Below are 53,597 nucleotides of genomic sequence, written 5' to 3'. Positions count from 1 at the left end.
CGACTGTTATTGATAACAAACGTATGATTCCGCTTACGTGCTTCCTCCGTCCATCCTATCCACTCGTCGCGACTTTCCACCCGTCTGGCACAGGCACTATAACTTAGCCCTCCTATCCATCCGTAATATTCACTGCGTACAAGATACCGAAGTTGCGCCCCGCATAGGGGCCCACTTCCAAGATAATGATGCGCTTCTAACATGCTACGCCAAAGTTTCGAATGGAATCTCGTTGTAACCCGTATAATCTCTACGTCACCCAACTCCGCTAGCTCGCATGACACTTCCGCAATCGGAGGCGCCTCCGCAGGTTTATTGACTTTTTGAAATGCATAATGCCTGTTCACCTTTGGAAGATTGATCTCTTTACGACGATCCAATTCCAACAACGCCTTGCGACAACTCATCTCTTGCAAACGGCCCGCTTGATTCCTCCAGTCCATCCATTCACATACCAGACGCGACAGTTTACGACGCGATAGGCACGGTTCCTTTTGGATAGTTTCTGATAAACGCTTTATTACATCATCTGAAAATATTCGACCTCCTACTCTATGCATGTACACAGTGTAACATACGGTTAACACGGTGTCCAGCAAAAAATATGGGTCATCCCCAGCATATAAGAGAGAAACGCAAAATGCGGTACATGCATCAACTCGGGTCTGCCGAATGAGTTATACTGTATACAGGAAAATGCTTCGCCCCCTACAAATTATATTTCCTTTGGCAGCAACTTTTTTTACTTGATATGGCTTTGCTTATTTATTGGCTTTCACAGAGATTACCATAAACAAAAAATATTGGAGACATATTTTTATTCTTGTTGTTGCAATTAATTCTTTCTTTCTTTCTTTCTTTTCAATCTACGAGAGGCTTCTCTGGCGTTGCCTCTCGTTGTAATATGGCAAATAGCCCCTTCAAATTCTATTCTTTGTTTTTTTACCCACCCCTTACCCGCAGAGAAAACGTAGTGCATCCCGTCTTTCCAAGGGGAAACTATGATTGAATTTTTTAAACATAAGCCATAGACAATCTTCCAATGTAGAGCGAAAAGGCTCTTCGCTCTACAACTAAAACGTTGAAATTTTTAACGTAAGATTAGGTTAGCAACTTTAATACCAATATCTTTGGCAAAATGGTTGCGGAGATATGAAGTAAAGAATGTTGAATCCGTGAGGGGAGGGAAGAGGTGATGGATAGGGGAGGCAGAAGGCAGGAGGCGTTAAGTGATAAGTGGTCCGTGATAAAAAGATAACAAATTAGACCTTCGGCGATTTTTAACTGAATAAACAAAAAGGGGAGACGCATGCAATGCGTCTCTACAAAAACTTTTGTAACACTTTAGTTTTTTGAAAAATTCCAATAATAGCGCTACTTGTCGTATAAGTGTAGGGGCGGAGCATTTGCTATAAATGGTTGTGGGTGCATTCCTGATTTTTTGTAACTTCCGCTATGTTTTAATGAAACGTTGCAGTAGTGTTAACCCTGTCAGGGTTGTTCGTCCTGACCCCATTATTAACGGTTACAAAAAAACGGGAATGCTCCCACGGTTGCTGCTCGTTCCTCACTTGAAATATCTAAGCCCACTAAATTCATGTAGTGCGACGAACCTCGTCGTACTACAGAGGACAATTTCCAGTTTCAAAAAACTAAAGTGTTACAAAAAAAGAGGTTTTTATAGTGTAATACTGTAAATTAATTAAAATTTTTCTACGATAAAGAGGAAAATTTTTTCATAAGCAGAAAGTGTTAGGAAAAAAGTGTATAAAAAATATACATGATGTTAAAAAAATAGAAGCCCGGACAATTAAATTCCTCAGGACTTTTGTGAGTATAGTTCTCGATGAATTTAGTCCTTTCCCTATTTCCTGGATAAAATATGGGTTTTTCTTGTTAGAGCAATTTTTCAATTTCTTCCATATTTTTTGATATCTTTACCGCTTCTTTTATTGCCTCCAGCTTCTCTATCACTGCTATTTTACTGATACGTTCCAGAAGCTTTAAACCTTCAACGCCATACTTTAGCTCCAAACCAATCTCTATCGCCTCCTTTAGACCTTCTATCCGGCCTTCTACTCTACCTTCTACTCTACCTTCTACTTTACCTTCTACTTTACCTTCCTCTATACCAGCCAACTTGCCTTTCTCTATTAATCGAGCCGCTATTGTCATACTCAATTTACCTCCTTCCTCTGATACCTCTTTCAGGGTATCTATTACCCGTTCTTCCGATATATCCGACGCATAGTACAAATACCTGATTACACTTTCCAGAAACTTTAATCCTTCACCCTCTTCAAAATACTGCTTCCCTATTTCAAAGAATACCTTTAGCTTATCTCCCAGAATTTTGTCATTATATATGTTCCTCATTAATAACATGGTTATTTGAAGGGATGCCCTTCTAAATACCTTGTCCTTTATTTCCTCGTTACTGTAGAAACTCAGATCAGTCAGCAGATATTCAAACTCCGGTATAAATCTAAAGAATACCTCGTCTATCCCTTCAAAATAGTCTCTGAATCGCCTGACGTTCCACGTCTCTTTGCCATGATACAATATCACCGGAATTACCGGTATGAGCCTTTGCGCCTGTTTGCTGTTCGATTCCCATATCTTTAAAAGGTATTTCATCAACTGTAGATATGGACATGCTACGGCATAACTCTTATGCTCGAATAAAAGGGTTATCCGGAGTTCTTTGTCTTTACAGAAACAGGTGTATACAATGTCTGAAAAATGTTCTTTGAGTTCCTCGTCGATATATGAGTTATTATCCTGTGTTAAAGTGGATAAATCCAGCTTTTTTAAAATTTCCGGGGGAAACGTCCCGCGAAGAAAATCGATTGCATTCTCCCGTATGGAAAATGTCTCTTTGAAAAATTTGTCGTGTGGATTGAACACCTCCATAAATGCAAGTCCTCCGTTTTTTCTATAAAAATCTTTACCTCAAAGAAGGTTTATCCTTTATCTACTTTTGATTTTAAAGGATATTTTTACGGATTTTCAAGGTTGTCAATTTCCAGATCAACATCTAAATCCGGCCAATATAACCGGAAGACCGTAGATATGAACTACCATAATCACCTTTATTTTCTTATTCCCTTTTCTATCAATCTCATCCTCAAGCTTAATCTTGAGTTTCCCCACATCCATATTCCAGGTAATGGGGGCCAGAATCTACCAAAACTGGTATTGCACCTGCACGAACTAGTATTGTTTTGATTAGGCGATTAGTAGATTCATATAATTTGTTTAGCTTGTGGTCAATCATACTTATATCTGCCTGGTGAAAATATCTTACTCTTAAACGATATTCCAGTAAATTCTTGCATTTCAACCTGCTTTGACTCTTTCAGATTAAAAAATTACGCTTGAAAAAAGACTAACATGACCGATCTGGCTCGAAAATAAGACTACAAAAAATAGTTTAAGTACAGATACTACAACACGATATGGTTATAAAACCATTTTTCATCGTTTCTGGGTGTTGCAAATGAAACATGATGACCGATGACTCATTTTGTCATTACGCGGGTATCCGTTTTGTCATTGCGAGGGTCTTTTCCGAAGCAACCTCATAAACCGTAATAGAGATCCTTCCATCCTGCATTCATTCCATTAATTAATTCTATTTTTTAGCCCTTGAGCCACCCTTAATTTGCTTCTTTCTCCCGCGATATGGCGTCTCTTATGTCACAAAATATCTCGTAGTATATTGATTGCTTCGGAAAAGACCCTCGCAATGACAAGCGGAGCCCCCCCCTGCAATGACAAGCAGAGACCTTGTAAATTACAAGCTGATACCTTTTGGATGGCCCTATACATTTGAACCGGTACAGAAACAGAAATGCCAGATGTTTCCGACTCGAAAGTAAAACTACAAAAAATAGCTCAAGCACAGGTACCGCAATATGATATGGTTATAAAACCATTTTCATCGTTTCTGGGTGTTGCAAATGAAACATGATGACTACTTGTGGCATTTTACCCTCAAACTGGAAGCTTGTGTTACTATTCCTTCCCCTCCCCGCTAATGGCATTTTTACAAAAAATCGGGAATGCTCCCCATCGGGCTGGTCAGCCTTCGTAACTGCTTTTTTAATCTCCCGTATCTGCCATTCGTTAGCCTCAATAAATTCATTGATTGCCGTGGACACAAGATAGGACTTTGATCTTGCCATAGCCGCAGCAAGACATTCAAGCCTTTGCTTTGTCTTTTCGTCTATTCTTATTGTTAATGTAGTGCCCATTTCCGCACCTCCTTTTAATACGCAATAACACTTTGTGTTACATTGTGCAACGCTATAAGTTCTCCTCATTTGTATCAATTAACCGAAAACTTCCCTTAAGGCATCAACGACTACTTTTGCAACCTCACTCAAAGCTGCAAAGGTATTAAAATGCAATACCAACGATTTTTTGCAATCCGTCAGGATATCTGGTTCTCAGAAGCCAAATCGTGATTTACTATCTGTCTGGTGGCTGTCAATGTATAGACGCATTGCATGCGTCTTTCCGCTGTGTCAACATATTCTTTACGCGCAGCAGTTTCCAGACGCATGCAATGCGTCTCTACAAAAATATTAAAATTCCTAAACATAAATATTTTTACAATTTCATTATTCTGGTTCATTATTCCGGCATAATCCCATGTTCCATAATAAACTTACTGATTACATGTGACCATGTTCTGCGCCCCCGCATCCTGAATAATATCTTTCATGGTAAATCTCATACGATGCTTTATAGCATCCTGGAGGTCGTCAAGAAGTTTTACCATTTTTTGGTCCAAAGGTGACAGAGAAACAGGCATGTATTTTTCACCAAAATTTCTCATCGCAAATAGTATTTCATCCAAGTGGATTGCATCTAAGTCCTTTCCAGGCATGTAGTATAAATATTTTTCTGTGGGGATTTCTACAATCAGGGATGCCTTGGAAAGTTTGGATATAATCTCTTGAACGGTTTCAATGGGAATGCTCAGCGCTCCGGATAACCCCTCCGTTGACCATCGTTCGCCCTTTCCGTATAAAAACTGTGAGGATATCCGTTCCATAATAAAAAGTCCCAAAAGTTCCCTTGATGCATAGTTTATATCAATGGCTTGACTTTTCAGCTTAATAAACCGTATGTTTTGGATAACATATGAAATCACTGCTCCAAAAAGAACAACGTTCCAGCTCATCTGCAACCACAACAGAAAGAAAGGGACTGCTGCGAATGCGCCATAAATCAGGTTATATCGTGCAAGTCCTATCTGGCTTTTAAAATAAAAGACCTGGAGTATATAAAAAAGCGTTCCGCCTATCATCCCGCCGATTATCCCCGGAATGACCCTCACCCTGGTGTTTGGCAGAAAAATATAAACGGAAATAAATGCCACCCACAGCGCAACAATAGGCAAAAACAACCCCAATGTACTCAAATAAATCTTGCCGAACCCTATTTTATTTAAGAGGGTGACGAGTTTTTCATTCGTTAAAACAGCCGTAATTGTTGTCGATGTCAGAATAAGAATGGGAAAGACAAACATTATGCTGGTGTAGTCGGTAAACTTTCTGAAGACCGAACGGGATTTTTTAATCTTCCAAATATCATTAAAGGAGGCCTCAATATTACCTATCGTGTTGATTACAAAAAAGAGGAGAAATGTAAGCCCAATTGCACCAAGGTACCTAAAACTTGTTCTGTCGACAAAGTGCATAATCTGTTTTTTATAGAGGAAAGCATTTAAGCTGATGTTTGAAGGTATGGAAAGGACAGAAGATTCGATGCGTTCTTTCAGTTCATTTTTTGCTTTTTCACTGCTAAAATCTACAGATGCAATGATATGTGCAAGCTTCTCTTTGTATTTTTTAATGGCTGTTTTCGCCTCTTCTTCTTCTTCTTTTGCTGCTGCTGCTGATATTTGCACATAAGATGCATCATGAGTGTTGTCGTTAGAGGAATCCCCTGATGTATAGGGTTTTGTAGAAAGTATTTCTCCTCCAGGGGGAAGAATGAACCCTTCAAAGGCCTCGATAGCGCTGAGAATCTCTTCACGGGCAGCAGGTTCTGAAAAATCAAGCTTGTCAATCTGTTGAAAAAGCCCCTGCTTAAAACTGATAAAGGCAGAAACCACCTCACCGCCGGGTAGATTAAAAATATTGGTGTTGATTTTTTGCTCCAGCACTTTTTCAGCACCAAGTCCTTTTGAAACAGATAAAACAAAAGCCATGAGTGGAATGAGTGATACAATTGAAATGAAGGTTAACGCTGATGCCTTTAACAGACATCGGCCTTCAGTGAATTCGCTTACTACGAGGGCGCAAAATTTTACCACCCGGCGCAAAAGCCACAGGATAGCAGAGGTCTCTCTCTCCTCAACCCAGAGATCAACCTTGATGAATTTTTTTATTCTATCAAAATATAAAACTGTTTTCTTTAAAGTCATTGTTTTACTTATTATTATGACAAAGATGAAAGAACAATATGGTCACCCGGTTTCTATTGATTAAATCGTCCCCGACCGAACCCAAACATTTGACATTGTTAACGGTGAGACAGGTTACACCTCAGACCAGGCTCGAACTATCAGGTTCAATCTTCAGGCGGGTTCAGGTTGGTAACCTGAACCCGCCTGGAGATTCTTATCTGTGCTCATATGCGAAATATGTAGAGAAAAAGTGTTTTCGAAGGAAACCGCCGGTAATGCCATGAGGGACTGAACAGAAACCCATATCTTGTCTTAGTTACATCAGGATGCAGTGAAAATCAACAATATTCTTTGCGCAAGTTTCCATACTTTTTTTATTTCCTTGCTATCCAAAGAGATAATCATTGACTGCGCTTGTACATTATTTTTCTCGATTAAATTGATACATGAATCCTGCACAAGAGCAAAAGAAAGAGGGTGAACCATAAGGGATACCCCCTGTTTTTCACTACACGTTTTATGAAATTTTCTTTTAATATTAAAATAACAGTCCTTTTTTTTCTCTGCCTTTTCCTGCGATTTTTCTTTGTGGACAAATACCTGGAAAATGAAGACAGTATTAACTTTGCCATGGGGCTTCATGATTATGATATTTCCCTTCATCAACCGCACTTCCCGGGATATCCGGTATATATTTTCCTGGCGTCTTTGTTTTTAAAAATATTTCACAGCGATGTTGCAGCACTGACGTTGCCGGGCGTATTTTTTGGAAGCCTCACGATATTTCCTCTCTCCTTTCTCACCCGCAGTATGTTTGCTGAAAAAACGGCTATCCTGACAGCCATCCTTTACACAATAAATCCTTTATGCTGGATGCAGTCAGAAAGACCGGCTTCCGACACTACCGGTACGTTTTTTATACTATTGTCCATAAAATTCCTTTTTTCTGCCTTTGATGCCGCACGTTACGGGGCATGTACGCTGAATTATGGGAAAAATGCTTCCGTTTCATACCATCTTTTTTGGCGTGTGAAAAAGAATGCGCATTTATATGGCGGATACTGTCTTTTCTTTGGCAGCTTGTTTTTAGGTATTGGCCTTGGGGTCAGGCTTTCGTATTTTCCCTTTGTTCTTTTATGGATGGGAACTTTGCTGTACTACGCCTTTCACCGAATACATCTTGAAATGAATAGTATCTTTTTTGGCATCACTGGACTTTTTGCTGGTATATGCCTGTGGTTTATTCCTCAAATAAATTACACGGGGATAACCCCTTTTTTTTACCACGCTTTTTCCTTTACACATGGACATTTTACGGATTGGGGCGGCTCTGTACTCACCTTTGGCGGATGGGAAAGGGTGCTGTGTATTGTCCGGCCTTTTTTGGAATTAGAGTTAGGCGACTGGCGGCATACTCTTTATTATCTCAGCGTCATTCAGTTCGCTATTGCAGTGCTTTCCATATTATTCGCCTTTCGGTTTTTTCCGGCAGACGGCAAACGGTTTTTCTGCATAATGTATGCAGTTCCCTACACGATTTGGATAATCTTTGGGCAAAACGTTGCAAACACACGCCATTTTCTACCGCTGCTCCCATTAATCCTAATGTTTATTGCGTTTGGATTAGGGAAAATATGCGAAGTTTGGGGGAAAAGACTTTTCCTGATCCTTGTTATAACGCTTATTATTGCAACCTCTTCACTCTCTCTCACTGCAATTATCCAACATCGTCGCAGTGTTCCGGCGTCAACACAACTCATTCAGTATATTAAAACACATTTCAAAAATACCTCTGTCAGAATTTATTGCTTTGATGGGAAAAAAAGGTTCTTCGATTATTATCTACCACACTGGGATGCGAGGAACGTAAGGGAAGTGCCGGATATCTATTTTGACCTTCAGTCATCACTCGTTAATCCAGAAACCATTCTTATAGTAAAAAAAGGTAAAAATAATCCCCTGTCAGACAAACAATTTTCGCACATCGTTACGTTTGAAGGATTTTCATTATTTGAAATTTCCCAAAAAAACTAACTTGTCAAAACGATTGTAATAATTACAAACAGCACATGTAATTGTTACACATTTTAGCCCTCTAAAAACCTCCGTTTTCTCCAAAAATAAAAACCATTTCCCATAAGTATCGATGTATTATTGCCATACAACTCTATAGCAACTTTACACAATACATGGCACTATCATTGCTCATGTTAGCGGCATATATATTTTTTTATTCATTTGAAAATAATACCGTTAGTAAAGACGATGAGAATGAAAACACTGCTTATTACGGGAGCAACCGGATTCCTTGGCGGTTGCCTTACAAGTAAATATCTGGAGGAAGGATATCGTCTCAGGATTATTGCAAGAAATCTACGGGGATTGCCGTTAAAGGAGAAGATGGATAAAATCTTCCCGGATAAAACGACAGAGGAAAGAAATGCATTTTCCGATCGTATTGAACTACTTGAAGGAGATATTTCAACGGAAAATCTGGGATTATCTGAAGCAGATTATTTACGGCTGGCAGGCACTGTTGATATGGTGGTGCACTGCGCTGCCGCCACAAAATTTGAAAATGATGCGAACGATATTCTTACTCAAACTAATATATATGGTTCGTTGCACGTCGCCGGATTCTGCGCACGGAAGAAAGTCAAGCGTTTTCATTATGTGAGTACTGCATATGTAGCGGGAAACAGAAGAGGAATCGTCTTTGAACATGAGCTTGAGAAAGGGCAGAAATTCAATAATAACTATGAACAATCAAAATATGAGGCGGAAAGACGCATCTCCTCATTAGCAAAACAACAGGGTATTCCGTTAACCGTTTACCGTCCCAGTATTATTGCCGGCGATTCAATAACAGGGTACACAAAAAACTACGATAATATTTATGCATTTTGCAGGGAGCTTGTTTGTCTTAATGATTATGAAACACGAAGGAAATCAGGAAACGACAGCCTTATTCAGGGAAGGCATGAGGTACGCCCTGTTTCATTGAGAATACCCGGAGATAAACACAGCACGATAAATCTTATCCCGATAGACTATGCGACAAATGCTATTTTTCATATCTCCAAACAAGAGGAGGCCGCAGGCAAAATATTTCATATTGTCAACCCTACGCCCCCCACGATAGAAGAGATTGCGGAATGGTTAAAAGTTGCCACCGGTATTTACCGCGTAAGAGTCGTCCCGCAACATGAATTTAGTGCCTCCGCACCAAATGCATTGGAAAAGAGTTTTTTCAGAAGAAACAAGGCGTTTCAGCCATACATGTTTGGAGAAGCTTGTTTTGATTCTGCAAATACAAGGGCCTTTCTCGCAGGTGCAAATATAGACTGTCCATTAATAACACAGGAGTTTATTAGCCGTAGTATTCAATACGCAATACAAACAAAATGGGGAAAGAAAGGAGCGGACAGGGAATACCGAGAAAGAGAATACGAAGTGGAAGGAACAGGGGATCACCAAAAGACCGGTAACAATAGTTTGGTGTCAAACATATGAGCGAAAGGCCTGAAATACCCGCAATACTTACGCACAGGGAATATTTTGAGTCACTATTCATGGACAGGGTAAACAAATCCCCCCTTCCCAAAATCGATACCCTGAATGCCATTATCCAATTTCAGATAACTGATGATAGTGAGGGGGTGTGGAACGTTGTAATTGAAAAAGGGCTTGTAAGAGAGGTAACAAAAAGAACGATTGATAATCCGACATGCGTCTTCCTTTTGGACAGCGCAACGTTCCTCTCCATAGTGAAAAGGGAAATAACCCCTCAACAGGCTTTTTTTCAGGGTAAAGCTGATATTAAAGGGGATATCCTGTTAGCGTTGAAGATGAATATACTGGTCGGGTATATGTAAATAATTGTAACACTTTAGTTTTTTGAAAAAACAAAAATGCTCGTTCCCAAGCCGGAGCTTGGGAACGAGCGTTTTTTTCATATAACTAAAGTGTTACAAATAATTATGTATTGTAGCGGCAAGGCGTGCTTTGTCACTACTCGTGGAGAACATTCCCGATTTTTTGTAGCTATTCATGGGGGTCAGGACGACACAACCCTGTCAGGGTTAACACTACGGCAACGTTTCATTAAAACATGGCGGAAGTCACAAAAAATCAGGCATGCACCCTACTCGGGAACGAACATTTTTGCTTTTGCAAAAATCCAGGCAGGTTCAGGTTTGCAACCTGAGCCTATGAGTTTATGCGTATAATGGGGCCATGTACCGCTGTAAAAATCCCTGTTTGGCATCTGGAATTTATTTGTCATTTTTCTGCTAATAGAAAGCTGGATTGGAAGTATAAAACATTTGGTTCAGATTACAAACCTAAACCCGCGAAGTATTGGTTCTATTTGACCTGCAAAACAAATATTAAAAAAACATTTTTAACAAAAGGAGAAAAAAGTATGTTAACGCACATGAAACGTATCACACTCAACACCATAATTGCCGGCATGTTTACTCTAGCCGCTGCATTCCCTCTCTATGCGGCAAAAAAAGGTGCGATGGTTGGGAAGATCAGCAGTCTTGACGAGACGAATGAAACAATCATGTTGATGGATGATCTCGTGGAGGTAAATTGCATCGATGCAAAGCTACGTATAAAAGGAGTTGATGACCCGACACTTGTCGACCTTAAAGTGGGCGATACAGTGAAGGTAAAGGGAGATGCAGGCAGTTCAAGTGTTATTGAGGCAAGCAAGGTGAAAGAACCGGTAAAACTGAATAAAAAATATGACGGAAAATTTTCCGGAGAAACCAGGCAGGTAAATACGTCAAAAAAAACCTTTGAACTCCTCGGACAGGAAATTGACGCCAGCAGTCTCTCCAGCGTTACTATGAGTTCCAGAAAGATTTCATTTGATAACATGGTATCGGGGGTACAGGTGTATGTAAACGCTTCCGTTAAAAATGGGAAACTGGTTGCCAACACGATGGAGATTAGTTCGAAAAGCTGTAATTTTTGTCATTAATTTTAAAATACCGTGAAAAGATATCTTCACATACTTCTTTCTTACAGAATAGCCATTTTGGTGTGTTTTTTCATCATCACCGCTTTTTTAGGTTTCTTTGCCAAAGGGATGAAGACGGACAATTCCATAGAAATCTGGCTTTCAGAAGATGATAAAGATTTAGCGTACTACAATGAGTTTTTAAAGAAATTCGGGGACGAAGAGTTTCTGGTGGTTGCATTCAGTGCGGTCAATCTTTTTAGCCGGGAATATATGCAGCAGATCAGTACGCTTGCCGGAAAGATAAAAAACCTCGATGGTATCGTCACCGTTGCCTCACTGGCGGATGTATTTAAAAGCAAGGTCACATCGCCGCTTTTTAAGGAAAAGCTGAAGACATATGGGCGCCGTTCGGTAATGAACGTCTTTAAACAGGAGGTACGCACTGATCCTGTTTACCAGAATACGATTATTTCCAAAAACGGCAGAACCACGGCAATTGTAGCAACGGTAAAATGCGCAGGCCCTGAAGCACGAAAGAAACTGGTGGCTGATGTAAAAAAAGTACTTAAAGAAACAGGTGTGAAATCTGCTGCTACCACAAAAAAACAACGCCCGTATTATCTTGCGGGACCGTCGGTGGTAAATGCAGAACTGGACCGTATGTCAAAAAAAGACATGGAGAAATTTACTCCCCTGATGTTTGTCGTATCCATTGTTGTGCTGGGATGTTTGTTTCGTACTGTTTCAGGGGTAGTAATCCCTGTTGTAACGGTAGGCGTCTGCATTACATGGATTACAGGAATATTTGTATTAATGGGTCATACAATGAATATGATAGCAAACATGCTGCTCCCGCTGACGTTTATCATTTCACTTTCAACCTCTATCCGGTTAATTAATTACTATTACCACGAAAGGCGGATTTACGAAACACTGCAGCACGTCAGCATTCCGGTTCTTATGGCAAGTATTACCACTGCCATTGGTTTTGCGTCACTCATGACGAGCAGCATTCCCCCCGTATTTACCACCGGCTTATTTATGAGCGGCAGTGCGATTCTTTCGTATGTCGTCAGTATAACGCTTGTGCCAATACTGCTTTCTTTTATTCCCCTGCAGAAGGAGCGCAGTGTGAATGTCTCCTCCCGCAATGACTATGCACTACCCTTGTTCTTTAAAATAGGGCAGTTTACGGTGAAGAACAAAACGATCCTTCTTTCAGCAGGTTTTGCTGTTTTCATTATTTCGGTAATCGGTATTACAAAACTCAGGCTGGAATCAGACCTTATGACCTCTTTCCCGAAAAAGAGCAGTATTGCAAGGGACAATAAATATATTGAAAAACATCTAACGGGTTTGCTACCTGTTGAGATTGTTGCCGAAACGTCCGCCGGCACAAGTATATTTCAACCAAATATCCTGAATGCTGTTGTTGCACTGCAAAAACATCTGCGCGGAATACCTGAAATAACACATTCAATTTCTATCGCTGACTACATTATGAAAACACACCAGATACTCAATAATAATAAAAAAGAATATTACACACTGCCTGCATCGGAAAAGCGTTCTGCGGATTACGTAAAACTTGCTTCCCTATACGGCGATACCTATGTTGATACCCTTTATACTAAGGAACATTCCGACGCGAGGGTTTCCGTAAGGATGAAACAAGTCGGTTCAAACAGATATCAAGCCATCATTGAATCAGTAAAAGCATTCATAGATACCCGTTTAAACACGGCTTCACTGTCATGGCACGTAACGGGTATTGTTCCGCTTTTGATCAATGTACAGGACAATATTCTCCGAAGCGAGATTTACTCGTTTTCCCTGGCATTTATTCTTATGTTTATTGCCACAACCATCGTACTGAAATCGGTGAGGCTAGGTCTTGTCAGTGTTATTCCCAATCTGATTCCCATAACGGTAACGCTTGGCCTGATGGGATTTGCCGGCATGAGACTCGATGCAGCTACCATTATGATAGCAAGCATTGCACTGGGAATATCGGTGGATGACACGATACATATATTTTATCGATTCAGGAAAGAATTATCCCTTGACGGCAATTATCAGGAAGCTGTCTGCCGCACGATGTTCAGGGTGGGAAGGGCTGCCGTTTTTACCTCAATAACCGCCGCATTTGGGTTTATGGTATTCTCCTTTTCCAGTTTTAAACCGATACAATATTTTGGTGTACTTACCGGTATTACAATGCTCAGCGCACTGGTATCAGATTTGTTACTATCGCCAAGCTGCCTGATGCTGTTGAAACCAAATACTGGTGAAATCCGAAACAAATTCTAATGACAAAATAATTGAAATGCTAAACAAGTGCATCTTTCGTATTTCTTACTACGTAACATGAGTTGCATGGTTTGAAAATTAATATTCAGTTGGTGAATAACTACTATGTTTTTAGAACAAGATAAAAAAAATACGATAACAACTGACAACGTGATTCCGTACCTGGTGGGAAATTCACAACGGAAAAGTGTGCCATATGATTTTCACAATGGACAGGAGGAGGCAAGCGTTGCCGCAAATCAGCATTCGGCTCTTTTACCTCTCCAGAGCGCCAAATGGTATGGGATGCCTTTAGATGCATGGGTACGATATATTGTCTCTCTCCATTTCGATCCATACAATGGTTCGCCGTACTGGCTTCAAAAGGAAAAAGAAGCAGGGATTGACGCGAGAAAAGATATTTTATCATTTGAAGACCTGCGGTTGATTGGCCCTATGGAAGAAAATGACCTTCGCCGTTTTCCATTGGAGTATTTCATTCCGCATCTTTATCTTAAAAACAAGGCGCAGTTTATTTTGGGGGAAACTGCGGGAACGACTGGTCAGCCGAAAGTGACTGCATATCTAAAAGAAGAGTTTGCGGTAATATTTGTGGACTGGTTCAGATATATCGCAGAAAAAAGAGGATTCCCCAAGAAGGCAAACTGGCTGTGGGCAGGGCCCGGGGGGCCTCATATTATAGGAAAGGCAGTAGGTCCTGTTGCCAACAGCATGGGGAGTATGGATCCATTTTCCATAGACCTTGACCCCCGCTGGCTAAAAAAATTAGCCCCTGGGTCACTGGGATACAAACGATATATTAACCACATAATTGAACAGACGCTTGATATATTACAGCGCCAGCACATAGAAGTTCTTTATACAACCCCCCCTTTACTGGAACGACTGGCAGCAGAAATGAATCAGGAACAACGGATGCGGATACGCGGCGTTCATTACGGCGGGGTATCCATACTACCGGAACAATACAATAATTTCAGAGAGCATCTTTTCCCTAATGCGGTGCATATTGCAGGGTATGGGAATACACTTTTTGGTTTGTGTATGGAGCTTGAGGCTTCAATGAACGGGGATTTGGAGTATTTTCCACCAGGCCCCCGTATGGTAGTGCAGTGCATTTCAACAAAAGACGGTATCCGGCCGGATAAAAACCGGCTTAACCACATTGTTGAGTATGGGGAAAAAGGACAGATAGTATGCCATAGACTTGATGAATCTTTTTTTATACCAAATATGTTTGAAAGGGATGAAGCCGTGCGTATTGCACCGACAAAAACGGCAAAATCGCTCGGCATTTTCCAGGACGGCATTAAAAATCCAACACTATTACCCGGTCTTGCATCAAATGCCAAAATTGGGGTTTATTAACAAAGAGATAGTTCATTAGTGCCTTATCAGTAATTTCGTAACTATTCAGCGTAATTTATTAAACTACCGGAGATCAGAGCGCAACTTGTTCCCAAACCTTGTACTGAACATAGTGAAGTATCTGTTTGGGAACGCAATTGCACTGGAAACTTTGTTTCCAGTGAGGGTCTGACTTGACAAATTACAAACTGTCTTAACCCTGTAATTTTATTCCCTATCTATCAGCAAACAGGCGAGAAACCGGAGTTTCTCGAACAAATGCATTCCCAAACTGGAGTTTGGGAACGAGCCGTGTATCGTTTACGCTGAATAGTTACGTTTTTTCTTAGCATTTTTTTGGCGAAATATTTAATGGTCTCTTATGCCGCCGGCAATCTAAAATCTACCGTCGGCAGTCGGCAATCGGCAATCGGCAAATTGCCGATTGAGGACTGAGGATTGAGGATTGAGAACTGAAGACTGAGGACCGTTTTCTCGCTTGTTTATTTCTGGCTATGCCAGCTTAGGGGGATAGTATGAAACAAATAAATAATACCGTTGAACTGCTTGCGCCTGCCGGGCGATGGGACGCTTTTACCACAGTAATAGAATCGGGAGCGGATGCCGTCTATATTGGCGGCAAGAGATTTAATATGAGACTGCACAGGTCTGATTTTAATTTTACCGACGAACAAATTGCCGAGGCAGTCACATACGCACACTCAAGAAATGTAAAACTCTATATTACTGTTAATAACCTTCTCGGCAATGAAGAGTTTGCAACGCTCGCCAATTACCTTGCATTTTTACAGGAAATACACATTGACGCAATAATAGTCCAGGATTTGGGAGTGCTTCATGCAATACAAAACATGGATGTTTCGATACCAATTCACATCAGCACAATGATGAACATTCATAATGTTGAATCTGCCTTGACGCTGAAGGAACAGGGAGTCAAACGTATTGTTACGTCCAGGGATATCCCTCTTTCCCTTGTAAAGGAAATCCATGAAAAGGCGGACATCGAGGTTGAGTACTTCATTCATGGCGACCTTTGCATTTGCCATAGCGGACAATGCTATTCCAGCGGAGTGCTTTTTGGCAAAAGTGCGAATCGCGGCGAATGTATGAAACCATGCAGATGGCATTATACGCTCGTGGAAAGTAATTCGGGACAAACAATAGGCAATTTGCCCTCCGGTTATCTGCTTGCAATAAAAGACATGTGTTTGCTGAAACACATCCCTGACCTTATCCATGCCGGTGTATGCTCGTTTAAGATCGAGGGGAGGATGAGACATGCAGATTATTTAAGAGAAATCGTAGGTATCTATCGTCACGCCATTGATACTTACAGGGATGACCCAATGTCCTACGCCATGAATTCTTCATCATACGAGCAGCTTTATCAGAGCCGTGTACGGGATTTTACAACGGCAATGTCCTTTACGCCATCCTCCGCTTCTCTTGTTGATATTTCCGGGGAACGTGAACCTCTTTTTTTAAGCCGTGCGGCAAAAGAAAGGTCGCTTGCAAAAGAAGATATCTATGATAATCCTTTCGAAACGGCAGAACACTATTCTATGGAGCATGAAATAACCGTTATTCCTCAGTTATCGGTAAACGTAGGGTCAATAAGCGCTTTGATTGCAGCGTTGGATGAAGGCGCTGACCAGATTATCGTAAATGCGGAAGGCTCACAGTTTAGAAAACAGGTATGGACAAAGCTACTGCGGAAAGAAGCATGTGACAGGACAAAAGACGCAGGGAAAATAATAAGATTCGGTACTCCGCGCATAACAACCGCAATAGAAATGAACGACGTTCGATGGCTGTATGAGCAAGCCGTTTCACTGAAAGTGGATGGTGTCCTTGTTCACAATCTTGGAACCGCAAGATTGGCAAAAGAATATGGATTAAAACCTATTGCGGATTATTCATTAAACATACTCAACTCCACCGCATTGCGCTTTTTAGAAAAAAGAGGGATTTGCGGCGTCACCGCTTCACTGGAGTGTTCTTATTCAACGCTGAAACAATTGGTACAAAATGCAGCAGTCCCCGTTGAATGCGTTGCCCATGGCCCTGTTACCGGCATGATTCTTGAACATTGTATCCCTGCCATGATTACATCGAGGTCACATAAAAAAGATCACTGCAGGCAGGTCTGCCAATACATGGGATACGCGCTGAGAGATGAAAGAGGTGAAATACGCCCTATCGAAACGGATCAATACTGCCGTAATCACATTTTACTCGCCAGGGATATTTGCGTGTTGCCGTATCTTGGCGCATTTGTACAAACAGGCGTAAAGGTATTGAGGATCGAAGCGCAATATTATGAAGAGGCTTTCATAAAAACCCTTGTTGGCTTGTATCGAAAGTATTTAAATATTGCAAATGAATATTCCGGCCTTTCATTGCCAATACAAGAAGGCGATTGGGACATGCTGGCAAAAGAAAGTCCGAGGGGGTTTAATTTGGGTGGATATGTACAAGACATAACCCATTCCCGGAGTACTGCAGCGGTAATGAGAAGTATAAAATAGCGGGATGTTCTTAATGCAGTCGGCAAATTGCCGATCGAGGACTGAGGACTGAGGATTGTTCTCTCGCTTGTTCATCTCTTGCTATGCCAGCTTAGTAATTTCAAATTAAATCGCGCACTTACATTATTTCAATAGTAATCGGAGGCATACAACGGTGAACTACATAGGACCTGAAGCCATTCTTCAAAAGAAACAGGAATATCTTATTCCTTGTGTCTATCATTTTTATAAAAAGCCGATGCAGATCGTCCGGGGAGAGATGCAATATCTTTATGACCATAAAGGGAAAAAATATCTGGATCTTTATGGCGGCGTCTCGGTGATGAATGCGGGGCATTGCAATCCTGAAATTGTTGAAAAAATATGTGCACAGGTAAACACGCTGCAACATACTACGACAATATACCTGACACAACCCATTGCAGACCTTGCGGAGAAGTTATCGGAGATTACCCCGGGAAATCTAAAGCGGTCGTTTTTCTGCGCAAGCGGGTCAGAGGCAAATGAAGGCGCTGCGCTTATCTCACAGTTATTTACGAAAAAGAGCAAATTTGTCGCTATTGAGCAGGGTCTTCACGGACGTACAAAGCTGACGATGAACCTTACCGGCATTCCCATGTGGAGGACAGATCCGTATCCATCCGGTAATGTGACACACATCCCCGCTGCATACTGTTACCGCTGCGCCTACGGCCTTACCTATCCCAATTGCGATTTAAAGTGCGCCAGACGTCTTGAGGATGTTGTACGGGATGGAGATTTTGCCGCCTTAATAATTGAACCTATACAGGGAAACGGGGGAATTATTACACCGCCTCCAGAGTATTTTCAACTCATAAGGGAGATTCTCAATAAATATAAGGTACTCCTGATAACAGATGAAGTGCAGACGGGTTTTGGCCGTACCGGAAAAATGTTTGCCATTGAACATTGGGACGTTGTGCCTGATATTATGTGTATGGCAAAGGCATTGGCGAACGGAACACCCCTGGGCGCTTTTATTACCAATGACGCTGTTGCGTCGGCATATACCAGGCCCGGGGCTTCAACAACCGGGGGAAATCCCGTATCAGCAACCGCCGCACTTGCCACAATTGACGTCATTGAGAATTATCGTCTTGTTGAGAAGGCAAAAGAACTGGGCGATTATTTTAAAAACGCATTGAACGATTTGCAGCAAAAATACCGCATTATCGGCGACGTCAGAGGGATGGGCCTTATGCTGGGCGTGGAGCTGGTAAAAGAGGATAAAATCCCGGCGTTTGACGAAACAGATAATATTTTGGAACAGTTAAAGGATCTGGGGATCCTTGCGGGCAGGACAGGTATATCAAGAAATGTACTCACATTCCAACCACCTCTGGTGATTACACAAAACGACATCGACCACCTTTGCATGGTGTTAGGGATAATTTTATCAAAAGTATCAGATGGCTAACTACAGTCAAACAAATCTATGGTCAGAGGCCAGAAGTCAGAAGTCGGAAGTCAGACCATATTTGTTTGGCTATATTGTCAGGAGGTTGCAGGAATTACATGTCTAAACCAGGCGTATCGGGAAATGAATCCCAAAACACGGGTATTTTAAAGGAAATCATCGAAACAAACATAACCAGGAAACTGATCCCTAAAGGATTAAGTTGGTTAGGGTGCATGGGTGGATTATCGCTGCTTGCTTTTTTAATCCAGTTGGGAACAGGCATATTTCTTATGTTCTATTTTATTCCCAGCCCGAATGAAGCGGCAGCAAGTTTTCAGCGTGTGAGCCATAGTGTTCCGTATGGATGGTTGATTCAGCGCATACATTCCGTTGGACCGCATATTATGATTGGAATGGTTTTCAGCCATATGCTCAGGATTTATTTTAAAGGAATTTACCGGCATCCAAGGGAATTACACTGGGTATCTGGGGCAAACCTCCTTATTTTAACACTGCTCATGTATTACACCGGCAGTTTTTTAAAGGCAAATACTGCCGCGGAATTATCGAAATTCCAACTTACTTGTTTTTACACATTACACATTGCCGGTATTCCGCTTGCAATGATGCTCTTTATGGGTATGCATTTTTTTATGGTGAGAAAGACCGGGATATATGAGCAATTATAATTTTCAAAAAACGGAGGGAACGAAACAACTCATAAAAATACATAACGGTAAAATGCTGCAACATAAATTCACTAATACCCACCTCTATTCTGCCGATAAATCCGGTAGCATTGAATGTCAAATTTATTCCGCAAAACAGTAAGACAGACAATTTTAAAAAGAAATTATCATGTTAAATGCGACGGGAAGCACAAATTATACCGCCATTGCAGCACATATCGCAGTTCTCGCCCCAAAGTATGATCCCAAAAAAGAATCTATCCTTAAGAGAACCAAAATACAATCAACAAACAACTCAAACAAGTCCGGGGTAAGCACCGAAGGCGAACCGGAACAACCACATACGGTGCATTCAAAACCGCAAAGCACTGAAAACAATCCGGGATATAATGAAGCGCCTGTTTCCAACATTGACTTTGTCACATAACTTCTGTCTTATGCCGGCTTGAAATTGGAATCTATCACATGTTATACGGAGGAAAAAACCACTCTCATTACAGTATGGTATAAATTTTCTTGTAATCATTTTTTTTTGTTGCAATTTTTTACTTAACTAACTATTATCTTGTCCCTTACAAACTACAATATAGTAATATTTTTTGATGTCCCCTCGATTTTTCAAAAATCTAAATTTATGTATAGGAATTTCAATATTTTAGTAGAGACGCATTGCATGCGTCTCTTTGTTGTGTCAACATTTTCTTTACTCACAGCAGTTTCCAGACGTATGCAATGCGTCCCTAAATTATTACCAATTTTTAATCATGGAAAAATTGCTGGAAAAAATTAAAACAAAAAAGGCAAAAATAGGCATAATTGGTCTTGGTTATGTCGGCCTTCCCCTTGCGCTTGAGTTTGTGCGCAGCGGATACTGTGTGACAGGCATTGATAGAAACAAAGACCATGTCGCCTCTCTGAACAGGGGAAAATCATATATTGGGGATGTCAAAGACGAAGATATTGCGCAATTTGTAGAAAAAAGACTTTTTCTTGTAACTGATGACGCCTCTGCCATATCTACACTTGACGCCATAAGTATATGCGTGCCAACTCCTTTAACAAAAACGAAAGACCCCGACATGTCTTACATTATTAATGTCAGCCAGGAGATAAAAAAGCACATGCGCAAGGGTCAGCTTTTGGTATTGGAAAGCACCACCTATCCCGGTACAACCGAGGAGTTGGTCTTGCCGATATTAGAGGGTGATACACTCCGGGTCGGAAAGGATTTCTATCTTGCCTTTTCACCGGAACGGGTTGATCCGGGGAACAAAGTTTACAGTATCAGGAATGTTCCCAAAGTTGTGGGCGGCGTTACAAAACAATGCACAGAGCTAGCCATGAGTTTGTATGGACAGATCGTTGAAAAAATTGTCCCCGTTACATCCACAAAGGTTGCAGAAATGGTGAAATTACTGGAAAATACCTTTCGCAGCGTAAACATAGCGCTTGTAAATGAAATTGCCGTCATGGCAGAAAGGATTGGGATAGACGTCTGGGAAGTGATTGACGCTGCCAGGACAAAACCATTTGGATTCATGTCGTTTTATCCCGGACCTGGTCTGGGTGGGCATTGCATACCGATAGATCCGTTATATCTGTCCTGGGTTGCGAAAAAAAATGGCTTCGAATTGCGTTTTGTTGCGCTTGCCGACCAAATTAACAGTGCAATGCCTGAATTTGTTGTGGAAAAAATTACCGATGCGCTAAACAATTTTGAAAAAAGTGTAAAAGGTTCTGCAATACATATCCTCGGGGTTGCTTATAAAAAAGACGTCGGCGATATCCGGGAGTCCCCCGCATTGGAAATAATGCATCAATTAAAAAACAAGGGGGCGAAATTGACATATTCTGACCCGTATATCCCGGAAATCAACTATCACGGTCTTTGCACAAAATCAAAGACGCACACAAAAGAATTTTTTTCAAAAATTGATTGCAGTGTTATCGTAACGGATCACTGCTGTTTTGATTACGACTTAATCGTCTCCCATTCAAAGTTAATAGTGGATACCCGCAATGCTTTAAAAGGGGTTAACAGAAAACATATATTCCGACTCTAACAATGACTGATCTGCTTTTTGAAATAGGTACTGAAGAAATTCCTGCCGGTTATATAACGCCCGCACTCAATCAGATAAAAACATTATTCGGTGAACGTTTCAAATATTTCCGTCTGACATTTCAAAGCATTTACTGTACGGGAACACCAAGGAGGCTGGTAGTTTTTATCAAAGGCCTGCCGGAAGAACAGGAAAGCGTCACAGAAGAAATACAAGGCCCTTCTGTTGCAATTGCCTTTGATAAGGCGGGAAATCTTACAAAGGCGGGCTTAGGGTTCGCAAAATCACAAGGCATAGAGAGCAACACCCTCCAAACAAAAAAAACCGCAAAGGGAGAATATTGTATTGCAATAAAACAGATTACGGGGGAAAAGACGCTGCATCTATTGCCTGGCATTCTGGAAGAAATTATTCAAAAAACATCCTTCCCGAAATCAATGAAATGGAAAACCAACAACCTTTTTTTCGCCAGGCCGATACGCTCCCTCCTTGCATTATTCGGCAATAAGGTTGTTCCGCTTGAGATAAATGGCATAAAGGCGGGAAATGTTTTTTCAGGTCACCCTTTTCTGTCAGGGAAAAAGATTGAAATCCAGGTTGCAGACTGGGAGCAGTATAAGCAGTTGCTTAAACAGGAGAAAGTTATTGTAGATATACCGGAAAGGCGCAATATACTGAAAGAAAAAATAACGAAACTAATGAAACAGCACGGGGCAACATTTGATGATGAATCATTGCTGGATGAGGTTGCCAATCTGGTAGAATATCCCAATGCCGTAACATGCAGTTTCGACGATAAATTTCTTGATATTCCCGATATAGTGATAGAGACGGCAATGAAAGAACACCAGAGATACTTTCCTGTTAAAAAAGCAGACGGAAAGCTGATAAATAAATTCATCGTGGCGCTGAACCGCGACGAACCTAACGAAAACTACCCCATACAGGGCAATGAACGTGTTCTGAAAGCGAGGCTTTATGACGCAAGATTTTTCTGGAAAGAAGACAGAAAAATTCCCCTTGAAAAACGTGTAGAAGACTTAAAACAGCTTGTCTTCCTTGAAAAACTCGGCAATTACTACGAGAGAACCGGCAGGATTGTTGCCCTGACCGATTACCTGTCAAAACAATTAATCAGATTTAATCATCCCGATTTTAGTATTGCTGATATTGATGCTGCAAAACGCGCAGCACTACTATGCAAGACAGACCTCCTCACCCAGATGGTTGGCGAATTCCCATCATTACAGGGAATTATGGGCAGGGAATATGCCGCATGGGACGGAGAAGAACCCGCTGTTGCACTGGCGATAGAAGAGCATTATCTGCCCCGCTTTGCAGCGGATAAAATCCCGTCTTCAATAATCGGCGCTATCGTTGGACTTGCCGATAAGTTTGATACGATATCCGGTTGTTTTGCCCTTGGATTGCATCCAACGGGGTCGCAGGATCCTTATTCTCTGAGGCGCCATGCCTACGGAATAATTCGTATCATAGAGGAGCATGGATTCACCTTGATGCTTGAAGAAGTTCTTGGCCAGTCATTATCCATACTCATGTCCCAGACACAAAGCTCTTTATTTACTTCTGACAAATTAATACCGGAAATAAAGAACTTCTTCAGAGAGCGATTATTCCATACAAATATTGAAAAGGGCTGTAGTCATGATCTCGTAAACGCTGTTTTGAATGCGGGCGCAGGGTTTGACGATATGTATGATTTTTTACAGAGATTAAAGGACGTTTCCATGCTTTCAAAAGAAAAATACTGGCCAGACCTGGTATCTGTGGTGGAAAGGACATTCAACATAAGCAAAAAGGTAAAAGGCGAGGGGATGGTTAGTACAAACTTATTAAACGAAAAAGAAGAACTGCAATTGTGGGAAATTTACACCGCTAATGAAGCAAAAATCAGAACCATGATTCAGGATAAGAAATATGTTGAAGCCTCGTTTACGTATAACGAAGTTTTTGCTGAACCGGTGCATGCGTTTTTCGAAAAGGTTTTTGTAAATGTTGAAGACATGGAGATTCGCAATAATCGATTATTGCTGTTAAGGGAAATTAATCAATTATACTCGGAGAAAATAGCCGACCTCTCACAAATAATTATGACAGAAAAGAATTGAAGGTTGTATCTTTTAAAATAGGTAATAATCCGGTTTTTTAAAAAAGAATTTGCCATGCATATATAGTACAGGGGTGCATTCCCGATTTTTTGTGACTTCCGCCATGTTTTAATAAAACGTACAGTAGTGTTAACCCTGACAGGGTTTCAAACCCTGTCAGGGTTGTTTTGCCCCCGACTCCATGAACACTTACAAAAAATCGGGAATGCTCCCATAGTACAGTGTGCGTGGCAAAAGATTTGCTGCCGTATAATACACCCCATGCCCCTATTTTTAGAAAGAAGATAAGAGGTTTCCGTAGAAGAAGGAGTTGAATTTTTATGCAATGTCCGGAATGTGATGTTGAATTTTTAAATAAGAAGATTGTGCATAGTGAATGTCACGAGATGAATTTTTGCGTTTTTGAAGATACTCACGCGTGGGGTATGTTCCCAGTGTAGCAGCGAGTACCTTGAACCTGAAGTTACAAAAAAAATTGACTATATAATTGACCATCATATAGAACCCGAAAAATATGAGAAGATACCCGTGTATTCTTTAAAAAATTTTAACCGTATGTAGGATGGGTCAAACTAACGTAATGGAATGGTTTTTCAAAAGACTAAAGTGTTACTGAATGGCTAAATCGATACCAAATAATTAAACACCTGCAGGACATGATAATTTTACACTTAACTACCTGATTATTTATGTATGAAACGAATATATACTTACACTTAAAAAATGTGCCGTTATTTAATAGCCTCGCCAATGAGCAATTAAAAACACTTTTTAGAGCAGGCATTACTAAGAGTTTTCCAAAAGACCACGTAATTTTTTATCAACACGATCATGGAGATACATTTTATATTGTAATCACAGGAAAAGTAAAAATTACCCTTTTAAATGAAGACGGCAAGGAGATCGTGCTTTCGCTCTTAAAGGAAGGCGATTTTTTTGGTGAAATGTCGCTCATGGACGATGAAACACGGTCTGTAAGCGCAGTCTGTGTAGAAAACACCACATTGTTTTTGTTTACAAGAAATCAATTCCACAAACTTATTTCAAATTATCCAGGCTTATTGACAAAAATATTTACCGAAATATGCTCAAGGCTCAGACATGCAAATAAGAAGATTGAAAGTTTGGCTTTTTTGGACGTTTGCGGCAGAACAATACAATTACTCCAACAGTTAAAACTTGAGCAGGGTGAAAAAACAAATGCCGGCATTGAAATATCACATGCACCAACTCACAAAGAAATTGCCAGCATGGTCGGGGCATCACGGGAAACAATCACGAGAATTATTAAAGTGCTTAAGGATAACAATACACTTGTCTCTTACAAAGGTAGAAAAGTCATTTTAAGAGAACATGCCAATAATTTATTGATATAATTTCTTTTAAATGTGACAGACGTCATATCCTTTAGTAAAAATAAAATTATAATATACCCAATAAATCAGCTTCTGCTGGAAACTATTTGAAAACGTCCGAATATGTTTTAGTCAGTACTATACAAGTCAAAATCTATTGGTGATGAGAAATGATTAAAAACATCTTAACAACAAAGAAAAGAAAAAGCAGGTTTCCGCTCCGTAAAAGACAGAAAGGATTGCAATACATAAAAGAAGTATGTTGCACTTTACCGGAAATATTAGAACGCTATGCCGCTGAGATTCCGAATAAAACGGCCATCATCTATCATCACAAAAAGATCAATTACCATGGATACAACACGTTGGCAAACAGCCTGGCAAATGAATTGTTGAACATAGGAGTGAAAAGAGGCGACCGGATAGGTTTAATGCTCCCAAGAATTCCTGAACTTGTGATAAGCTTCATGGGAATCGCCAAAGCCGGGGCCATAGTTGCGCCAATTAATTACGAGCTGACAGAAGAAGGCATACGCGCCATTTTCAAAAATATTATGCCTGCGTGTTTGATAGTCCACAGCACGCATATTGAACAAGCAATTCGGGCCTTGCCTCAAAATACCGATATACCCATTATTCTTGTGGGGGAATATACGGGATGCGGCATACCATGGAATGATATTATAAACGGCGGGAAAACAGATAACCCTAATCTTGACATTCAGACGCATGAGGTTGTTTATTTAAATTATACATCAGGCTCTACGGGAAATTCAAAAGGGGCGGAAACTACACATTCCAACATATATTGGAATACCATTGCCGCAATCGACATACTGGGATTGAAGAGTGATGATATACATCTTTGCATGTTTGCCCCCTTTGCCCATCCCCATGAAATATTTGCCCGTTCGCTTTTCCTTGGTGGAACGATTACGCTTGTTGAAAAGATTTATCCCAAATCAATAGCGAATGCAATTTCATCCTGTAAAGTAACCTGTATGATGGGCCTTGCCCCTTTGTATGAAAACTTACTGGATGTTCTCGAACATGGAATGTTTGATGTTAGTTCTCTCAGAATTCCGGAAAGCGGGGGCATGTACACCCGTACAAACCTTATAGAAAAATTTAAACAAAAAACAGGCGTCCCGATTATTCCCGTATGGGGCAGTACCGAAACTACCGGAATCGCTATTGCCAATCGCCCTGGCGACGATATCCCAAAACGCTCAATCGGGAAACCATGTCCAACATATGAGATAAAAATTGTTGACGAAAATAATAATGAACTTACTCATGGAGAAATCGGAGAGATGATCTTCAAAGGACCGGCAGTTGTGCAAAATTATTATGGCAATGCCGGCAATACCTGTTCTCAAGACGGATGGTACCACAGCGGCGACCTTGGAATGAAGGACGAAAACGGCTATTTTTATTTTATAGAGAGAAAATCGGGGATGATGAAGGTCGCCGGATTAAAGGTGTATCCGCAGGAAATTGAGCGCGTTTTGCTGGAACATCCTTCTATAAAAGAAATAGCGGTTATTTCTGTAAAAGACAGATTGAGGGGAGAAATACCAAAGGCAGTTGCCGTGCTTCAGCCGGGGGAGAATGTAAAAGAACACGAAATCCTGAATTTTTGTAAAGACCGGTTGCCTCATTATAAACTCCCAAGAATAATCGAAATCAGGAAAGATATCCCCAAAAGCGGCAGCGGTAAAATAAATAAAAACATTTTAATCCTGGAGCATGTATGAAAGCGCTGATTGTGGATGGAGAATGGAATCCCAGAAAGAACTACCCGTTAAGCAATGAAGAACAGGCCAAAAAACGGGCAAATGTGGGTAGCCAGGTATGGCAGCATACGCAATTTGAAGTAAAAGACGTTTCGGTACCTAACCTGCAAGACGACGAAATTCTTGTGCGAATAAAAAGCTGCGGAATCTGCGGATCAGATACCCATCTTTACGAAACTGATAAAGACGGATATATCATATTCTCAGGCGTGACGGAACTCCCCCGCATCATCGGACATGAGTTGTCTGGAATAGTGGAACAGACAGGTAAAAATGTGCGAAACGTCAGTAAAGGCGATTGGATCGCCGCTGAAAGCATTATGTGGTGCGGCATGTGCCATGCATGCAGGAGTGGTTCGCCCAATCAATGCAAATATATCAAATTAATGGGATTAAGCGCAGACGGCGCTTTTGCGGAATATATTGCAATAAATGAAAGATATTGCTGGGAAATTAATGATTTTCGGGAAATATATTCAGAAGACGAGGCATTTGATATTGGCGCCCTTATTGAACCTGTGGGCTGCGCATACAATGGGCTGTTTATTGTTGGGGGCGGATTTCAGCCTGGTGCCACGGTAGTCGTATATGGCACAGGCCCTATTGGATTAGGCGCTATTGCATTAGCAAAGATTGCAGGCGCAAGCCAGATTATTGCCTTTGACATAATAGATGAAAGGGCGAATATTGCATTAGAGATGGGGGCAGACTACGCTTTTAACACAAATAAAATGCGCGATTGTCTTTCCGGAGAAAAGGTAATGGAGATAACAAAAGGCTGGGGCGCTGATATACAAATAGAAGCAGCCGGTGCAGCACCTGCCACCATTCCCGAAATGGAAAAATCCATGGCGATTAACGGTAAAATAATATACCTTGGACGCGCGGCGACAACAACATCGATGCATCTGGATCATCTTGTATCCGGCGCAAATAAAATTGTTGGGGCAAGAGGGCATTCAGGATACGCAATCTTTCCTTCCATTATTAAACTTATCGCAACCGGGCGGCTTAAGCTGGACAAAATGATCACTGCAAGATACCCTTTTGCAGGAATAATGGAGGCAATCAAGGCTTCTTCCGAAAGGACAGATGGAAAGATTTTAATACATATATAATCGATGACGTCATGCTAAGTTTCCCTGGTTAATAAAGTAAGATTTAATATCTTATAAGTAATTTCTTTGCATTTTCTGGCAAAATATTTAAAGTTAAAATCCAAGTATCAATTTAGTTTTTGAAAAACATATTATCTATTAGCTCCATAGGAGCGATCTGTTTGTAGAGATTAGTGCAAAAATAGAAAGAAAGCTCCGTAGGAGCGACCTGTATTATGCCGAATACATATTCGTAAATTTACATTCAAAGTGAACTATTACAATTAACAAAAAGGTTACACTCAAATGAAAACGGTAAATACTTGTGCAGTTACGTATGACAAAGAAAAATGCACCACTCCGATGCTGTTGACAGCATTCATCTTGCTTTTAGTTTTTTTAAACGGTTGCGCCTCCACAGGGGTAAAGCCTGTCGTCGAAAATCCTGCAGCGCCTGTAGATCAAGGTGAAGAATTCGAACGGTTAAATACGATAAAGATATCCCAGTTTATACTGGGAGTAGGCGATTCAGTGGAAATCTCCGTTTACCGGCATGACGATCTTCAAAGATCCGTAAGGGTAAACAATTCGGGAAAAATCATGTTCCCGTTAATCGGAGACGTGCAGGTTGCCGGTGTCGGCGCCTTTGACCTCAGAGAACAATTGGAAAAAAGGCTATCCCATTATATTGTCGATCCGCAGGTACTGGTTAATGTTACCAGCATACAAAGTAAAAAGACCATCGTGATCGGAGAGGTTAATTCTCCTGGATTTTTTGTGCTTGATACGGACATCAGTGTTATAGAAGCGATTTCCAGGGCAGGCGGAGCAACAAGCAACGCAAAACTGGAAAATGTAATTTTAATGAGACGGGGTGAAGGCAAACCAACGATTTACGCCTTAAATACAAAAGATGTGTGGAAGAAGGGGGATTTTTCTCAAAATATGATGCTGGAACACGGGGATATAATATTTGTGCCAACAATGGTTATCGCAAACGTCGCAAGGTATTTTTCTTATTTTCAGCAAATAATCAGCACTATCATTGGTTTTGAAAGCGGTATAATTTTATATCCGCAGGTAAAGGACGTATTGACACATGGCAAAACAGATGCTGGCGGCGGAACCACAATTAACATCCCTGTGAACTAAAATATGGGGTGTGGCAGAATCTGTCAGCTTTTGCTCTGAAACTCATGCCCCTCTCTTTATATTAAAAACGTTGGTAATTGAAAAGGTAGAGAATTTATAATAATACCTGACAGCAATAAAGAGCAAGATATTTAACAGCATAACACTCACCATATTTGTAAATGCAGTGCCGCTTATACCATATTTAGGAATAAGCCATACATTGAGTGTGATATTTATTATTGCTACCAGAAACATTATATTACGGAAAATTTTTTGTTTTCCCGTCATGTTTAAAATATATGCAACGGGACCCGACATGATATTTACCATCTGCCCGGCAGTCATCATTATTAAGGCGTTTTTCCCTGCCCCAAATTCTTCACCAAAGATTTTGAGAAAAAATGATGGAAATACAAAAAACATAATCAGTATTGGGGTTGTTACCCAGAAAATAAGTTTTGTTACCTGCCGGGCTAGTTTTGCAAGGGATGCAATATCGCCATTCCCATAAAATTGGGCAAACTTAGGCGCGGCAATACTATTAAATGCGAAAAGGGGAATGCTTGCCAGCATTGATAATCTGAAAGCGACATTGTAAATTCCCACATCACTTTCCGTTTTAAAAGCGCCAAGCAGTATTTTATCCGTCCATCCCATAAATAAACATAACGAGTTCGATATTAAAATAGGCAATGATATAGTAAAGAGAGTTGTGTATTTCATGCCTGCTTCAGGTAACACACGAGTAACGTTTAATTTCTTCAGCCATAGGAATACCGACAGAAAAAATACCATAGAAATACTTACAGCATATGCAGCAAACGGCATATATTTCCCTCTGCTGAAAAAGAGAAATATCACCAGTAGGAACACTGAAAAAAGTGGTATGGCCAGGTCCTGTAAAAATGCGTATTCTTTAATCTTCTTCAGCGCCCGCAAACTTTCTGAATTTATAAAGATAATAACCATTGGAAGTATCATGAATGATACTATCTGAAAATATGCAGACAGGTATGTTTTGTTAAACAGGTTTCTGGCAATATAGGGAGAAAGGAAATATAAAAGGATACTGATAAAAACACTAACGGGAATAATTATTTTCAGCGCTTTCACATAAATATCGGCAATAAGAGCATTTTTGTTTTGAGAAGAATATTCGGCGATAAATCTTAATAATGTAGTCTCTATTCCAAGCCTGCCCAATACGGTGCAAATATTCAAAAATGTAATAAAAAGGGTGAATATCCCTGCGGTATGAGCGCCATATTTCCTCGTAATTAACAACATTAATAAATAAGAAGCCAGTATTCCCGAGATCTTGAAAACAAAAGAAACAAAACCGCTTTTAAGAAGTTCACGCAGATTGATATCGCTTAATTTAGCAATAAATTTATGGATTATTTTGGAGGGAGTTATATGCGCAGGATACATATTCTGGTTATAATTCTGAAAATGTAAATATAAAATGGAATGTCTTTGGGAATTGTGTTATATTCGCCGCTTCATACAATCCAGATACAGTACATCTCCAAAAGTAAAAAAAATATCTGCTAAAAACAGTATCTGTTACGGATTGCCGTTTGACTTTTAAGCTTTATAGCAATTATTTATTTACCATGCAACGCAAAAGTATTTTATGCAGTTTCAAACTCGTAAAGGTATTTTATGAAGAATAATGAAAAGGTTTTTGTAATAGGCATTGACGGCGCAACTTTTGATATTGTTGCCCCATGGCTGGAACAGGGAAGGTTGCCGCATTTAAAATCATTGATAGACAATGGGTGTTCCGGCGTCCTGGAATCTTCTGTACCGCCGGTAAGTCCTGTAGCATGGCCTTCTTTCTTTACCGGCGTAAATCCAGGGAAACATGGGATATTTGATTTTATAGAAAAATCGAAAACAGACCAAAGTATTCATTTCATGAACAGAACCCATTGCAAAGCGCAGCCTATCTGGCGGTATCTTAATCAGGAAGGCTATACAACAACAATAATAAATATTCCAGGCACATACCCGCCTGATAAGGTTAACGGGTTTATGATTTCCGGTTTAGATACACCGGATACAAACAGCGAATTTACCTATCCCGGAGCATTAAAAAACGAATTAAAGGCGGCAATAGGTAATTATATTGTTGATATGGAGCACAACCCGGCTTTAATGAACAACCCTGGAAAATATATTGCTCATATGATTGACATGATAGAGGCGCGGGAAAAGACGGCCCTCTACATGATGGAAAAATACCCGGTTGATTTTTTTATGGTTGTATTTACTGCAACAGACAGGGTGCAGCATTCTTTTTGGAGATATTACGACAAAAAACACCCTGGATATTCCCCAGGGACGGAGAATGCTATATATACTATTTACAAAAGGGTTGACGATGCTATTGGCAGGCTCCTGGATAAGGTAGACGAATCAACGAGCATTATTGCCATGTCCGATCACGGCATGCATGGAATATATAAAAGCGTTGATGTAAACCGATGGTTACTTGAAAACGGGTTCCTTGTTTTAAAGAAAGAATCTCCTGTTTTAAAAATAAAAGATTTCTATAAGAGGTTAAAAAGAAGATATCTGAAAAAAGCGGATAAAATCCTGTTTGACCACTATATTGACTGGTCAAAAACACGCGCCTATTTCCTCGGTACATGGGGAAACATTTTTATCAATGTAAAAGGAAAAGAACCCTATGGCATTGTAAGCCTTGGAGAAGAGTATGAATCAATAAGGGAAGAAATCATACGTAAGCTGAGTCTTCTTGCCGATCCTGAAAATGGAAAACCTGTAATTAAAACTATTTTCAGGAAAGAGGAGGTTTTTTACGGTGAATATTTAGATAAGGCGCCGGATCTCATCATCATGTGGAATGAGAAATATAACAGCATAAAAACTCTTTACGAAAAACTGAGATCCGGAGGGAAACACGGCGTCATTCAACCTTACAAACAATTGTGTGGAGATCATGCGCCGAATGGAATATTCGTATACAAATCTCCCCATGTAAAAAAAGGCATTACAAACATGAAGGCTGAAATCATCGATCTTTTGCCTACCGTACTTTACACAATGGATGTTACTGTGCCAAATTCTATAGACGGAAGAATTTTAAATGAGATATTTACCGAAGAGTTCCTTGCTGAAAAATCAGCGAAATACGATGATAAAGCGTGTGCATTTGCAGCGGAAGATGAAGATGTTTATTCCGATGAAGACAGCCAAAAGATCGCAGAACGGCTTACGGACCTTGGCTATTTCGATTAAATTTCCCTGTTAACTATCACTTGAATAATATAAAAAAATTCCTTTTTTGCTCAATATGAAAATTTTATTAGTACAATCATATCTTAAAGGAGATGTTTTCCCTCCGGTATATCCATTGGGAATTTCATATATCGCAAGCTTTCTCACCAAACATGAAGTACGGATTTACGACCCGAATCTTTCTTTGAATCCAATCGATGATTTAATAAAAGAAATCAATGGGTTTAGTCCGCAGATAATTGGTATTTCACTAAGAAATATCGACAATCAATCGAGGAAAAACCCTCTAAACTATTACGGGGATTTTCAACATCTTTTGCGCACTATAAAAAAAAGATGCCCATCCACCCACATTGTTGCCGGCGGTACCGGATTTTCAATGTTTGCACAGGAAATAATGAATACCAATCCAGAAATAGATTATGGCGTATATCTGGAAGGAGAGGAAACATTATCTGAGCTTACAGACAATCTTGACCATCCGGATAAAGTGAAAGGCGTATATTACCGCAAAAACGGGGTTGTTTATTACACAGGCACAAGGACACTTCCCCAATTTGAAAAATTCCCGGCGCCAGGAAGAGATATTGTTAATCCAATCCCCTATATAAACGGAGAAGCTGCAATCGGAATTCAAACCCAGAGGGGTTGTCCGTTAAAATGCGCATATTGCAACTACCCGGCATTAAACGGCAACCTTTTGAGGTCACGACCTCCTGCAAATGTGGTTGACGAGATAGAAAACCTACTTCATTCGTACGGAATACGGCAGTTTATGTTTGCCGACTCCCTTTTCAACAAACCGCTGGAACATGCCATCGGCATATGTAAAGAAATAATGAAACGGAATCTTCAGGATGAAATCAAGTGGATGTGCTGGCTAGATGTAAGGGGCGTTACGAAAGATTTTTTACACTTATTAAAAAACGCCGGCTGCAGCGGAATTTCTTTTTCACCTGACGGATTATCGACATCTTCATTAATTTCTCTGAGAAAAGGCATAAAGGAAAGAGATGTTTGGAACATATTGAAAATCATTACCACTGATCCCGTAATTAAGGATACCAAATTTATTATTACCATGTTTATAAACTCACCCGGAGAAACCTATTTTGGAATGATAAAAATGCTTTTTTACAAATTCCTTTCTCTTGCGGCTAAGAAAATCTTAAAAAGAAACGTTAACGTCCAAATTGGATGGATACGGTTAGAACCGGACACAGAAATATACCGTGTTGCGATGAAACAGGGCATTATATCACCTGGAAAGTCACTTCTTCCTGCAAATGCCAATGACGTCAAAACTTTATTTTATTTAAATCCGTCTTTACAGTTTTTAGACAGGATTGTACTGGCTATGGCATCTGTAACTGAATCTATTAAAGGTAAAATAAAACATACATTAATTAGGAGGGCTTTATGATGTTGCAAAAAGCACAGCGATTTATTTGCAGTATAACGACACTTCTGCTGATATTCTCTTTCGGTTTTTTCGAGGGATCAATTGTTCATGCATGGGATGAGGCGGCTCTCGATTCTCCTTTTGGATTTACCACCTCCTTTTATCCACCAAAAAGAAAAAGCAATGAGGAAATGCTGGCAAAAAGAAAGAATTTCGAATTTGACGGCATCACGGGAGATAATCCGCCTTATTCAACCGCAATAGAACTTGGCGTTAAATGGGAACGTCAGTCAAACCCCGTTTTAGACTGGTCTTTTGTGCAGAGGGATAAAGAATCTATTCAACAGGGAAAATACAACTGGACGATCCCTGATAATTTTTTAAAGAGAATTCCTGAAGAAATGAACATTGTTGTTACCATTAATGTTAACACAAAGCTATTACGACCTGGCACATGGGAGTTTATTGTTCCACAGGCAAAAGAGGCTTACATTGAATTCGTAAAAAAAGCTGTAGAACGATATGATGGAGACGGCAAAGACGATATGCCGGGGCTCAAAAATCCTGTAAAATACTGGCAGGTTGAAAATGAACCCGTTATTCAGGTTAAAAAGAAGCAAGGTGGTGGACCTGGAGCTGGCGGACAAGGGGCAGGCGCCGGAAGACAAGGTGGACCACCGCCTGGAATGGGTCAAAGAGGCGGACCACAGGGACCCGGCTTTATGGGCGGACAAAGGGGGCAACCACCTGGCTCTGACAGGATGGGCGGTCAAACCCAAAAAGGAAGTGAATGGAAGGGATATGTGGAACTCATCAATATCACTTCAAGCGCAATAAAAAGCGCAGACAAAAACGCAAAGGTACTTAGTGGTGGAATAGTAAGTCCACCGCCAAAAATGAGGACTGAAATATTAAATGAGTTTTGGCTTCCGGTAATTAGAGCGCTTGACAAGGATTCTATCGATATATTTGATTTCCACTGGTTTGACGACAGCATTATAGATTCTTATACCACCTATAAAATATTACGCAATGCCCTCGATGAAAGCGGCTTGACTAATGTTGACGTATGGATGACCGAAACGGGCGCCAGCAGTAAAGAGGGAGAAAAGGGTCAGGCAATTCAGGTGATAAAACGGTATGTCTATCCACTCAGTTATGGCATTAAAAAAGTATTCTGGGCATGGGCGCTTGTGGAAGGCTGGCCACCATTTGATTGTGAATCAATGTTTGAATACACCGGTTTGATATATGACGGCAATTGCGCCGGCGATCCTGGATATGGAGTGAAAAAACTCGGATTCTATACCTACAGGCTAATGACGGAAAAACTTAAAAATTCAGATTGGAACAATGTAGCGGCAATCTCTAATGGCAAAAACGGCATATACGCATATAAATTCCCACAGGCAGAGAAAGACGTTTATGTGCTATGGTACGAAAAAGAAAACGGGAAAACGACAATAGACTTGAAAGTCGCAGAAAACAGCAAATATACAGTAACGGAAGCGATACCAAATGTCTCTGAAGGAAAACAGCTACACTCTGCATCAAAAAATATTTTTAACACAAAGACTCTGATATCTTCAGGAAAAACCCTTCCGGTGGAAATATCTTCCATCCCCGTGTTCGTCGAGGGCAAAAAGAGTGGCGATACGGAATATGTATCAGATGAAATAGATGATGACGATGAATCATCCGTCTCTGAGATTGTGGATAGCAAAGAACAACCACCGACAGGAAAAACCCCACAAATGCCAGGTGGATATGGACAGTCGCCAACGGGCGGACGTCCGATGCAGCCTAAAGGCCCTGACATGGGAGGACAACCCGGAAACGGCCCGCATCGTGGACAGCCTATGCCTGGAGGACAAATGCCGCCGCAACGCGGACAATCCTCTGATAATCTTCCAACGACAATTAGCGGTAAATCTTATCGCGATTTGGAAGTGTGGCAAAGCTCAATGGACTTAGCAGTAGAATGCTATAATCTTACAAAAGAGATTCCGCAGGGGAAAAATGATGCGCTGGCTGGACAGTTACAACGCACTGCTGCATCAATCCCGGCAACTATTGCAAAGGGACAGGCAATGCAAAATCCCAAAGAGTTTTTCAATCATCTTTCCATTGCAAACGGCTCCATTGCAGAACTGGAAACGTATCTTCAAGTTGCCGAACGGCTGGATTATATCGATTCTGACAGTATAAAGCAGATTAAGCAAAAAGCGGAAACAATTGCAGCCTCAATCAGCAGTTTACAAAAACCTTTTGCAGATAAAACACAACATTGAACCACCTTGTGAAATACAATAGTCCTGGCCGTTTTCAAAAAAACGGCCGGGATGATGTATCCTGCACCATAAACCATAGATGAATTATTCTCTTACGCACAATAAAAAACTAAACATCTACCGATGGATTATTGTTATCCCTTTTGGCATGGCAATATCTTCCACAGCATTTATCAACCCCCTGGCAACCCTCATCCTGCTCGGCATTACTTCCGTGGCAACCATTTCTATTTTGAAGCCGCATATTCCGTATCTTTTTGCGATACTCCTTACTTCTTATATCAGCATTGAAATCAGGCTCTGGGGCGATTATCGAACATTTTTCACTATTTCAGAACCGTTCATACTTTATTGCTTACTCTGTTGGTTTATATCGCGCGGTTTAAGGATTTCAACTGAAGACTTTCAGATCAAAAGATATCTCCCGCTGATATTATTATATCTATGGGGAATAATTTCCATTCTCTGGAGCACTGAAAAAACAATGGGAATATACTATATGGCAATGTTTTTTATCGCCATATGCTTCTTTTTCCTGACCATAGTAACATTAAACAGTTTTCTAAAAATTAAAATAGCAATCGCCTTTTTTGTTGGTATGGGTTTTGTCAGCAGCATTGTTTGTTACTATTCTCTCCTATCGAATAAAACAATAGAAGATATATTGTATCATTATAATGAACATCTGGTTCGTTTTGTATTCAATCCTGAACAAATGTTACGCGGACAAGGATTCATGCATCCACTTGCCACCGCATACTACCTTTCATTATCGCTCATGTTGTTGCTCGGATTTATTTACACGGGAAACAAAATCACCAGGGTATTCCTGTCAATCGCAGCGCTCTCTATGTTTGTAGCGCTATTAACGACACTTAGCAAAGGGCCGTTACTTTCATTACTATGCGGACTTTATATCTTTTCCCTTTTAAATGCCTCGGTCAACAAGCGTATTATCATTGTATGGACGCTTATTTTTTCTCTTATCATAATTGGATTTTTTCTATCAAGAATCCCTACCAATGATTTTGCGAAGGCATTGGATTACACCTCTAAAACGTCAACAGAAACTACCGATGAATCATCATCTCTCGGTTCGAGGATAAAACGCTGGAAGAAAGGTATTCTTTCTATAAAGGACCATTATGGTTTAGGTGATGGATCTGGCGGATTTTTTTCGTATCTCGACCCGGAAATCAGTTTTGACAATCTCTATGTTCATATATTTGCAGAGTATGGATTACCTGGCGTGTTATTGTGGCTTTGGTTTTTGGTACTCTCTTGCAAGAGGTTTATCCATGCATACCTTGCCTGTATTTCATCCGAATACAAAAAATGGATGCAAATTTACATTTCAGGCTTAGCAACATTACTGCTTAATGCAGTCACCTCTTTTTCCCATACCTTTTTGCCCTTATGGTTTTATTTAGGAATCGGACATGCCATGGCAATTGTAATTGACCGTGAAAACAATAAAAGATTAGAAAACGAAAGATTGGATACCCTAAAATGTCGCTCTTAAAACAATTTCTTGATGTTATCTCCAGAAGAAAGAAAATTATTATCGTTATTGTGCTCGCCTTCACATTACTGCCACTATTGTTATCCCTTTCTTTCCGATCGGTATACAAGGCCTCTTCGCAGCTCTGGATGCATACAAATGCAACACAAACGCAATATCTTGCATTACCAACAAACATTAGCAAGTTCGAATATTCTGACAAAAATAAACTGGATAACACATTCTTTGCAATGCTAAAAAATCCTAAATCCATGAAAAGGATTATTTCAACCTTGCATATTACCGATGAAAAGGAACGGTTGGTTGATCCTGATAAATTTATCATCGGAAGTGAATTTAATCTTTTTTTCAGCAGGGAAGGGATTAGTGTTGACGTAGTAGAAAGCGGTGACGTTATAGAAGTATCTGGATACTCCTCCACTCCTGAACGGGCAGGGAATGTTGCGAATGCTGCGGTTGACGCGTTTATGATACTTTATGCGGATATTTTCAAAGACGAGGCAAGATTGGCACAAAAAGCAATGAAAGTGCGGCTAGCGTACGTAAATAAAGAATTAAGAAAACTGGAAAGAAGGTTGTACAGATACAGGAAAAAATACGGAATTATTGATGTCACCATGGAAATAGAAGAGGGACTCAAGCAATATTACAGCTATCTTGACCTGGTTCATCAAAATACTAAAACAATGGAAGAAGAGAAAAAGGTGTTAGAAGAGGTAACCAAAACTATTACATTAATTCCGGAACTATATTTATCCAGCAAGGCTATCGAAAGAAATCCTACATTAGAAACATATAAACAGGAAATCGTAACACTTGAAACGACTATTGCTAAACTGAAGGTTGACTTTACCGAAGCACACCCCGATATTGTTGCGTCCAGAATGCAAATAGCAGAATATAAAAAGGCAATACATAAAGAAATAGAACGAATTTTGGGAGACGAAAATTTTTCCAGAAACTCGTATTATGCTGAATTGGAAAAACGTTATTATGATACAAAAATAAACCTGGAAATTTATAAAATAACTGACGCGATACTGCTTAATATAACCGATATCATTTACAAAAAAATGCTCAATGTAAAGAAAATAGAACTATTGTTTAATAAAATAGAACGTCAGCAATCTTCTTTAAATACCGAGTACACAAACTTGACAAAGGGCATTTCAGACGCCGAAATATTGCTAAACATGAGCCCTTCAAACTTGGCCGTCCTTAATTACGCAGATGCATCAACAATTTCTTCTCCTTATTTTCCGAACAGGGTAAAATTTTTAGCTATCTCCATGTTTCTTAGTACTATCATAGCATTTTCAATAATCCTTCTGGAAGAATCTGTCGACAAATCTATAAAAACGCTTGCAGAAGCACAAAAGGCCTTTCAGGGAAATCTGCTCTATGGTTTGCCAAGGTATAAAAAGATATTTGGCTTCAACATTATCCCGAAAAGACTGCTTCGTTATTTCCCTACATTAAGAGATGAACTGTTATTGCTTAAACAGCGGAATTTTGTCAGAAAAGTATTGAAAAACAACACCATCAGACGTTCCGTCTGGAACATTATTTCCGGCATAAAGGTAGTTTCAGGCGAGACAATTGCACGATCAATTCTTTTCACCGGAGCGGAGGAAGAAGTAGGGACATCTACACTCGCTCTTCTGGTGGCAAGAGAATTAACCGTTTCCGGCAAAAAAACCCTCTTACTTAATATTTCTTCAACAGATGATTGGCATTTGCAGGGAAAAGATATTCTTCCGGTGGATAAAAAAATAACCCTTAAAGACCTTATAAGAAGCAATGATATCTATGGCATTGATGTTTTACTTATGAAAGAAATTACCGATATCCCGGCTATTGCCATGATCGATGGACTGCCAGAACAGTTAAACAATCTTGACTATGAACATATTATTATTGATGCCGACCCTGTTATTGCCTGTAACGACACCCTGTTTCTCTCTGCAACGGCAAATGTTGTCCTTTTAACAGCAAAACTACATAAAACTTCTAAAGAAACAATCGAGGAGGCTTTCGGCAGATTCAAACATCTAAAAACATCTAAAACAGTAATAATAATTAACCAAATTTAGTTATTAACAGAAATATATTCTCTCCTATTCAAAATAACTTTTAATCATAAAATATTTATGAAAGGAACTATTCATTTTTCTGAAGCGGCAAAGGTGTTTTTTTTATATACCCTTCGATACACAATACCTTACTTGCCTTTAAAATTAAAACATAGCCTTGCCAACTGCCTTGCAGCGCTGACGTCACATGGAGAAAAAGCTGTAGTCATGAAGGGTGAGCTGGAATTGTTATTTGGCAAAGGAACATTTACCAGCCCGGAAATGAAAGAAATCATCCTGGAAACCCTTCGTAATTTCAGAAAAGATCTCTTTGAAATATGGTCATTCCCAAGATTAAATAAAAAGAAGGCCGAAGAACTTTGCACCATTACCGGTATGGAACATTTAGAGAACGCCTTGAAAAAAGGTAAGGGCGTGATAATTGCGCTTTGCCATTTTGGGTCATATAAAATGATACTCCCCTGCCTGGGGTATAAAGGATATAAAATAACGCAGGTTGCCGCAAATCCTATCGATCTGACCGGCAAAGACAAGTCGATGGTAAAGAATAAAACCATGCAAATTGAATATCAATGTGAAAAAAGCCTGCCCGCCAATTTTTTTTACATAGGAAGCACTCCAAGGCAAATATACCGTGTGTTACAAAATAACGAAATACTTGTTATGTCACTTGATGGAATTTTGGACCCTAATAGAATTTCAGTACCTTTTTTAGGAAGGAAGATACGTCTATCCCCCTCCCTTATAAAAATAGCAGAAAGAACAAAGTCCCCAATATTGCCTGTTTTTACGGTAAGGGGAAAAAACGGTAAACACCGCATTATTATAGGCAATGAAATCATCCCCGACGATGGCAATGATAAAGGTACACCGGAAAAACTTGTCGTCTTAAAGTTTGGCAGTTTAATGGAACAGTTCGTCAAAGAACATCCCAGTCACTACCTCTGGTATTTATATAAAAACAAAACCGAGCCACCCCACATCGGTAGTATTATTGTTGATTGATTGATTGATTGATTGATTATCAATCAGGACAAAGCCCTGGTAAAATAAAAAATTGTTAGAAATAACAAATCTAACAGTAAGAAGCCCCATTTATTAGGAGTGGATTTGGGGGGGTTAAATTAGAAAAAACTCCTTACTCTATAAAAATAATGAATTTTATTTAAAATTTACAACTATTCATTTTTCGAAAACCTTAATTGTCTGACTATGATTAATATCTATATACCGGGAGGTATTTTCTCACCATGAACAAAAAAGTCACCTTTATCGCACCATACGATGATTTAATGGCATATGGCATTAGAATCCTTTCATCATCTTTGAGAAAAGAAGGGTTTTCCACCGAAATTATTTTTACGCCCCATATCTTAAAACAGATGGATACCCATTCTATAAGCTTATTATCGGATGCTATAAAAGAGATGACCCATGATTCATTCTTTGTGGGAATATCATTTTTCTCTTGTCATTTCAATGCGGTTAAGGCGCTTACCGAAGCAATACGAAACAAAATAAGGGCGCCTATAATGTGGGGAGGAAAGCATATCTCTGCCAGGCCGGAAGATGCGGCAGGCTTTGCTGATATTGTCTGCATAGGTGAAGCGGAAATTGCAATAAAAAATCTTTTAAACGCCATGGCAAAAAACGATAATTATTACGACTTGAACGGATTTTGGTTTTTCAAAGACGGAAATTTCAAAAAAAACAGGCTTGCCCCTATTATTGAAGATCTTGATTCATTGCCATACCCCGATTATTCTTTGGAGGGACATTACCTGTGGGATGGAAAAACCATGCACAAAATGACCGGGGAATTATTGCAGGCGCATTTAAAAATAGCGGGGAAAACCGTTTATCAAACCCTTTCTTCACGAGGATGCCCGTATAGCTGTACTTATTGTTCCACTTTTAAAGCCCTTTATTCGGATAGCGGGTATTTGAGATTTCGCACCGCAGAAAACGTAATTGGTGAACTGAAAGAAATGAAATTCCGCTTTCCACGGATGCAGGCAATAACGTTTTGCGACGACAATTTTTTTGCTTTGAAAGAAGACCAGTTAGAAAAATATGCCGCTTTATATAGAAATGAAATCGGTTTGCCTTTCCGCTGTCTTGCCCATGCACACGATGTCAATAAAAAGAAGCTGGAAATCCTTGTTGATGCAGGCATGAATGAATTACAAATTGGCATACAAACAGGTAGCGAAAAAACCAGAAAACTGTATAAAAGAGGCCCTTCTACCGACAAAGTTTTGGATGCTGTAGGACTGATTCACCAATTTAAGGGAAGATTAATGCCCTTCTACGATTTTATTATTGATAATCCATTCGAAGAGGAAGAAGACCTAATTGAAACCCTGCATATGATTCAGAAATTTCCCAGACCATATCACCTGAACGTATTTTCCCTTATTTTTCTTCCTGGCACCGAATTACAAAAAAAGGCTCAGGAAAAAGGACTTATCATCAACATGACACGACAATTTGAATCCCGAAAAAAGAGTTATATTAACTTTCTTTTTTATCTCTATTGCCGTACCATTCCACGACGGATCATGTGGATACTCGTATCCAAACCAATGCTAAAAACAATGAAGCACAAATACATAGTCAATTTTTTATACTTCATGAGAGATTCAATAAAAAGACTGTTAAAGAGAAAGGCTGATACGTGGGCGATAGAATAATATTTTCCTGTTTCCTCCGGAAACCTGCAGGAATAGTTTTAGGACGAGTGGTTAGGGATGCTGCCATTAAACGTTATGATGAATGGCAGCAAAGCAGATGAGTAGTAATATTTTATTAATCAAGACGCATGCTTTCGGTGATGTATTGCTTACGACTCCGGCAATACATGCAATTTACAAAAATAACCCGGCAAATAAGATTTATTATCTTACCGGTAGGTGGTCGTCAGAAGCGCTGTACAATAATCCTTACCTTATAAAAACTTTTCGATTAGACGATGATGCACTTTTTGGAAAAAAATTATATAAAATTATCCCTTTAATACTAGAATTAAGAAAATACAAATTTGAAGCTATCATTATTTTCAGCGCATCAAAATATATACATTTTCTTTCATGGTTAATAGGGGCGCCAACGAGGGTCGGATTCGGCAATAGCAGTTTTATTACCCACAAAATCAGTCCTTCAGTGCTACAAAACGATTATGCCGCCAGAGCATATAATACATTGTTAGAGCCATTGTGCATACCATGCAATGGAACTAAGCTCGATTTTCAGATAAAAGAAGTATGCATTCCTGAAAATCTGAGTACTTTTCTCGAAAAATACAAATCTAATGTAATTGGACTTTTTTGCGGCGGCGGGAAAAATCCCCGCGATACGGTATTGATAAAACAATGGGGTGCTAAAAAATTTATTGAACTGGCAAAATTGCTTTCTGCAGACGGTTATGGATTTCTGCTTTTTGGATCGATGGATGATCGTAAAATAAACACGACACTAAAAGATGAACTTAATGATGCTATTTTTGATTTAAGCGGCCAATATTCTTTTAATGAAACGGGATATTTAATGAAATTGTGCCGGCTTTTTGTTACAAATGACTCTGCTCCCTTCCACATTTCTTACGCACTCACTATCCCGACAGTGTGTATTTTTGGTCCCAGCAATTCAAAATTACTTTCACCCCAATTGCCATTTTGCAGATATATTCAAAGCCGTGTAGAATGCAGTCCGTGTTATGGAAATGATATTTTTATCGGGTGTGCAAATCCTATTTGCATGGAAAACATTTCTGCAAATGATGTTTACAAAGAATGTAAATCGCTATTAAGTAAAAACTTTAATTATGAAAATGTTATTCGTTTCGTTGGTACACAACAACAAAGAATTTAATTTTTAGAAAGGCAGATGCAGTGAAAGTCTTACTTATCAATCCCCCATATTTAAAAAAATTTTCCCGTCCACAGCGGAGTCCTGCAGTAACCAAAAGCGGCACTCTCTATTTTCCCCTGTGGCTGGCATATGCAACAGGCGTTTTGGAAGAAAAAGGGTTTGAAGTTAACCTCGTGGATGCACCTGCAGATAATTTCTCCATTGGCGACATTATTGAAAAAGCCCTCACATTCCAGCCAAACCTTATTGTTCTTGATACAAGTACGCCAAGTATTGATAATGACGTTGCCGTTGCCCGCAGATTAAAAGAAACCTGTCCGTCTTCTTTCATAATACTGGTAGGAACGCACGTATCAGCGCTTCCGGAGGAAGTCCTTAACAAAGAAAATAGCGTTGATGCAGTTGCCAGAAATGAATATGATTACACACTGCATGACCTCGCTAAAATTTTATCTGAAAAAGGCGACCTGAAAACCGTTCGTGGCATAAGCTATAGGAATGGCAATGAAATCATCCACAACCCGGGAAGGCCATATATTGAAAATCTCAACGAATTGCCTTTCGTAAGCAAGGTTTACAAAGAATTTCTCCGTATAGAAAATTATTTTAATCCTAACGCCCTCTACCCAATGGTCACAATTACCACTTCCAGAGGATGCCCTTTCCCATGTACCTTTTGTGTTTATCCTCAAACGTTAATGGGCAGAGGTTTTCGGCAAAGGAGTATTAATAATGTAGTGGAGGAAATGGAATATATTACAAAAAATTTCCCGCAGGCAAAGGCGGTTTTTTTTGAGGATGATACATTAACTGTTAATAAAAAACGGTGTAAAGAACTTGCAGAATGCATAATTCAAAAGAAAGTGAACATTTCATGGACAGCAAATGCAAGGGTTGGTCTGGATTACGAAACAATGCGGACAATGAAGACGGCAGGCTGCCGGTCACTTTGCGTCGGATTTGAAAGCGGAAGCCAGCAAGTACTTGACAACATGAAGAAAAAGCTGAGTCTTGCGGAAATGGAGGCTTTCATGGCAAATGCAAAAAAAGCCGGGATGTTAATACATGGCTGCTTTATGGCAGGGCTTCCCGGCGAGACAAAAGAAACACTTCAGGAAACACTACAGCTTGCAAAAAGGCTGAATCCGGATACTGCCCAATTTTATCCCGTCATGGTATATCCGGGAACGGAAGCATACACATGGTATAAGGAAAAAAGATTGATAACTACCGATAATTTCTCAGAGTGGCTTACGCCGGAAGGCTTGCATAATACTGTTATCAGTACGGAAGAATTATCATCCTATGATCTTGTAAGGTTCTGCGATGGTGCAAGACGGTCTTTTTATCTAAGGCCTGGCTATCTTCTTTACAAATTAAAACAAATGATTACACACCCAAGAGAAATAAAGAGGACGTTAAAATCAGCAAGGACGTTTTTAAAATATTTGCTAAGAGGTTCTGATGTGAAGCCAAAAATTCAATGCTGAACTGAGCGACCACTTTTAATTCCCTAATTTTGGCAAAATATTTAATGGTGAAATCCTAAATCCTCAATCTCATATCTGCAATCTTGTGCGACTGCCGATTACTGATTTTAATCCGGTTTCTCCTTTTCGTCCTTGTTTGATTCTGGTTTACACAGAGGGATATGTGTTTATGGTAACCCCCCTAAATCATCCTTAAAAAAGGGGCATGAGATTATAATTCTTTATGTATTCTGCATATGCTGAACTATTATTAATATTCTCAGCCTCTTTTACCCTGTTCCTGCACTAATATTGCTATAGCTGACAGCCACCGGCAATGGCTGGCACTACAGATATATAATCTCCGTCTTTTACCGGTGTTTCCAGATTATTGAGAAATCTGATATCCTCATCATTGAGATAAAAGTTGATAAACCTTCTTATCTGGCCGGAATCATCGCAAATCCTTTCTTTAATACCTTTGTAATTTGCTTCCAGATTGCTAATAATCTCGCCAATATTCTTTCCCTCTACCTTTACCTCCTCAACTCCATCCGTAAAGGTTCTCAAAGGCGTTGGTATGCGCACAGTTACCGACATAATTTTGCTCCTTTAAATTAACCCTGGTAAGGTGGGCGGCGCCCACCAAAATATCGCTCACTCGTTCACGTTGTTTGTTTTTCGGCTCTTGGATATGAAGAGGAACGCAGACCGTCTGATAAACAAAGCCTGCCCTGTGGAATGAGTTTATCCCACAGGACAAATCCACACAGATTTACGATTTTTCTAATCTGGAAAATCTGTGATTTCTCTTTTATTAATTTATAATTTGCACCACGCGGAAAACCGCTTATATTACAAACAAATTAGAAATTTAGCGGTAATTTGGCTTTTTGAAAATATCCACACAAAGATGCTAAGATCAAAAAAGTTAGTACCGGTACGTATCCGGTTTGAACGGCCCTTCTACAGGGGTGTTGATATATTCAGACTGCTGTTTGGTCATACGGGTAATCACTCCTCCAAAGCCTTTCACCATTTCAGCGGCAACCTCCTCATCCAGTTTTTTTGGAAGAACCTTAATATACACCGGGCTACGCTCTGATTTGGGTTTGCTTGCCCATGCCTCACGATAGAGGTACATCTGTGCAAGCACTTGATTTGAGAATGACCCATCCATAACACGTGAGGGATGACCTGTAGCATTGCCAAGGTTTACAAGCCGTCCTTCAGAAAGAAGAATAATATAATCTTCAGGGTCATCGGATCTGTATATCTGGTGAACCTGCGGTTTCACCTCTTCCCACCGCCAGTTTTCACGCATAAATTTAGTGTCAATCTCAAGGTCGAAATGTCCAATATTACAAACGACTGCCCCGCGTTTAATAGCAGACAGCATATGACGGTCGCATACATTTACATTGCCTGTCGTCGTTACAATCAGATCGGTCTTGGCCAACAATTGTTTGTTTATACCTTCCGCAGAACCATTATTTATTCCGTCTTTGTAAGGAGAAACCACCTCATATCCGTCCATACATGCCTGCATACCACATATGGGGTCTATTTCAGAAATGCTCACAATCATGCCTTCCTGCCGCAAACTCTGGGCGGAACCCTTGCCAACATCACCATAACCAATAACAAGCGCCTTTTTACCGGAAAGAAGAATATCGGTGCCACGTTTAATAGCATCATTTAAACTGTGGCGGCATCCATATTTATTATCATTTTTAGATTTGGTTACAGCGTCATTGACATTTACCGCGGGAACCTTAAGCGCCCCTTTTATTAACATTTCGTGCAAACGGTGAACGCCGGTAGTCGTCTCTTCTGTAATGCCATGTATTTTTTCAAGCATCTCAGGATATTTCTCATGAACCATTGCAGTAAGATCTCCGCCGTCATCTAGCAACATATTAGCATCCCAGGGCTTGCCTTCTTTCAGAATAGTCTGCTCAATACACCACTCATACTCTTTTTCCGTCTGACCCTTCCATGCGTAAACGGCAATACCGGAATCCGCAATAGCTGCGGCCGCATGGTCTTGTGTGGAAAAAATATTACACGATGACCAGCGAACTTCAGCACCGAGAGCGCGAAGCGTTTTGATCAATACGGCTGTTTGGATTGTCATGTGGATACAGCCGATGATTTTAGCACCCTTAAGCGGCTGCTCTTTCTCATATTTTTTCCTGAGATTCATCAAGGCGGGCATCTCAGCTTCCGCCAGGGCAATCTCGCGATATCCCCAGTCTGCAAGACCGATATCCGCCACTTTGTAATCCTGCTTAGAACTAACGTCGGCTTTTTTGTAATCCAACATAACCATTTTAAACTCCTTTTTGACAAGGCCAAAATTGCACTAATACACAATGTTCGCAGAGTATACTCGGCAAACAAAACATTAATTTTCTCATTTCATAAGAGCACTTTATTATAAGGAATGCTGAGAAATATTCAACCATTTTCCCAAATATTATCTATACTTATCTTATTATAATACAAAATGTTGTAAGAATTCCCCGAAAAGAACCGATGTTGCCTTAACTCCAATTTAAGTTGAATATTTTCTGTTTTTTTGTAATTATTCAAACACTGACAATCGTCATTAAGAACTGTAGAACCGCAACCAAAGAGTTTACCGTGAAACACTGAACGTAAGGCAATTTCCTTGCACCCTTAGCGACTCTTTAGCAAAAAAATCTTTTGATAAACAACGCCAAAATAACATGAAATCGAAATTCGAACTTACCGACGGTAATATTATCATACGCCCCTGCCAGTTGAAAGACGCTGCCGTAATCTACGAAGGTGTGAGAGATTCAATAGAGGAAATGATAAAGTGGGCGCCATGGTGCCATCCCGACTACTCAATGTCTGACTGTACATCATGGCTTAGTACCAGAGCCCAAATGTGGTCGGATGGTATTGAATATGATTTTGTCATATTTGATACGAAAGACAATACCTTTCTTGGTGGTTGCGTGCTTGACCAAATAAACCGGAAGCACAACTTTGCCAATCTTGGTTACTGGATTCGTTCAAGCCGTACAGGACAAGGCATAGCTACCGCTACCGTAAAACTCCTCAGCCGGTTTGGACTTGAAACGATAGGATTCACGCGCCTGGAAATAGTCGTGGCAGTGCCAAACAAGGCAAGTCAGCGGGTTGCGGAGAAGGCAGGCGCCGTCAGGGAAGGCATTCTGCGAAATCGCCATGTAGTGCGTGACACGATATACGACTCCGTCCTATTTTCCATAGTACCTCATGATTTGCAGAAGTGAACACCATTATGCAATAAGCTTATCTACAAATATACCGCTCCTAACGGAGCTTTTCATGGTATTTTTTCAAAATACTAAAGTGTTACTGCAATAAATAATTGCCGTTCCTTTTTCTCCAATCATACAGCCGTCCTCAATGGAAATTCTTTTTCCATGACAAAAGGGGACATTGTAGGTATTAGCCGGCCTTGTCATCTTTATATTTCCTGAAATTCTTTATAAGACTTGAAAATGAATCCGGTTTATATTTCTTGAAATCCTCCTCATCAACGAATACATAATCAAAGCGTGCTTTATTTTGTGAGGCGTTGATATCTTCGCACCATTTTTTCAAACGAGCCATTTTCAGGGGAACATCCGGGTCTTCAATGCCTTTTGTTTCAACAATGAATAAGTCCTTATCGCTCACCTTCACTATAAAATCAGGATAATAATTGGAAATGTTGCCGCCCGCGTTCACATAGTCAATTGTGAAATGCACTGCCAGATAATTCTTTGCATAGGAAATAACGTCGGTACATTTTTCGAGAAATGAAGCAAAAAGCAGTTCAAGGTGACTATCTCCGATAATCTTGTTGAACAGACTTTTCTGCGGAACAAGAAAGCCCTGCTCCCTGACAACAAACGGACGAGTCTGCCTGAGCTTTATATGATCCCGGATTTCCGCGCTTCCTTTGTCCTGAACTGTCAATTCATTGATTTTCTTAGTGAAGGTCTCAATGATGGTCTTGGTTGCCGAAAGTTCAGAAAGGTTGCGGAGGGTATTCAGGTCGTCAATATCAACCATAGAATCGAACAGGTGCAGAGATACAAAATCCTTTACCTTGCCATAAAGAACGTCGTATCCGCTAATAAGCCGCAGGTCTTTCATGATGATTTGCGTAAAATATCCGATGACACTCCGATAGTCCGTTACCGCACTGGAGTCCAATAATGTCGTATGGTTGATTTCCCCGGTGGTGATATCCTTGAACACTATTTCCCGTTTTTCTTCCTCTGAAAACTGCCGGTAAACGATTTTCTTAGCCCAGAAGGAAGAAGGCTCCAGGGCCTCAAGGCATTTGTATTCACGATAGATGCGCGGTGAAAGGATAGGGATTTCAATATCCAGCTTGTCAATGTCTTTTTTGGTATTTTCGTTATCAACCTCAATGATGATAGGTGCTTTGGGGGCTGTTCCGCTTCCCATCGGTTTACGTTCCAGTTCAACGCCTTCACTCCGGATAGATTCCACGAAGTCCATAAACGCTTCGATGCCGACCACGCTGACGTATTCGATCGTATCCTCGCCCGGATACATCCGGCGAATACCCCTGCCGAGAATCTGTTCCGGGAGGATATTGCTTTTTGCGGCATAGGCACGAAGCCCGACGATGGTTGTCACATTGCGGACGTCCCATCCTTCTTTGAGCATAAGAACAGAAACGATCACTTTATACGGACTTTCCCAACTGTCTATCTGATTGGATGCCTCGCGTAGTTTCTCCAACTCATCTTTACTCTTCTTTGCATCGGATTCAGACACTTCACCGTTGTTGTTGGTATGAATGACCAGTACCGCATCCTTGAATTCCGGGTAGGTACTTTCGAGGTATTCGCCAACATCGTCGCAGTTCTTAGTGTCGTCGGTCATGACGAACAGCACAGTCTTCTTGCCAAGCTTTTCATGTTCACAATAAACCTTGCGCCATTCTTCAACACCGAGGGCAATATAATCGGCGTATTTTTCCGTGTAACGGGAGCTTTTCACTTCGGCAAGCTTTGTCCTGCTTGCCAAATCAGGAAGTACGGGACGTTTCACCACGTTTTGGGTAATCGCTTCAACCAGCGGATAATCGCATACGGTTTGAACGAAGATTGCGCCGTTATTGTGCTTCGGCGTCGCGGTGACGTCGATTTGCAGAGAAAGAAAATGTCCTTTCTGTTTGAGCCGGTTATGGATATCTTCAATGGATTTAAACCACGCCAGCCGCGAGTCATGGACGAGTCATGTATATGATGAGCTTCATCATTAATAACGACAATCTCATCAATCTCGCGGACAATCACGCCAAGATCAACCTTTGAATCGGTAGTTTTACCGGACGGACGCTTGCCGAGAAAATAATCCTCAAGATTTTCGTCTTCAAAACTCGGTTCAATATCATTTCCGGCATAGACGCGGTGAATGTTGGTCAGAAAGAGGTTGCCTGATTTACGAATAATAGAAACATCATCCTGGATATGCAGGGTCATCTGGAAATCATCCTGCCAGTTCTGCCCTTCGTAGCCGTTGTCGGGCAACAGAGGATCATTCCAGAAGATTTTTAAGCCGTCAAAGTCGGCACGCAGGCGGTCAAGGACAATGATGTTTGGGGCAATGACAAGAAAGTTGGTGGAAAGTTTTGAATATGCTTCGTAGAGTTTATGGAAATAGCACCATGTTATTATGAGACTCATAACCTTGGTCTTCCCGCTTCCGGTCGCCATTTTTATCACAAGGCGGAGCCATTCCTCATCGAACATGCCGGTCGATACCGCACCGGAGGAGTCATAGCGGATCAGGTCATACTTATCTTTGACCTTGGCGACTTCGTAGAGGTAAATGACGGTCTCGATGGCTTCCCGCTGGGCAAAGTAATACCGGAATTCAACCATCATCCCGTCAGCCCCGGGAAGTATATGCTCCGTGTGAAACCACCACGAAAGCAGGGCTTTAGATGTTGCCGAAGCCCCTTCATAATAATTGTCTCGCCATGCTTTAACTTCTTTGCGAATTTTGGAAACGAGAGGCGGCAGCAGCTTTTCGTAGCTTGTCTCTCGCAAGGTTTCATCCGCCGGAAACCAGCGATATTCCGGATTGAGTATTTCGTATGGGGATGTGGGGAAAGAAGGATGAATTGCCATTAATCATCTCTCCGGGTTAACCGCGAATACACGCGAATGGACGCTAATAAAAAATATTCGTATTCGCGTTCATTAGCGTTCATTAGCGGTTCCTTTTGTATTTGCATATCTTTTCCATTCAAGTTTTTTACCGCCGAAGTTTACAATTAGTCCCAGCGGCAATTTTGTTGCATTTAGATAGTTAAGCAGTTGAGCTTCTTCAATTTTCAGTTATTTTTTTTATAGCCTTGATTTCAACGATTATCTTCTCAAAACATAAAAAATCAGCTACATATTCTTTTTTTAAAATTCTGTCTTTATATGAAATTTGTATTCTTTTTTGCGGTTCAAAAGGAATTCCATTTTCTTCCAATTCTATTTCCATAACTTCTTGATATACCGCCTCAAGAAAACCGCATCCAAGCGTATTCGAGACAGCCATTCCCGCTCCAATTATCTTGAAAACCTCATTTTTAAAAAGTAATTCATTATTCCATTCGCGTTCATTAGCGTCCATTGGCGGTTCCTATATCTTTGAGTTTTTTAATACCCCTGTCATCGGCTAGGAGTTTCATCTGTTGAATGGCGATTTTATTCAGATTTACGAGCCGTTCGCCCTGCTTTGAGGCGACAGAACAAAGTAATTACTTCCGGCTTCACTTTTAAACCTCTCGAATTCGAGAGGTTTAAAATCGAGATTGCTTAACTTTTCCCACAAACCCAGGAACTCAATCGTGCTTCTATTTCGCATCCAATTATTGATAATCGCAAATGGTTCTTGTTTGTTTCGATATTTGGCGATATCGGTCAATGAAATATAATCCTCTTGCTCCCTTGAGATGATGCTAATTTCATTGCCCTGTACAGATATTTTCTCTGCCATTGCAATCTCCTGTTTGTGGAATTATGATCAAACTTTCTAAACCCGTTGAATTCGACGGGTTTTAAACTCCGGGTTATTCAATTTTTCCCAAATTCCCAAAAACTCAATCGTTGTACGGCTGCAAGCCAATTCTGGATAATGTAATCTGTAGGATCAGGGTCTTTGTACCTGGCCATATCCGTCAGGCAGATATAATCCTCATCATTTTATACATAAATTGTGCTGTCTTTGTCTAAAACATTGATTTTTGTCATGTTAATATCCTTCATGCCTTTTAATTATGGCAAATTCGCCCTAATTAATTTCGATCTTCCCTATTATTTCCCCCCCCACGCTGACATCAATAATCTTCATGGTGTCGTTCCCGAAAATATCCACCACCTTGACGGCAATTTTATACCGTCCGGGCTGGCAGTCGTGAAATGATGTTTTTAGTTCCAGCGACCGGTCTTTCTTTGTGCGGAACGATTGCCATTCGTTTTCAAATATAAAGTCGCCCGTCCACACCTCCTCCATTTCTCCGGTAGCTTCATTTTTTGTGCGGACAATCTCACGCTTGGATTCGAAGTTAAAATCCACGCTCCAGTAGTCAATCCAGTCCATCCATTTTTTAGTGAGGACATCGCGGGTAACGATGCCATCCTTGTCTTTTGAAACCTTAATGATCTTGCCGCATTCCACAACGATCTTGTTCTTGCCGTTGCCGAGTGAAGCAGCGGCGTTGTTCACCGCATCCTGATTGTAGAATACGGAAAAATCGGTTAGTTCAACTGCGATGCTGTTCTTTTTCACATGAGGCTTGACTTCGATATATGAAACATCATGGAAGACGATTTGATTTTTTTCGATGGCGCGTTTATCAAAGACCTCGCGGGGAATGTATTTGAGTGCAAGGTCGATGCCCTTGGACTTGGCTTCTTCCTGAATGTTGGGGAAAAGACCCATCTCAAACTCAAAGGCAAGGATGTCCACACGGCTGATGCGCTTTTCGCGGCATTCGAGGATGATTTCTTCCACAAACAAACGGGTGACAGGCAGATTGACCGGACCCACTGCGACAATACGCCCTGCCTTCTTGCCGTGGAAGCACCTGAAGTTATCCACCGTCTCGGCCTTGTAGGCTTTGAGAATCAGGGCGATAAAGTCCTTTTCCTTCTGCTCAATGATTCGACGCTTCATTTCTTCGCGGGAAAGATCAGTAACCGCTAATGAACGGTAGAGTAGAAACAGACGACTAGAACTTAGGCAGAAGTTTGTTTTCTCTGTTTGCTGGCTGGTTTCCCGCCAGTGCCACCATATCTCCGCCATATACTTATCATCTGCCCCCCTCGTCAAACCGTGCATGCGATTTTCCCGCACACGG

At 40.4% G+C, this 53,597-nt stretch carries 39 protein-coding genes; 26 read left to right on the top strand and 13 right to left on the bottom strand.

Annotated elements, in window-relative coordinates:
* From QZT26_RS03295 to QZT26_RS03275, 5 genes are all read right to left on the bottom strand, one after another.
* Positions 1-443: Druantia anti-phage system protein DruA (locus tag QZT26_RS03295; RefSeq protein ID WP_295100617.1), on the bottom strand; the 443-nt coding region annotated here is incomplete at its 3' end.
* Positions 444-1,896: 1,453 nt separating this feature from the next.
* Positions 1,897-2,913 carry an Rpn family recombination-promoting nuclease/putative transposase gene (locus tag QZT26_RS03290; protein ID WP_295100615.1) on the bottom strand — a complete coding sequence of 339 codons (1,017 nt, stop codon included), beginning with the start codon at positions 2,911-2,913 and terminating at the stop codon, positions 1,897-1,899.
* Between the two features lie 117 nt (positions 2,914-3,030).
* Positions 3,031-3,153: a hypothetical protein gene (locus QZT26_RS03285; RefSeq protein ID WP_295100612.1), complete on the bottom strand. Its 123-nt coding sequence runs from the start codon at positions 3,151-3,153 to the stop codon at positions 3,031-3,033.
* A 773-nt stretch (positions 3,154-3,926) separates the two neighbouring features.
* Positions 3,927-4,256 (bottom strand): ribbon-helix-helix domain-containing protein, encoded by a 330-nt coding sequence (locus QZT26_RS03280; protein ID WP_164995339.1) that lies wholly within the window; start codon positions 4,254-4,256, stop codon positions 3,927-3,929.
* Positions 4,257-4,672: 416 nt separating this feature from the next.
* A complete protein-coding gene (locus QZT26_RS03275; protein ID WP_295100610.1) occupies positions 4,673-6,439 on the bottom strand; it encodes a YihY/virulence factor BrkB family protein in 1,767 nt (588 codons plus the stop codon).
* Between the two features lie 570 nt (positions 6,440-7,009).
* Between QZT26_RS03275 and QZT26_RS03270 the strand changes: the two genes are divergently transcribed.
* From QZT26_RS03270 to QZT26_RS03195, 16 genes are all read left to right on the top strand, one after another.
* Positions 7,010-8,455: a glycosyltransferase family 39 protein gene (locus QZT26_RS03270; protein WP_295100608.1), complete on the top strand. Its 1,446-nt coding sequence runs from the start codon at positions 7,010-7,012 to the stop codon at positions 8,453-8,455.
* Positions 8,456-8,692: 237 nt separating this feature from the next.
* The gene (locus QZT26_RS03265; protein ID WP_295100606.1) at positions 8,693-9,934 is read left to right on the top strand and encodes an SDR family oxidoreductase; all 1,242 of its coding nucleotides are present in this window, start codon (positions 8,693-8,695) and stop codon (positions 9,932-9,934) included.
* Positions 9,931-10,296, top strand: coding sequence for an SCP2 sterol-binding domain-containing protein (locus tag QZT26_RS03260; protein WP_099326248.1), 366 nt, complete (start codon positions 9,931-9,933; stop codon positions 10,294-10,296). The genes QZT26_RS03265 and QZT26_RS03260 overlap by 4 nt, the downstream gene beginning before the upstream one ends.
* Before the next feature lie 548 nt (positions 10,297-10,844).
* A complete protein-coding gene (locus QZT26_RS03255; RefSeq protein ID WP_295100604.1) occupies positions 10,845-11,411 on the top strand; it encodes a DUF5666 domain-containing protein in 567 nt (188 codons plus the stop codon).
* A gap of 12 nt (positions 11,412-11,423) precedes the next feature.
* On the top strand, positions 11,424-13,703 hold the full coding sequence (locus tag QZT26_RS03250) for an MMPL family transporter (RefSeq protein WP_157820660.1): 2,280 nt from the start codon (positions 11,424-11,426) through the stop codon (positions 13,701-13,703).
* 105 nt (positions 13,704-13,808) lie between these two features.
* Positions 13,809-15,071 carry a hypothetical protein gene (locus tag QZT26_RS03245; RefSeq protein ID WP_099326244.1) on the top strand — a complete coding sequence of 421 codons (1,263 nt, stop codon included), beginning with the start codon at positions 13,809-13,811 and terminating at the stop codon, positions 15,069-15,071.
* Positions 15,072-15,586: 515 nt separating this feature from the next.
* Complete coding sequence (locus QZT26_RS03240; protein WP_099326243.1) at positions 15,587-17,602, top strand: U32 family peptidase; 2,016 nt, start codon at positions 15,587-15,589, stop codon at positions 17,600-17,602.
* A gap of 154 nt (positions 17,603-17,756) precedes the next feature.
* Positions 17,757-19,040 carry an aspartate aminotransferase family protein gene (locus QZT26_RS03235; protein WP_230408008.1) on the top strand — a complete coding sequence of 428 codons (1,284 nt, stop codon included), beginning with the start codon at positions 17,757-17,759 and terminating at the stop codon, positions 19,038-19,040.
* A 98-nt stretch (positions 19,041-19,138) separates the two neighbouring features.
* The gene (locus QZT26_RS03230; RefSeq protein ID WP_099326242.1) at positions 19,139-19,711 is read left to right on the top strand and encodes a cytochrome b N-terminal domain-containing protein; all 573 of its coding nucleotides are present in this window, start codon (positions 19,139-19,141) and stop codon (positions 19,709-19,711) included.
* 169 nt (positions 19,712-19,880) lie between these two features.
* Positions 19,881-20,138, top strand: coding sequence for a hypothetical protein (locus QZT26_RS03225; RefSeq protein ID WP_099326241.1), 258 nt, complete (start codon positions 19,881-19,883; stop codon positions 20,136-20,138).
* A 337-nt stretch (positions 20,139-20,475) separates the two neighbouring features.
* Positions 20,476-21,774, top strand: coding sequence for a nucleotide sugar dehydrogenase (locus QZT26_RS03220; RefSeq protein ID WP_099326240.1), 1,299 nt, complete (start codon positions 20,476-20,478; stop codon positions 21,772-21,774).
* Between the two features lie 2 nt (positions 21,775-21,776).
* A complete protein-coding gene (gene glyS / locus QZT26_RS03215) occupies positions 21,777-23,903 on the top strand; it encodes a glycine--tRNA ligase subunit beta (RefSeq protein ID WP_295100592.1) in 2,127 nt (708 codons plus the stop codon).
* A 689-nt stretch (positions 23,904-24,592) separates the two neighbouring features.
* On the top strand, positions 24,593-25,279 hold the full coding sequence (locus tag QZT26_RS03210) for a Crp/Fnr family transcriptional regulator (RefSeq protein ID WP_099326238.1): 687 nt from the start codon (positions 24,593-24,595) through the stop codon (positions 25,277-25,279).
* Between the two features lie 149 nt (positions 25,280-25,428).
* A complete protein-coding gene (locus tag QZT26_RS03205) occupies positions 25,429-27,015 on the top strand; it encodes an AMP-binding protein (protein WP_295100589.1) in 1,587 nt (528 codons plus the stop codon).
* The gene (gene iolM, locus QZT26_RS03200) at positions 27,012-28,172 is read left to right on the top strand and encodes a scyllo-inosose 3-dehydrogenase (protein WP_099326236.1); all 1,161 of its coding nucleotides are present in this window, start codon (positions 27,012-27,014) and stop codon (positions 28,170-28,172) included. The genes QZT26_RS03205 and iolM overlap by 4 nt, the downstream gene beginning before the upstream one ends.
* 285 nt (positions 28,173-28,457) lie before the next feature.
* Positions 28,458-29,303: a polysaccharide biosynthesis/export family protein gene (locus QZT26_RS03195; protein WP_099326235.1), complete on the top strand. Its 846-nt coding sequence runs from the start codon at positions 28,458-28,460 to the stop codon at positions 29,301-29,303.
* A gap of 42 nt (positions 29,304-29,345) precedes the next feature.
* Here QZT26_RS03195 and QZT26_RS03190 read toward each other — a convergent pair whose 3' ends face one another.
* Positions 29,346-30,716, bottom strand: a complete 1,371-nt coding sequence (locus QZT26_RS03190; RefSeq protein WP_099326234.1) for a flippase — start codon at positions 30,714-30,716, stop codon at positions 29,346-29,348.
* Between the two features lie 234 nt (positions 30,717-30,950).
* Here QZT26_RS03190 and QZT26_RS03185 point away from each other — a divergent pair, with 234 nt between their 5' ends.
* The 9 genes from QZT26_RS03185 (at position 30,951) to QZT26_RS03145 (ending at position 45,220) form a co-directional block, all read left to right on the top strand.
* Positions 30,951-32,552 carry an alkaline phosphatase family protein gene (locus QZT26_RS03185; protein WP_295100584.1) on the top strand — a complete coding sequence of 534 codons (1,602 nt, stop codon included), beginning with the start codon at positions 30,951-30,953 and terminating at the stop codon, positions 32,550-32,552.
* Between the two features lie 55 nt (positions 32,553-32,607).
* Positions 32,608-33,975 carry a cobalamin-dependent protein gene (locus tag QZT26_RS03180; protein ID WP_295100580.1) on the top strand — a complete coding sequence of 456 codons (1,368 nt, stop codon included), beginning with the start codon at positions 32,608-32,610 and terminating at the stop codon, positions 33,973-33,975.
* Complete coding sequence (locus QZT26_RS03175) at positions 33,972-36,245, top strand: four helix bundle protein (protein ID WP_295100576.1); 2,274 nt, start codon at positions 33,972-33,974, stop codon at positions 36,243-36,245. Before QZT26_RS03180 ends, QZT26_RS03175 begins: the two co-directional genes overlap by 4 nt.
* A gap of 79 nt (positions 36,246-36,324) precedes the next feature.
* Positions 36,325-37,767: an O-antigen ligase family protein gene (locus tag QZT26_RS03170; protein ID WP_295100574.1), complete on the top strand. Its 1,443-nt coding sequence runs from the start codon at positions 36,325-36,327 to the stop codon at positions 37,765-37,767.
* Positions 37,755-39,860: a hypothetical protein gene (locus tag QZT26_RS03165; RefSeq protein ID WP_295100572.1), complete on the top strand. Its 2,106-nt coding sequence runs from the start codon at positions 37,755-37,757 to the stop codon at positions 39,858-39,860. The genes QZT26_RS03170 and QZT26_RS03165 overlap by 13 nt, the downstream gene beginning before the upstream one ends.
* 57 nt (positions 39,861-39,917) lie before the next feature.
* Positions 39,918-40,865: a lysophospholipid acyltransferase family protein gene (locus QZT26_RS03160; RefSeq protein ID WP_099326228.1), complete on the top strand. Its 948-nt coding sequence runs from the start codon at positions 39,918-39,920 to the stop codon at positions 40,863-40,865.
* A gap of 245 nt (positions 40,866-41,110) precedes the next feature.
* The gene (locus QZT26_RS03155) at positions 41,111-42,553 is read left to right on the top strand and encodes a radical SAM protein (RefSeq protein WP_295100569.1); all 1,443 of its coding nucleotides are present in this window, start codon (positions 41,111-41,113) and stop codon (positions 42,551-42,553) included.
* Between the two features lie 97 nt (positions 42,554-42,650).
* The gene (locus tag QZT26_RS03150; RefSeq protein WP_295100566.1) at positions 42,651-43,730 is read left to right on the top strand and encodes a glycosyltransferase family 9 protein; all 1,080 of its coding nucleotides are present in this window, start codon (positions 42,651-42,653) and stop codon (positions 43,728-43,730) included.
* Between the two features lie 20 nt (positions 43,731-43,750).
* Positions 43,751-45,220 (top strand): radical SAM protein, encoded by a 1,470-nt coding sequence (locus tag QZT26_RS03145; protein WP_295100564.1) that lies wholly within the window; start codon positions 43,751-43,753, stop codon positions 45,218-45,220.
* Positions 45,221-45,514: 294 nt separating this feature from the next.
* On the opposite strand, the gene QZT26_RS03140 is transcribed toward QZT26_RS03145, so the two are convergent.
* Positions 45,515-45,799: a MoaD/ThiS family protein gene (locus QZT26_RS03140; protein WP_099326224.1), complete on the bottom strand. Its 285-nt coding sequence runs from the start codon at positions 45,797-45,799 to the stop codon at positions 45,515-45,517.
* Positions 45,800-46,130: 331 nt separating this feature from the next.
* Entirely contained in the window at positions 46,131-47,531 is a 1,401-nt protein-coding gene (gene ahcY, locus QZT26_RS03135; protein ID WP_295100563.1) for an adenosylhomocysteinase, read from the bottom strand.
* Positions 47,532-47,931: 400 nt separating this feature from the next.
* Here ahcY and QZT26_RS03130 point away from each other — a divergent pair, with 400 nt between their 5' ends.
* Complete coding sequence (locus QZT26_RS03130; protein ID WP_099326222.1) at positions 47,932-48,486, top strand: GNAT family protein; 555 nt, start codon at positions 47,932-47,934, stop codon at positions 48,484-48,486.
* Positions 48,487-48,664: 178 nt separating this feature from the next.
* Here QZT26_RS03130 and QZT26_RS03125 read toward each other — a convergent pair whose 3' ends face one another.
* From QZT26_RS03125 to QZT26_RS03105, 5 genes are all read right to left on the bottom strand, one after another.
* The gene (locus QZT26_RS03125; RefSeq protein WP_295100558.1) at positions 48,665-50,290 is read right to left on the bottom strand and encodes a hypothetical protein; all 1,626 of its coding nucleotides are present in this window, start codon (positions 50,288-50,290) and stop codon (positions 48,665-48,667) included.
* The gene (locus tag QZT26_RS03120) at positions 50,284-51,291 is read right to left on the bottom strand and encodes a DEAD/DEAH box helicase family protein (RefSeq protein ID WP_295100556.1); all 1,008 of its coding nucleotides are present in this window, start codon (positions 51,289-51,291) and stop codon (positions 50,284-50,286) included. The genes QZT26_RS03125 and QZT26_RS03120 overlap by 7 nt, the downstream gene beginning before the upstream one ends.
* A gap of 280 nt (positions 51,292-51,571) precedes the next feature.
* Positions 51,572-51,868, bottom strand: a complete 297-nt coding sequence (locus QZT26_RS03115; protein WP_230405687.1) for a GxxExxY protein — start codon at positions 51,866-51,868, stop codon at positions 51,572-51,574.
* An 84-nt stretch (positions 51,869-51,952) separates the two neighbouring features.
* Positions 51,953-52,234, bottom strand: a complete 282-nt coding sequence (locus QZT26_RS03110; RefSeq protein WP_197705225.1) for a KilA-N domain-containing protein — start codon at positions 52,232-52,234, stop codon at positions 51,953-51,955.
* Positions 52,235-52,528: 294 nt separating this feature from the next.
* A partial coding sequence (locus QZT26_RS03105; protein WP_295100552.1) for a hypothetical protein occupies positions 52,529-53,597 on the bottom strand: 1,069 nt, incomplete at its 5' end.

Origin of the sequence: uncultured Candidatus Kuenenia sp. (genome assembly GCF_900696675.1) — a bacterium.
Classification (GTDB): domain Bacteria; phylum Planctomycetota; class Brocadiia; order Brocadiales; family Brocadiaceae; genus Kuenenia; species Kuenenia stuttgartiensis_A.
Note: the sequence above shows the minus strand (reverse complement) of the source record. Positions and strands in the feature narration are given on the sequence as shown.

Excerpts from the sequence above, each read along its gene's own strand:
- QZT26_RS03290 (WP_295100615.1), bottom strand. The coding sequence starts at position 2,913 with ATGGAGGTGTTCAATCCACACGACAAATTTTTCAAAGAGACATTTTCC.
- QZT26_RS03280 (WP_164995339.1), bottom strand. The coding sequence starts at position 4,256 with ATGGGCACTACATTAACAATAAGAATAGACGAAAAGACAAAGCAAAGG.
- QZT26_RS03275 (WP_295100610.1), bottom strand. The coding sequence starts at position 6,439 with ATGACTTTAAAGAAAACAGTTTTATATTTTGATAGAATAAAAAAATTC.
- QZT26_RS03265 (WP_295100606.1), top strand. The coding sequence starts at position 8,693 with ATGAAAACACTGCTTATTACGGGAGCAACCGGATTCCTTGGCGGTTGC.
- QZT26_RS03260 (WP_099326248.1), top strand. The coding sequence starts at position 9,931 with ATGAGCGAAAGGCCTGAAATACCCGCAATACTTACGCACAGGGAATAT.
- QZT26_RS03255 (WP_295100604.1), top strand. The coding sequence starts at position 10,845 with ATGTTAACGCACATGAAACGTATCACACTCAACACCATAATTGCCGGC.
- QZT26_RS03245 (WP_099326244.1), top strand. The coding sequence starts at position 13,809 with ATGTTTTTAGAACAAGATAAAAAAAATACGATAACAACTGACAACGTG.
- QZT26_RS03240 (WP_099326243.1), top strand. The coding sequence starts at position 15,587 with ATGAAACAAATAAATAATACCGTTGAACTGCTTGCGCCTGCCGGGCGA.
- QZT26_RS03230 (WP_099326242.1), top strand. The coding sequence starts at position 19,139 with ATGTCTAAACCAGGCGTATCGGGAAATGAATCCCAAAACACGGGTATT.
- QZT26_RS03225 (WP_099326241.1), top strand. The coding sequence starts at position 19,881 with ATGTTAAATGCGACGGGAAGCACAAATTATACCGCCATTGCAGCACAT.
- QZT26_RS03220 (WP_099326240.1), top strand. The coding sequence starts at position 20,476 with ATGGAAAAATTGCTGGAAAAAATTAAAACAAAAAAGGCAAAAATAGGC.
- glyS (WP_295100592.1), top strand. The coding sequence starts at position 21,777 with ATGACTGATCTGCTTTTTGAAATAGGTACTGAAGAAATTCCTGCCGGT.
- QZT26_RS03210 (WP_099326238.1), top strand. The coding sequence starts at position 24,593 with ATGTATGAAACGAATATATACTTACACTTAAAAAATGTGCCGTTATTT.
- QZT26_RS03205 (WP_295100589.1), top strand. The coding sequence starts at position 25,429 with ATGATTAAAAACATCTTAACAACAAAGAAAAGAAAAAGCAGGTTTCCG.
- iolM (WP_099326236.1), top strand. The coding sequence starts at position 27,012 with ATGAAAGCGCTGATTGTGGATGGAGAATGGAATCCCAGAAAGAACTAC.
- QZT26_RS03195 (WP_099326235.1), top strand. The coding sequence starts at position 28,458 with ATGAAAACGGTAAATACTTGTGCAGTTACGTATGACAAAGAAAAATGC.
- QZT26_RS03190 (WP_099326234.1), bottom strand. The coding sequence starts at position 30,716 with ATGTATCCTGCGCATATAACTCCCTCCAAAATAATCCATAAATTTATT.
- QZT26_RS03185 (WP_295100584.1), top strand. The coding sequence starts at position 30,951 with ATGAAGAATAATGAAAAGGTTTTTGTAATAGGCATTGACGGCGCAACT.
- QZT26_RS03180 (WP_295100580.1), top strand. The coding sequence starts at position 32,608 with ATGAAAATTTTATTAGTACAATCATATCTTAAAGGAGATGTTTTCCCT.
- QZT26_RS03175 (WP_295100576.1), top strand. The coding sequence starts at position 33,972 with ATGATGTTGCAAAAAGCACAGCGATTTATTTGCAGTATAACGACACTT.
- QZT26_RS03170 (WP_295100574.1), top strand. The coding sequence starts at position 36,325 with ATGAATTATTCTCTTACGCACAATAAAAAACTAAACATCTACCGATGG.
- QZT26_RS03165 (WP_295100572.1), top strand. The coding sequence starts at position 37,755 with ATGTCGCTCTTAAAACAATTTCTTGATGTTATCTCCAGAAGAAAGAAA.
- QZT26_RS03160 (WP_099326228.1), top strand. The coding sequence starts at position 39,918 with ATGAAAGGAACTATTCATTTTTCTGAAGCGGCAAAGGTGTTTTTTTTA.
- QZT26_RS03155 (WP_295100569.1), top strand. The coding sequence starts at position 41,111 with ATGAACAAAAAAGTCACCTTTATCGCACCATACGATGATTTAATGGCA.
- QZT26_RS03150 (WP_295100566.1), top strand. The coding sequence starts at position 42,651 with ATGAGTAGTAATATTTTATTAATCAAGACGCATGCTTTCGGTGATGTA.
- QZT26_RS03140 (WP_099326224.1), bottom strand. The coding sequence starts at position 45,799 with ATGTCGGTAACTGTGCGCATACCAACGCCTTTGAGAACCTTTACGGAT.
- ahcY (WP_295100563.1), bottom strand. The coding sequence starts at position 47,531 with ATGGTTATGTTGGATTACAAAAAAGCCGACGTTAGTTCTAAGCAGGAT.
- QZT26_RS03130 (WP_099326222.1), top strand. The coding sequence starts at position 47,932 with ATGAAATCGAAATTCGAACTTACCGACGGTAATATTATCATACGCCCC.
- QZT26_RS03115 (WP_230405687.1), bottom strand. The coding sequence starts at position 51,868 with ATGGACGCTAATGAACGCGAATGGAATAATGAATTACTTTTTAAAAAT.
- QZT26_RS03110 (WP_197705225.1), bottom strand. The coding sequence starts at position 52,234 with ATGGCAGAGAAAATATCTGTACAGGGCAATGAAATTAGCATCATCTCA.